The organism is Microcoleus sp. CAWBG58, from assembly GCF_020883045.1.
Taxonomy (GTDB): Bacteria; Cyanobacteriota; Cyanobacteriia; order Cyanobacteriales; family Microcoleaceae; genus Microcoleus.
Map to the genome: position 1 here is coordinate 57,706 of NZ_JAHRFA010000010.1, position 57,671 is coordinate 115,376.

Here is a 57,671-nt window from a genome sequence, read left to right on the forward strand (position 1 = left end):
CTCTCACCCCCAGCCAACTCGTAGCAGCCGCCGCTGCCTCAGGAGTTAGGGCTTTAGCCATCACGGATCACGATACGATGTCAGGCTGGGACGAAGCCTTCGCCGCCGCTAGCTTGTACGATATTGAAATAGTACCCGGACTGGAACTGAGTACGGTACATAACGGTCGATCGCTGCATATTTTAGGTTTTTATCCCGATGCCAACAAGCTGCGAGCTCCTTTGAACGATCGCCTGGAAGGACGGTTTCGGCGATCGCAGGAAATGGTAGACAAATTAGCAGCAATGGGATACGCGATCGAACTTCCAGCCACATCCCCGGGAATGGCACCGGGAAGGCCTCACATTGCTAGCGCGCTGGTACAAGCAGGTTACGCCAAATCATCGCGGGAAGCCTTCGACAGGTGGCTGGGAGATGACGGCCCCGCCTACGTGCATTACGAGAAATTCTCGATCGCAGAAGGCATCGATTTACTCAAGAGTTGCGGTGCAGTTCCGGTATGGGCTCACCCTTATTTGTTTCGTGGCGGCGCGGTTGAGGAAGTCTTGAAAGAATTAGTAGATGCTGGTTTAATGGGAGTTGAAGTATACCATCCCAGCCACAGTTCCAGCCAAATTCATAAGTTAAAACAATTGTGCCTCGATCGCGGTTTGCTGATGACAGGTGGCAGCGATTATCACGGCCCCGAAGTAGAAAGAAATGAAAGAAAAGGTGTTGAAACTACTCACTTGAATATGCTGCATATACCGTTAGAATTGCTAGAACCGATTAAAGTTGCTGCGGCGAGTTTAAAATAATAACTGTAGTTACTGTAGGGTGCGTCAGTTGAGAGCAGAGTAAATCGAAATAATCAAGTCATTCTGACGCACCCTACTACTAATAAAAATCAAAATTAACATGAATTAATGTGAAGTTATCGAGCAACTTCTGTCGATCTAATGTTAGGGTGGTAGTAGCGTTCAACTACTCAATGGAGCTGATTATGAGTACAGAAGACAGAGCAAAGGCGATCGGCAAAAACGTAGAAGGCAAAGCTCAAGAAATTTTCGGTAACATCACCGGCAACAAAAAAGATCAGGCAGAAGGCAAAGCAAAACAAGCAGAAGCAGCCGCCCGCCACGCAGCAGAAGATGTGAAAAATGCTGTTAAAAATATGGCGGATAAGGCTAAAAAGGCGATCGACAAATTGTAAGCTGTCGGGCATCTAGATTGTAATTGTGGGGGCGGGCGAGACGCCCGCCCCACAAGAGATAGAGCTTTCATTTAAGATTGAAATACATTTTGGGCGATCGAATGCTGTGTAGTGAATAGGGTTCGATCGAATTTATTGTTGGAATTTGCAGAAACTGATTGACTCCTGCGACATCTCTTCAAAAGCGCAATGGAGAAGTCCCTATGATGGTTAATTATACAACTGAAACGGAGAAAGCTTGGTATAAGTCTCCTGCGATTGTCGCTGCTGTGGGTGTCAGCGCGATCGCCCTTGCAGCCTTCATTTACCCAGAACTCGCCAGTCAACCCATTGTACACTACCGGGCTGACGATAATTCGCTGTCAGCCGATCGCTACACCTTACAGCGACAAACCCACTGTCAACTCAGCAGCCAACATTACAAACCCGGAGATACCGCTGTTAGCATTCCGTTTGCCGATCGGGCCGTCGTCACCAAAACCATCTCCATTACCAATAGTTTAACGCTAATGGGGGAATGTCAACACAATGGGCGATCGATTACCAACAAACAACCCGGAACCTCTCTTGTTGCCTTGTTGGAACGCAGTCAAAGTGCCATTCAACAACAGCATCAAACCAACAAAAATCCAGGCATACTAACCATTGTAGCCAATGACTTTGAGCCGCGTCAAGGGGAGCGGGCGATCGATTTTAGTCGAGTCAAAACCCTCGTTGATGACATCGAAAAACAGGGAGTAGTTATCTCATTCATCATACCTCAAGGTCAATTATACGAAAACTTAACTAACGAGTTGAGCAGCAAAGAGAGTGTGTGCGTTTTAGATGAAAGCAAAGACGAAGATGCAGTAAGGCGCTCCATGACACCTTGCATTGACGCAGCCTTTACCAAAGCCAGAAAAATGACAACTAAATCCAATTAATTGTATTCGGATATTTCTTAGTCCGCGAAGGCGGACTTTGTGTGTGTAGACGCGGTTTCAACCGCCGAGTCATAGAAGGGATATCTCAAATATCCCCTTTATTTCTTAGTCCGCGAAGGCGGACTTTGTGTGTGTAGACGCGGTTTCAACCGCCGAGTCATAGAAGGGATAGCCAAACATTTCTCCGAATTCTGCCTAAACCTGCAACCCGCAGCGACACTATCTTATCAAGCAAAAACAACGAGATAAAACCAATGAACTCCACCAATAATCACTATAACTCTACCGCCAGCATCGTAGCATGGCAATACCTGCACCAAGAATTGACAGCCCTACTCCCCGAACAAATCAAATCCCAAATGAGTCAGCGGGAAAAAGGATATGCAGAAGGAGAAAAAGCCAAAACACGAATTAACGACTTAACCCCCTTAGCCAAGCGCAACCCCAACCCTGAAACCAAGAAAATAGTCAATATTTTGGTAGGATTAATCAGTGCGATTACCTTCAGTGCAGGGGCGCGAATATTGACTTCCGGCATGGGAAGTATGAGCATTCCAGCGAGTTTCTTCATCGGCGGGGCTGCGGGAGTAGTAGCAGATAAAAAAGTGATGAAAGTCATGGAGCATTCTCGCAAGAAAAACAGCACTCAGCAAGCATTGCAAGATATCCAAAAACAAAAACAAGCTCATCCCCCCAAAAATGAATTTGGCGAACTTTATTACGAATCTCAAACCGCCTTAGTGCTACAAGTAGAAGGTCAATTTTTGAATAAACTACCCTTCAGCGATGTCGGTTTAGCGCTGGGATTGAGTGGCACCGAATACGCTATGTCTCTGGGGATTGTAATCGGGTTGGGATTGCCGGGGGGAATTGTCTTAAATGCGATCGCCGCCAGCCTACCCGTGGTAATGTTATGGGGAGCCGCATCACTGCAAAACGACGCCTTTGAAATGCCCGGACACGCCCGCTCATTAATTGGACAATACGAAAGCAGCCTCCCCCAAGAAATCACCGAAATCGAAGCAAGTCAGATTAGTGGAATCGACGAAGAAGTTGCTCTGAAACAGCGAGAACTCGCCTATGAGCAAGCCTTAAACCTGCGTCGTGAAAAATTTGTCAGCGAAGGCGATACCAGCGGGCGACTGAAGAATTGGGACATGGTAGAAGCCGACTTTCAAATCGGCTGGTATTTGACCGAAAAGCACCAAATCGAAAAAGAACAAGACGAGAAACGGGAACAGCGGTACTTTAAATTTAAAGAGGATGTTGGTCAAATTGGCGAACAATATGAAGCACCCGCCGGTACTTATTCCCCAGAACAAATGGCCCAGTTAAAAATCGAATGGGTGGAAGTCGAAGAACAAAAAATGAAGGAAAGTTTCGCCCACGACATTCAGTGGTTGAATCACAAATACGGTAACAAAATCAAGCATTACGAGGAGGAGATTGTCGGCGCAGAACGACGGTATACCGAAGCCGAATCTCGGTGGCGGGAAGAACGGCATTCTAATGCAATGAAGGATACTGTTTAAGATTGAAACCCTCTGTATCTCTCGTTTGTATCGCAGTCTAGATCCCCCTAAATCCCCCTTAAGAAGGGGGACTTTGATCGGAGTCTTGTCCCCCCTTTTTAACAGACTTTGAAAGCTCTTGTCCCCCCCTTCTTAAGGGGGGCTAGGGGGGATCTGGCCTTAACCATCAAACAGCAGTCTCTGATTGGGTTTGACCTTAAATTGACACGAAGAAGAACACGGTGCGATGTCCTTCCATCGGGACACCACAAAAAAACTTTCCCCGAATCTGCATAAACCCCCCAACACCCGCGACATCAATATATCAACACCCGAAAACTGGACTATGACGAGACACGATCCCCCCGTCAAACCCTTACCCGGCTTAGTTCCTGTCGCCACAACCTTCAACTTGTGGCAGCATTGGCAACTCAAGCCGATTTCCTTGACTTTGTTACTCCTGGCACGTTACAGCATAATTTTCTCTGGGATAATTGAATTACCCCCATGCGATAGCAACGTGCCTGTGAACAACGACGAACAGTTACGCGAACTTCTACAACTTTTGAAAGACTCCCAACAGGGGAGTCAGGAACAAGAAAGACTCAAAAATCAATTGTGCAAACTCATTCCTCATTTGCCCGGAAGTCGCAAATATAGGGAACCTGACCCTAAGATTGATTTTGATGGAGCACTGAATGAAGCCTATGCCGGTTTTTTCACAACGCTGCCGAATTTTTTGCGGGGAATTGACCTCGATAATATCGCTGATGATGTGTTGCGAACTAGAGTGGTTAGACGGTTCAATCAAATTATTCAGAACAAAGTCTGTAACCAATATCGCAAGTTAAAACGGCAACCTTTTACTTTTAGTTTGGATGCTCCAAATAAGAGAAAAGATGGTGAAGAATTTGATGATGAAGGAATGGCTGACGATACTACAGAAACCGGAATTGAGCAACTGATTGAGGAAGAACAAGCGAAAAATCAGCAGCGCCTCGGCCTCCAACTTTGGCAGTATATCGAAGATGACCCGGATGGAAAACTGCGAAACTGTTATCCCGACAACAAACCGGAGGCTAATTGTCAGGTACTAGCACGGCGATTGCTGTTGAAAAACCCTCCAGATTCATTGTCTGTAATTGCCAAGGAGTTGGACATTAACTATCAAACTCTCAATTCTCACTGGAATAACAGAAACAAAAAGGATTTGAAGGGTTTGCCTCTTCTCAAAAAGATTGCACTTGAGTTTGGATATCAACCGGAGGAATAATGGTGAATAGCATGGATACTTATTTGTTAGAAATTCCTCTGGAGCAAACTGCCCGCAATTTGGCTTTGCAATTTGCTTCGGAGCAAGCTAATCCGCAAAAAGGGAAACGGGTTTATTTCAATACCTTGGCGGTTTGGGCGGTCAATTATTTTTTGGAATGGATGGAACTGGAAACCGATATTAACGGTGGCGATAGTTGGCATCAAATCGATCGGGCGATTTTGGATGTCGCCGATTTAGTCTTACCGGGAATTGGCAAAATAGAATGCTGTCCGGTTATGCTTGGAGAAACGGCGATTTCTCTGCCAACAGTGCGGGAAAATCGCATCGCTTATCTTGCCGTTGGCTTTGCCGAACCTTTCGATAAAGTGAAACTTTTAGGGTTTATTCCGGCTGTGGAAATTCTGGAGGAAACTGAAGAGATTTCTCTAACTAATCTCAAACCAATTGAGGAGTTGTTGGATTATTTGGATCGAATTGAGTTAGCAATTCCGCTGTTGCAAGGTGAAATTGACGAGTTGCTATCGGATTTGGCGGCAGATGACCCCGTACAAGCACGAGTGCGGGAGAATTTGCAAAACAAATCTATTGCTGAAATTGTGGCAATTTTGAATGGAGTTTATCGCAGTAGTGAGAAATCTGACTGGGGATATGAAGGGGGGAAGGCTTTAGCGGGAATTGGTGCTAGTAGTGGAGGTTTGGGAGGTATAAATCGATCTTTATCTGGTCATCAATCTTCAGATATTGATACGAAAGTTGAAGCTAAAATGAATCGGGTTGCTAAAAAGTGGATGAAGAAATTAGCTGAGATTTGGGGAGATGGCGATGATTCTGCCTTATCATAAACCTGCAACATCCCAAAAATATGGGTAAATTACCATGACTTGTAGGGGCGGGTTCACCAACCATTTATGATTAAAATCAAGAATATCAAAAACCCGCCCCATCCCCGCCATCAATACCGAAATACCGTCAAAATATGGCGTTTTTGGGGTTGGTTGGTGGGGTGGGGGCGGGTTTTTTAAGATTGTTTGTTTGTGGCGAATATGGTTGTGAACCCGCCCCTACAAGATGTGGTTTTTTACATCAAATATCCAAACAAATTCCCATGATTCGTAGGGGCGGGTTCACCAACCATATCTGATGAAAATGCACCATCTTGTAAACCCGCCCTCCCCAACGAGAGATCTCGAAAAACATCAAAATATTGCGTTTTTGGGGTTGGTTGGTTGGGTGGGGGCGGGTTTTTTGAGATTGTTTGTTTGTGGCGAATATTGTTGGCGAACCCGCCCCTACAAGATATGGTTTTTCTGGCTCGTGCTAAAATAATTTTAGCCATTGTGTCAAGCACAGGTAAAATATTGCATGAAAACAAGATGACTCAAAATAATTTGCTGTCTCGCATCTCAATTGACTCGAATATCTGTTTTGGCAAACCCTGTATTCGAGGCCATCGCATTTGGGTTTCTCTGATTCTTGATTTTCTCGCTAGCGGCATGACTGTGGAAGAATTGCTGGAGGAATATCCGGGAATTGAACGAGAAGATATTTTCGCTTGTATTGCTTATGCGGCTGAGTTAGCAAGAGATTGTTATGTCGAAATTCCTGTTGGTGAAACAAAGGTAGTTGCAGGGTGAAGTTAAAACTTGATGAAAATTTGGGTAGCATTCGCGTTGTTTCGCTGTTACGTTTGGCTGGGCACGATGTGGCGACTGTACGGGAACAAAATTTGACTTCAACGGTGGATGGATTGTTGATTGATATCTGTGGAAGGGAAGGTAGATGTTTGGTGACTTTGGATAGGGGGTTTGGCAATCGCCTCCGCTATAATCCTTCTAATTATTCTGGGATTGTGTTACTGCGTCTGCCTTCTCAAGCGAAACCGCAAGATTTGCAAGCGGCTGTAGAAATATTAATTCGCGGATTGGATGCGGCAGAAGTTGCGGGTAAATTGTGGATTATTCGAGGGGAACAGCTTTTGGAGTATCAAGCAATATCGGAAGATGAAGGTGTTAATTTCTAAGAGTGGATGGGTGGCGAGAAACCGGGTTTCTACGAGTTTTGTAGTTGAGTGACGAGAAATCTCCCAAGAAACCCGGTTTCTGGGAGTCGGTGGGTAGCGAGAAACCGGGTTTCTACGAGTTTTTTGGTTGAGTGACGAGAAATCTCCCAAGAAACCCGGTTTCTGAGACAAGGTGGGTAATTGCTGAAAACATTTTTCCGGGAATTTTGCATAAATTTTCCCCAAACTGGCGATATATATACATACACCATTCAAGGTAAATTCCTATGGACGAACAACGCCTCGCCGCCTATCTCCAACTGATTCAAGCCCTGCTTGAGTGCCCTAACGGTGAAGAAGATGATATTCTCAACGCCCATCGAGAGTTAGTGGATGCCGATTTTGTGCAAATCATGGAAGCGGTGGCGGAGAATATGGCGGCAGAGGGCAACTCGAATGCAGCTTGGTTGCAGAATCTGGCGGTACAACTGGCAAATTATCTCGGCAATACGGCAACTCCTGAAGAGTATTTATCTTTCTTGATGGAGGTGTTGCAGGCGATAGTTAAAAGTGATGGAAATCGTCAAGTTATCTATCCGCTATTTCAGCGAAATCTGGATAATTTAAATTTAAATCTAGCTAATTTTATGCAAACTTATGTAATTGAAACATTCAACAAAGAATCCTCTGAGCAGCAACTGTTTATTGCAGCAATTATTGGCAATTTCGGTAATTTAATTCAGGAGTTTCCCCTGGGAACGCGATCGTGGAATTTAGAAATAAGCATTGCTTGTTATACCGCTACCTTAGAAGTCTACAAGTGCGAGAAGTATCCCGAACAATGGGCAACGACTCAAATTTGTTTGGGGGTTGCCTATAGTAACAGAATAAAAGGAGTCAGGGCTGAGAATCTCGAACGGGCGATCGCCCATTATATTGATGCCTTAGAAGTTTACAAGCGCGAGAATTATCCCGAACAATGGTCGATGACTCAAAACAATTTGGCAATTGCCTATAGTAACAGAATAGAAGGAGTCAGGGCGACGAATATTGAACAGGCTATCGAGCGTTATAAGGCTGCCTTAAAAGTCTACAAGCACGAGAATTATCCCGAACAATGGGCAAAGACTCAAAATAATTTAGCGACTGCCTATAGTAACAGAATAGAAGAGGTCAGGGCGGCGAATATTGAACAGGCAATCGCTCGCTATACTGCTGCATTAGAAGTCCTTACCCGCGATAATTATCCCGAACAATGGGCAGAGACTCAAAATAATTTGGCGGTTGCCTATAGTGACAGAATAGAAGGAGTCAGGGCGGCGAATATTGAACAGGCTATTACCCGTTATACTGATGCCTTAAAAGTCCTTATCCGCGATAATTATCCCGAACAATGGGCAACGACTCAAAACAATTTGGGTCTTGCTTATAGTAACAGAATAGAAGGAGTCAGGGCGGCGAATATTGAACGGGCGATCGCTCGTTATACTGCTGCTTTAGAAGTCCGTACCCGCGATAATTATCCCGAACAATGGGCAACGACTCAAAATAATTTGGGGACTGCCTATAGGGACAGAATAGAAGGAGTCAAGGCGACGAATATTGAAGATGCGATTTATTGTTTTCGTTTGGCCTTAGAAATTAGCACTCCTGTTGCTTACTCTTTCAACTGTCTCAAAACAGCTAGAAACCTCGGCAATACCGCTTTCTCTGCTGGTTTCTGGGATATCGCCCTGGAAGGATTCGACCAAGCCATTCAAGCAGTAGAAAAAAGCAGAAGTTGGGCAACTTCCGACGACATCCGCCAACAGATGATAGCAGAATCCATCGGTGTTTACGAAAAGGCAATTCAAGCTGCTGTCAACAACAACCAACTGGAAAAAGCGATCGAATATTGCGACAGAACCCGTGCTCAGCGGTTAGTCGATTTAATGCACAGCAATGACGTGTATGCTAGCGGCGAAATTCCGCTGGAAGTGCAAAAGTATTTGCGGGAATTTGAAGCGAAGCAGCGGGAAATTGACGCAGAAGTCGAACAACTCCGCAATCCATCGGAGGGGAATAAGGGATTAGCTGGTGTGGGGAGTTCGTCACGGAGTCGGGCCCATACTGAAGCTTACACGGAGAAGATTAAAGAGTTGGAAGGGGAGAAACAGCTAATCTGGGAAAACATCCGCCGTTTAGATCCGGTTTTAGCGGGACAAGTTCAAGTAGATCCGATGCACTTTGCGGCAATGCAGCGGTTGATTGATAATTCCCAGACGGCAATTCTTTGTTTTTATACTACGGATGATGACACTCATGTTTTTGTGATTTATAAGGATAAAGCGCCGCAGATTCACACTTGTCATGGAGAGGGTTGGGTAAGTTTTCAGCAGTGGATTGATGAGGGTTGGTTATCGCCTTATTTGAAGGATCGGAAAATTTGGCAAGAGGGGATGGGTGAGTTTTTGTCTCAGTTGTCGCGGCGGTTGAAGGTTGATGAGTTGATTGGTAATTGTTTGGAGGGAATTCAGGAATTGATTGTGATTCCGCATTTGTATTTGCATCAGATTCCGCTGGCGGCGTTGCCGGTAGAACCCCCCCAACCGAGGAGGGCGGGCACGGGGGCACCGCCCCTACGAAGGGGGGGGCTTAAGAATCAAGATTCTGCCCTTGGTGTTGGAGAAGAACCCCCCCAACCCCCCCTTGGTAAGGGGGGGCTTAAGAGTGAGATTTCTGCTCTTACGAAGGAACAAGAGTCTCTTCTTTCTCCCCCCCTTAGCAAGGGGGGGCCGGGGGGGGTTCTTAGCGATTATTTCCTGCTGCGTTACGTACCCAGTTGCCGAATCTTGGAGTATTGCCATCAACGCCCAACCATCGAATCGCCGAAATACGGGATTGTGGAAAATGCCACGGATGATTTGTACTTCACTCCTTTTGAGTGCGAACAAATTGCCACAATTGTACCTGAACCTCAGCGCTTAAAAGGAAGTCAACAAGCAACAATCGCCACCTATCGAAACCTCGCCCAAAATGTGAATGTCATGCACTCCAGCCACCACGCTGTTTCGCGTTTGGACAATCCTCTGGAATCGCGGTTGTTTTTAGGTGATGGCAGTATCACGTTAGGGGAATTGATGACTCCTGGTTGGCGTTTGCCGCAGTTATCGGATGTGTTTATGTCTTGCTGCGAAACTAATTTAGCTTCGACGGGAATTACCGATAATCTGCTGAGTTTGGGTACGGGGTTTTTGTGTGCGGGGGCGCGGAGTGTGGTGAGCACTTTGTGGGCGGTGGATGATTTTGCTACTGCGCTGTTTTCGATTTTTTACTATCAGTATCGTCTGGAAGGTTTGAGTCGCCCGGAGGCTTTGTGGCGGGCGCAGGTGCGCTTGCGGAGGATTTCGGGGGCGGAGTTGAAAGGGCTTTATCAACCGCAAATTGATGCCCTGCTTCCGAAAATTATTGGGGATTTAAAGTGCAAATTGAATCTGGTACAGGAAGAATTAGAAGAGTTGGAATCGCAGCAGGATGAATATGAAGGCGGTACGGCTGAGTATCAAGAGTTGGAGGAGAAGTTGAACAAGAAAACGGAGGAGGAAGTTGAGATTCGGAAGCGAAAGGAAAGATATGAAAGTTTGGTCAAAAATCTTTATAATATGTCAAATCCTTTTGATGATTTGAGTTATTGGGCGGGGTTTATTTGTCAGGGTTTGCATTGATTGCTGGTGTTTAATCGTGTCAACAAACACGTCAGACACACATTCCGGCAGGGGTTGAAACCCCCGCCTCATAGCGAAAGTCCTCTAAAGAGGACTGATGAATTTAACAGTCCTCTTCAGAGGACTTTCGCTATGAGACAGGGAATTAATTCCCTGTCGGACTTTCGGTTTTACCCGCTATTTCACCTACATTTATCCGCCTAAACCTGCGCTTAAAACTCCGGTTCCGCGGCCAAAAGTTCGATCGCCAAATCCATCTTTTCCTTCCCCCGCGCCAGAAAACCTTCGCACTCCTGCAAACACTCCACAGCCACTGCAAATTCCTTAAAAACCTCTTCTAAAGGCAACTCTCCCGACTCCACCCGATCGATAATTGCTTCAATGCGATCGACCGTTTGCTCGTAATTCCAGTCAGACTGACGCAACTTCGACTTAACCATAACATTTATTCAGCATCCAAAACTTCCACAATTTTAACCTTCAGCACACCGCGACTCAACCTTACAGTCAACTCTTCGCCCAATTCCAAACCCTCTGTTTGGCGGACAATCGTACCGTCACCTTGGATTACCGCCGCATAACCCCTTTCCAAAACCGCCGCCGGATTTAGCGCCGCTAACTTTTCTTGCAATACCTCCAGTTTACCAGTTGCTTGCCGCAAAGTTCGCGATGTCGCAGGCAACTGTTTTAAACGATTTTGTAACTGTTGCAAATGTTGTTCTTCCTCCTGAAATCTTGCCCTCACAACACTTGCTAAGTTTAGCATTCTCTGCTTGTGTTCCCAGTAAATATCTGCCAAAATTGGTACGGCTTGAGCCGCCGCAGCCGTCGGAGTATGGGCTCGTTTATCTGCTACTAAATCTGCCAGAGATTCATCTCTTTCGTGGCCGATTCCTGTAATAATTGGGATTGTGCAATTGGCGATCGCCCTGACAACTCTTTCATCGTTAAAACAAGCCAAATCTTCCGCAGCACCCCCGCCCCGCCCTAAAATTATGACATCCGCCCTACCGTCCAATTCTACACGCGCGATCGCCCTGACAATCGCAGCAGCAGCCAAATCTCCCTGCACTCCTGTCGGCGACAGCAACACCTGCAAACCCGGATATCTCTGCGCTAACGTGCGCTGAATGTCTCCCCAAGCCGCGCTGCTATCGGAAGCCACAACGGCGACAATTTGCGGGTGTGCGGGGATTTCGCGCTTTCTCGCCGGATCGAAGAAACCCTCAGCTTCCAAGCGCGATCGCAATTGCTGCAACCGCAAAGCCTCCAATCCTTCCCCACCCGGTAGCGATTGCACCACAGTCAACTGGTACTCGCCACGATTTTTGTACACCCGGATGCTTCCCAAAACCAGCAATTGCTCCCCTTTTACAGGCATTTGCATCAATTTTTGCCGCTGCGAATTCCACACCACGCAGCGAATTGCAGCGCTTTTGTCGGTGTCGCACAGAGTGAAAAAGCAGCCGCTGGCGTGCTGGGAAACGTTCGATACCTCGCCGATCAGCCAAACTGATTGCAAGTTGCGATCGCCCTCCAGCAACTCTTGCAGGTATGATGTTAGTCCGCCCACCGATAAGGTTGTGTCAGGGAAAATTGAATTCATTAAATAAATGTAGATTTGAGTTTTGAGATTTGAGATTTAGGCTACTATATCTAAGGTATTAATTTGTAGGTCTATCCTCTGCGAGGGCTTCTCTACCGACGAAGGTAAATTAACAGCAAACAAACTAGTCAGTAACTCAGCTCTCTCATAGACTGAGCTTGTAAGAAATTGCAAGCTATACTGACCAGCCTAAGTCTTAACTGACTACGTTATTTGGGTCACGACACCGGAGAATGATCCGCTAGTTTTCCGCTCTGTCGCTAGTAGTTAAACAGTTTTAAAGTCACTGAAACAGTGCTGCTAGCCTAACAAGCCCTTATAACATTGACCGACAAGCGAACATTACCCGAAAGGGATTCGGAGACAACCATATCTCCATAGAGGGGCAACCATACCCCTCTAACCCCGAAAGGGGATTCAAGGCGGTTGAAACCGCTCTTGGAGTTTCCCTCTCAGGGCTGAAGCCACTGAGTCTCCCACTTACCGAACTGTTTTATGATATCAGATGTCATGACTTCGATGAATGTGCTGCGCCAAGAGGCTGCGGCGATCGGCATTACTGATGCCGAAGCCAGAAAATATGGCGATCTCAGACATAAAAGAACTTGGTCTTTGGCGATCGAACATCACCTCTCGATGCAAGATTTTGCCGATCGCGAAGCCCTCGAAGCAGATCGCACAGCATCCGATTCTGACAGCGCACTCAGCCACTCTCAGACACAAGAGTCTAAAGACTACGGCATTCAACTAACGGCGAACCTGGGTGAATCTGGAGTCAAAACAGAGAACAAAACAGCATCTGGGGCTTCGTCGCAACAGCCAGAAAGGGCGATCCTCTTCGAGGGCTTCGCTAACGGGCGATCGCACCACAATTCCGATTACCGCACCAACCAAAACCGAGGTTTTAAACAAGTAGTTCAAAACCACATTAAAGCCTTAACAATTGCCTCAGCCTCCCGCACTATTCATATAAATTCACAACTGAATAATTGGGTTTGTCCTGAGTGCAGCCCAAAGGGCGAATCGGGTTGTCACCTGTGCGCCGGAGAAGGCACCGTCAGCGACATTGCAGCTATTGGCTGGACACTCGCTTATATGGAAATGTTGGGATGTTCTGCTCGCGAAATAGAACCCCTCAGGAAAATTTCGCAGGCGTCCGAAACCCTAGAATTGAATTTAAAATCTTGTGTTGCTATCAAGAAAAGTACCGAGGTTTTAGCGCGTACAGAAAAATGGTTGATTCAGTTGACAGTTGACAGTTGACAGTTGACTTGGAATTAAGAGGGTTGGATTAATGAATAGTCTGATTTTAATTTCTACCTACAATGGTTCCGGCTTTAAACCAAGTCTTGCTGGTAGTTGGCAATTCGTAATTGGTAATATCACATCATCATCCCCTCATTTCCTGTCGCTAACAAACAACACGGATTCTAGTTTTTTTAAAGCAACTTCTAAATCGTCATTGATAACTTGGAAGTCAAATTCGCCCGCAGCTTCAATTTCCTCTTTAGCCCGCAGCAACCGACGGGCGATCGCAACTTCGGAATCTTGACCTCGACTCCGCAGCCGCCGTTCCAATTCTTCCCAAGAAGGAGGTAAAATAAAAATTCGCAAAGCTTCAGAAAACTTATTTCTAATTTGCCTTGCTCCTTCGAGCTCAATTTCCAGGATTACCAATTTTCCCTCGCCGATTCCCTGTTTGAGAGCAAAAAATGGAGTACCGTAAAAATTGCCAGCAAACTCAGCCCATTCAGCCAATTCGCCAGCCTCAACCATTTCCTCAAAGCGGCTGCGGCTGACAAAATAGTAGTGTTTTCCCTCAATTTCTCCGTCACGAGGCTTGCGAGTTGTCACCGATACCGAAAGATATAATTCGGGATGGCGGTTGAGGAGCGATCGCACTAGGGTGCCTTTCCCCACACCGCTAGGCCCCGTCAGAACAATTAATTTACCGGATTTCATTTTTAGAAGACAAACGTGTCACAATTTTAGTTTTCGCTTACTCTAGACTTTGACATACTCCCCACCGATGAATCGGGGGGATTCTTATTCATGGTTCATCGAAGTCCACTTACAGTATCAAATTGCTGATCAACGGCAGCGGTGGTCTTCTCCCCATGCTTTCCCGATTTCTCGGCGGATTCCTCTTGCCCAGAGGTACCGTTTTTATTCCACTGCACACCAAGAATATTCAATCCTTTGTACAAAATATTTAGAGCCGCGTTGGTATCGCGACAAATTTCAATCTTGCAACTAGGACATGAATGAGTTCTAGTGCTGAGAGACTTTTTGACTCTATGGCCGCAATTAGAGCAGTCTTGAGATGTATAGCTTGGCGATACTGCCACAACTGCTTTATCCCAAATCTTGCCGTAGTAGTCCAACCATTGAGTGTATTGATACCAACCAGCATCAGAAATAGACTTAGCCAAGTGGTGATTTTTGACCATGTTCGCAATCTTTAAGTCTTCATAGACAACCACGTCGTTAGAGTGGACTACGCACCGGGCAAGCTTTATTGCCCAGTCTTTACGCTGTCTTTGTACTTTCAGATGGATTCTACCCAGTCTTTTCCGGCAAGAGTGATAGTTCTTTGATTGGGGCTTTGCACCCTTTACAAATTTCTTGCTTAATCGTCTTTGGGCTTTCTTGAGTTGTTTTTGGGCCTTTCTCAAGAACTGAGGATATATCACAGCATTATCGTTTTGGTCTTTGGTGAAAAACTTCAACCCCAGATCCAATCCTACGACATTGCCAGAATACTCGCCTTGCTCTTTGCGCTCTGCATCAAAACAGAATTGGGCATAATACCCATCTGCTCTGTGTACTATCCGCACGCGGTTAATTTTCAATCTCTGCAAATCTTCCTGAGTTTCATTGTTGCAAAATATTGATAATGTTCCAATCTCAAAGCCATCGGTGAATGCGATCGATTTGCAATCATCCGATAGTTTCCAGCCTGAAACTTTATACTCGACAGAGCGACAATGTTTTTTAAACTTTGGGAAACCTTTCTTGCCTACACCTTTTTTACATCGCGTATAGAAATTAGAGATAGCAGCCCATGCACGTTCTGCACTAGCTTGACGAGCGGCGGAGTTAAGCCTTTTAGCAAAGTCAAACTCCTTGGCTAAATCTTTACATATGCTGTACAGATCGGCTTTACTCGTACCTTGATTATCCATCCAATAGCGAAGGGCTTTGTTCCGAATGAACTGGGCCGTTCGGATGGCTTGATCAATGGCAGAATATTGCTCTGCTGTACCGTGTTTTAGCTTAGCTTCTCTAACTATCATGGAGCTATGATAACATAGTTTTATCCAGAAAAATATAGATAAATATTTTCAACGATGAATTATTACTCTATAGCCCACTCTGCCGAACACAGCCGTGGAATCGCTTGGCTGGCGACGGTCGTCGCAGCCGAGTTCATCCCTAGCCTTGAAAGGCGGGGCTTTCCTCTCGCCTTTCGGTAAGTGCTCAAATTATAACCGACAAACCTCAATCATCCCTACCTTGAGCGTCTTTGCCGATCGCAAAACGATTAGCAACGGTTTCCGGCTGAATCGCCGAGAGGATAACGTGACTCGAATCAGTAATAATAACCGCCCTCGTGCGGCGGCCGTAAGTAGCGTCAACCAGTTGTCCGCGCTCCCGCGCATCAGTAATTATACGCTTAATTGGCGCTGACTCGGGACTGACAATGGCAATCACTCGGTTAGCCGACACAATATTACCAAAACCGATATTAATTAATTGAATATCCATGAATATCTCAATCTATAGGTGAACAAGTAACTATCAATCCTTACTTATCATCATATATAAAAATATATTTTCTGGCAAGGCTAAAATTATTCATAACAAAAAATTTTAAATTTTTACCTTCATTTTTTGCTCTTTTTTGAAGCAGAGTCTGCCGATCTTTATCAAAACTTTAAAAAACTACCGCTGTTGACCGCTTGATGTTAAAGATTCGGTAAAATTATCAATTTTTCGTTGCGAATAAAGGCTTTAGCTGTATGGAGGAGAAAACCGTCAGTAAATGTTGCGAAATATAAATTAAGTGTCAGGTGTAGGTAAAGTTAAGTATCATCACTGATTAATGATAGCAAATATTCACCAAAGGCAGTTTATACTGACAGTATTGAGATTAATGCTGCTTTGATGAGCCTTCAAGCTAATCTAAAAGCTGCTGGCGATTACCTACGGGATAGCTACGCGGCGCGTACATAATCCCCAATTTTCGACAAAAAGATTGGAAATTATGTGTAAAACTACAGATGTTTGTTGCATGATGTTCTACAAGAAAAATGGTTCGTAGTGAGGACTTTAGTCCTATTAATACCAATTTAAAAGTGTTACTATAACCCTTCGATATTGTTCCTATAAAATTAGGTACGTTGTTGGGCTTTAGCCCTCTTTATCTATACTTCTAAAGAGGGCTAAAGCCCAACAACGTACCTTTATTTATAAATATAAAGCTTGCGTCTAATACGCCACCCCACTTTAAGGGATTAGGGATTAGGGGGAATCTACCTTAAGTGAACTGTATTGGATTATATGTAAATAAAAATTATAGGACTAAAGTCCTCACTACAAACTTTTTAATTTCGCTAAAAAGCGGGATTAATGCAGATGAATTTACCTGCATTAATCCTCAATTATTCGACAGTTTGTTAAGCCGCAACTAAACCGCTGTGTCTCAACAAAGCTTTAGTGCTCGGTTCGCGTCCCCGGAATGTTTTAAACACTTCCATCGGGTGCAAACTGCCGCCCAATCCTAACACTGTATCTCGGAAGAGTTTACCTGTAGAGGCGATCGCACTTTCATCTTCCAAACCCGCCTCCTCAAACGCCGCAAAAGCATCAGCACTAAGGACTTCGGCCCATTTGTAGCTGTAATAGCCCGCCGCATAGCCGCCCGCAAAAATGTGTCCGAAAGCGCACAAAAATGCGTCTTCTTCCAGAGGAGGCAACACAGTTGTCGTTTTAGCGATGCGGTTGCGGACATCTGCCACGGTTTCGCTGCCGCCCGATCGATAGCGGTGGTGCAATTCGATATCAACACTGCTAAAATGTACTTGCCTGAGCATGGCACTGCCACTCATGTAGTGGCGCGCTGCTAACAGCTTTTGGTAATAGTGTTCCGGCAAAGTTTCCCCTGTTTGGTAATGTTTCGCCATCCCGAACAAAGTCGCCCTATCGTAACACCAATTTTCCATAAATTGACTGGGCAACTCCACCGCATCCCACTCAACATTATTGATGCCCGAAGCCCCCGGATAGTCTACTGTTGTTAGCATATGCTGCAAACCGTGGCCGAATTCGTGAAACAAAGTTTCTACTTCCACAAAAGTCATTAAACTCGGTTTCCCATCAACCGGAGGGCTTTGGTTGCACACCAAATACGCCACAGGTAAGCGCGTTGTTGTCTTGGACGCTTCCACAAACTTAGCGCGCACCACGCACTCATCCATCCAAGCACCGCCGCGCTTTTCTTCTGGGCGACTGTAGGGATCTAGATAGAAATTGGCGATCGCATTTCCGGCTTCATCATCTATTTTAAAATAACGCACGTCTTTGTGCCAGACAGGAGCTTGACCGTCCGCCGCCGTTACCGTCACGCCGAACAGCCGCTTTACTAATCCAAATAACCCCTCCAAAACCTGCGGCAAAGCAAAATAAGGACGCAATTCTTCGGCACTAAAAGCAAACTTTTCTTCCCGCTGCCTTTCCGCCCAAAAACCCACATCCCAGTGCTTCAAATCCGCAGCTTCCGGCGCGCCTTTAGAGGCAGCAAAAACTTTCAATTCTTCTAAATCTTTGACAGCAGCATCGTAGCTAGCCAAGCGCAATTCTTCTAACAAAGCTTCCACTGCTGTCACGTTAGGAGCCATTTTGCTCGCCAAGCTCAATTCGGCATAACTGCCAAACCCGAGCAAAGCAGATTTTTCGTGGCGCAGTGCTAAAATGCGATCGGTCAAAGGCCAGTTATTCAATTCTCCACTGCTGGCTCTGCCGATCAAAGCTTTATACAACTTTTCACGCAAATCGCGGCGAGTGCTGTGCTGCATGAAAGGCCCGTAACTCGGAAAGTCTAAAGTAATCCGCCAAGGGCCATTTTCCGCACCGGCATTTTCGGCGCCGGCACTGCGAGCCGCTTGAGCTGCTAAACTCAACAAACTCGGCGGTAAACCGTCAATTTCGTCTTTGTTTGTGAGGGTGATACTGAAAGCTTTGGTAGCGTCGAGGACGTGATTGGAAAATTGAGTAGTAATTTCTGCCATTTCTAACTGAATGGCATTGAAACGCTCTTTTTGCTCGCCTTCTAAACCAACGCCGGAGAGTTGAGCATCTCGGAGGGAGGCTTCGACAATTCGCTGTTGAGCTGACTCTAAACTGTCCCAATTTTCGCTAGCCCGCAGCGCTTTAAAACCTTCATAAAGCGGTTTGCTCTGACTGAGCTTGCTCGCAAATTTTACTACTTCCGGCTGCACTGTTTCGTGAGCCGATCGCAATTCCGGACTATTTTTCACCCCCATCAAATGTCCGACAATGCTCCAAGTCCAATTTAAACGCTCTCCGAGCCGCTGCAATGGTTCTACCAAACCGCTCCAAGTCGGCTCAACAGAGGCCTCTAAGGCAGCTAACTCGGCTTCTAGTTCCGCCAGCAGTTGGGTAACGGCGGGGACTACGTGTAGGAGTGCGATCGCATCAAACGGTGGCAATCCTTTGCCAATTAATAACGGGTTATCAGTAACAGTTACGGTTGCGGTCATTTAATTTTCTTGTAACAGGTTGAAAACAGGTGAACTAGACAGATTACCTTTTCAATTTGTAACACAGTTGTCCAAAAAGTTCGACTTCAGCCGGGAGAGGGAGAGAAGGGGAGAGCGGGAGAAGGGGAAAATCTTCCTTATGAATGATGACTAACGATCGATTACAACTGCCAACTGTCAACTGTCAACTACCAACTGTCAACTGTCAACTACCAACTGTCAACTGTCAACTGTCAACTGTTTTGCAACTCCTTGACAACCGAGATTAAGCGCTTGAGGTGAGGTTTGACAACTTCTTGCTGCTCGTGTTCCAAACGGTGAATTTGAGCTTGAACTACAGACAAATCCGGAGTCGATTGGTACACAGGAGCTTGCACTTGGCTTTGCAGATTAGCCATAACTTTCTGGATTTCCAAAAATCGAGTATTTACTAATTCCCAGTCATCTCGGGTGAGAGCAGTTTCTGTCAAGCTCTTCATCGCACTTTGCAGTTGTTCTATCGCCTGTTCCACAGCTTCGATATTTGTCGGTTGGCCCACCGATAAATCTTGAATTTGTTCCCTCACCTGCTGGCGAACATCGAGCACAGCAGACGCCACAATTTCTTGCAAAGAAGCTACCGACTCTCCCAAACTCAGCAATTGTCGCTCAATATCGATCGACTCCTCAAAAGCTGCATTCCTAGGCAATGCAGCCATTTGCTGGCGCAGCGCTGCAATATCTGCTGACAAATGCCTCCGCAATTTAACAATTACCGTTACCGCCGTTTTTTCGACCTTATTTACAGACTTTTGTACTTGGGCCAATTCCGAAGTTTGATGAACCCGCACTTGCTGCTCGAACCGATACCGATTAGCCACATTCAGCGACAAAGCCAAGGTTAGGGGAGCCACCCCGTAAAAAGCTTGACCAGACACTGCCACCGCCAAGGAACCCAAACCAGAGGCCGCCAGAGAGGCGTACTCTGCCACCTCCAGCCAGTGCCTTTGAGGAAAACTTGGCCTCAAGCGGTTTCTAACAGAGGGGTTTGGCTTCCGCACGACTCTTTGGGTCATAGTATTTTCTCGTTGTTGATAAGGTTGCGAGACAGAGTGGAGCATCGATTTATATCCTTTTTTCAGTTATATGTTTTACATTATTTCTGTGCACTCTTCTATTTTTACCTAATTCAGTAAGTTAAGGATGATTGACACATTATTATGTATTTGCGAGCCGTCTTGCTGTCGCCCACAATTGGGGCTGTTAAAAGCTGAACCCCAAGGCGTCCTCTATTTTACAGGACGGGGCGCGATCGCCCGCAGGCGATCGACAATCGCTGCACAGGTCGGTCGATTTGAGATTTTCCATTTTTCGATTTGAGATTAAAACTGCCACCTACTGACGGCGATCGAAGCTTTTAGCCTAGCGGTAGTTGCGTTTTTGTTCGTGCATTGGTATAATTTACTTTTTCTCAATTTATCGGATATAATTTACAGCAAGACTTGACAAATGAAATCAGAAAAACCCGAAAATGCCGATCGACTCAAGTCTATTGTTAGTATCACAATCTTTATCATCCTCGTTTTAGCAGTAGGCTTTTTAAGCGTGAATTTTATTTCAGCTCTCTATGCTAAATTTGCTTAAATTAACTGATTCATTGGTAATTTGGTAATTGGTAATAGGTAATTGACTGTCAACTGTCAACCCTTTGGCTGCGCTCTTCGGATAAGCTGTCAACTGCGAACAGTCAACTGCCAACTGCCAACTGCCAACTGCCAACTGCCAACTGTCACAATAGCTAATGCAAAAACTTGCGAACTTGATATTCGCGACTTTCGACGATCGGCATTTGCAAATCGCCCATTTTAGCATCCAACTCATCGATTGTGCTTTGCGGCACCGAGTTCCACTGTTCCCTAGTTTCCCAGCGAATCAACATCAGCACCTCATTTTCCACCGCATCCACCCAAACTTCTTTGCCCAAATAACCGGGAAAACTTTTGAGTCCGGCCGTCCAAACTTCTTCATCTCGCAGAATAAACTGTTCCCATTTTTCACGAGGTACTTTAAATCTCAGCCACTCAATTACCATATGATTTTAGATTGTAGATTTTAGATTTTGTAAGGTGCCCAGGCAAAAAAGGATTGGTATGTCATCTCAGATTCATATCGTGTTCTTTCGGTTAACCCGGATAAGTAAGGATCGCGCGTGCGGACTTAAGTCCGCTCTGATGATGCGGACACTCCCGACGCACTACGAACTATTTTTGTTGTGCTAAGCGACAGCACATTATATCATTCCTGACGCACCTACAAAACTTATTGAAAAAAACATTAGTTCTCAGTCACAACATTATGATAGTAAAAGCACCCTAAAATAATTCCAGATTTGGATTTAATCGATTAATCGTTACCGATCGCAATTTTAACGATTAACTCAGTTCCCTCTCCCGGACGAGAAATACACAGCAAGTCACCACCATGCTTTTCTACTACCAAATGCTGGGATATTGCCAATCCCAAACCTGTGCTCGTGGTCTGACATTTAGTGGTAAATAAAGGGTCAAAGATACGGCAGAGAACTTCTTCAGTCATTCCAGGGCCGTTGTCGCTAATGGCGATCGCCACTTCGCTCTCCCCTATCACTTCTGTCCGAATCCGAATTTCGGGATTGAATATTTCAGTTCCCGAGCTACCGGCAGACAACAAAGACTGATTTTGGATTTTACCATACTTTTCCGGATTTCTCCCCTCTGCTTCCAAAGCGTCGATCGCATTTGTCAACAAGTGCATGAACACTTGATTTAACTGTCCCGGATAGCAGCGGACTCGCGGCAAATCCCCGTATTCCTTAACTAGAGAAATACCCGGCCGTCCCCCTTTAGCTTGGAGGCGATTTTGCAAGATCAGCACAGTGCTGTCCAAACCTTCATGGATATCCGCAGGCTTCATTTCAGGTTCGTCAGTACGCGAGAACAAGCGGAGCGATCGCACAACATCCCGAATTCTCTCCGAACCGACTTTCATTGAATTTAGCAGTTTTGGTATGTCTTTTTTGATGAAGTCTAAGTCTAATTCTTCCATCAAATCTTGAATTTCCGGAGCTGGATCGGGATAATTTTTTTGGTAAAGGTCGATCGAACGCAGCAGTTCTTGAATGTAGCCAGTGGCGTGGCTGACGTTGCCAGAAATGAAACTAACTGGATTGTTAATTTCATGCGCTATTCCTGCTACCAACTGCCCTAGAGATGACATCTTTTCTGTTTGGATCAGTTGAGTTTGAGTTTGCTGCAAAACTAACAGCGTCCGCTCTAATTTTGCCGCTTGCTGGCGCAGGCGTTCTTCCGATTCTTGCAAAGCCAACAAAGACTGTTTGCTTTCTGTAATGTCCAATCCCACAAATACCGCTGCCGTATTTTTTTGATATTTTTGAGCCACAATTAAATAAGTTTTATTTTCTCCTCTGATGCTCGCTGTTATTTCTTGAGAGGTCTTATTGTTCGAGCCGACAAAAAAATCGTATACTAAGTCGTTAAATTTGGGACTTGTATCTAAAAAACCTACTTTTTTACCTGCAAATAGTTCCGCAGGCATTTGATAAGCGGAAGCTAAATGTCGGTTTACTCCCAAGTAGCGCAAATCGGAACTTACCCAAGAAACTAATCCGGGTACCGCATCCAAGACGGCTTGAAGTTGCTCTTTTGCCTCTAAAAGCGCAGATTTTGCTGCGAGGCGAGCAGAAATGTCGCGGGCGATAGCGCAACAGTATTCGCAGCCGTCGTATTCTAAATAATTGAGTTGAACTTCAACGGGAACAATGGTGCCATTTTTGGTTTTATAACTGGTTTCAAAAGTAAGGTTGTTTTGCTGCTTGAGTTCAACCCAGCGCTCTGGCCAATCCGATGCTGACAATTGCGAATCGATGTCGGTGAATCTCAGCTTTAGCAGTTCCGATTCCGAGTAACCTCCTCGATCGCAAGCCGCTTTATTCGCATAGCAAATTTTCCCGTCGGAGGTGGTAAAAAAAACTGTATCAGCAGCATTGTCGAGGGCTTTTTGAGTTAGTTGTAGTTTTGTTTCTAACTGCTGGCTTTTGCCACCGGGCCTCCATATATTGTTGTAGAAATTTCTTTCTGTTATCTTTTCGGCAAACAGGATCAAACCGCCGATCGCACCTTCGTTATTTTTCCACGGCCAAAATACCCATTTTTCCGCAGCCCTGACCCCACCTTCGATTTGTCCTGCTACAGATACGGGCGATTGCCCTACGACAAACTCGCTATATTCCAAAACTCCCGCCAAACAAGCGCGAGCATTTTGGTGCCAATATTCCGGGAGATTTGGGAACAGTTCCCAATGAGACCGACCCAGGGCCTCACCGCCACCAAACCCGCAATCTGTTTCCCAGCGACGAGAAACCGACAGATAGCGCATTTCACAATCTACCATTGCCACGGCGTCGGCGGAGCGCTCCACAAACCGCCGAAATCCCTCTTTATTTTCGGACATGGCTGCATCAGGGGGTTGGTGGGCGATCGGGATTTTCCCCCCGGCATACCTTCCCAGTCGAATTTCTTGCTTAACTGGCTTAGTTTGCACGATTTGGGATTTCCTCCATAGCTGTCAAGTTTGAAAAATCTATTTCAGACCTAAAACACTCTTCCCCTGATTGGCTGTTTTGGGTGATACCCTTGGAGGGTCTCACCCATCAGTAATATCATTTTCTAGGAGATGTGTCCATAGGTACTTAATAAATTGTTCCCGAAACATTGACATTCAGGAAATTTCCTCATAATTATTCAACATTTGAGGTGGCGCAGCAGTACGCACAGGCTAGCTATCCCTCTTCGTGAATCGCCCAAAGTGTGTGAGACTTTAGGTGCGTCGTCAAACAAATTTGTGCGTAAATTCACTGGTAAAATCCACTCTTCCTTTCCGCAGCATCGCAGGATCTAATCTTTCAATTGTGTTACAAGTGAGTAACACTACGAGTTTCTGTTGAAATTGAATCCCGTGCTCGTCCATCACGCTTTGATACAGAGTTCCATCCAGCAAACTCAAAATATGTTCAGTTTTGTTACTGCGTTGGGCCGCTGCGGTCGATCGATCTTGAGCCAAATTATCAGCCTCGTTGATAATAATGCAAATCCGCTCCAAATAACTCGGGGGGACAAAATTTTCCACCGCATCATGATCTAAGATAAAGATCACATAACCCAGCGGCACTAAAATCTCCTTTGCTACCGCTTGAGTCCAAGCAGTTTTGCCAGTCCCCGGTTCGCCGCTAACCAACACAGCCAACTGATTTTGATCGAGAATTGCCTGCTGAACAGTATCAGTAAAACTTTGAACTTCCGCAGAAAAACTCCGAATAGGAAAGTGACTGTGAACCTGTCCGACACGACTTTTGTACCCGCTGAGAATCACCGCTAAATTATAAGTAGCCTTGCTAACTAACGGCGCAATATCTTTGCAAATCAGAGTGTAGCACCGCCGACCCCTGTCGTAGCTGTCAATTTGCAGCCAACAGCCTGCTTGTCCCCAATAAGCATAAACAGTACCCAAAACTTCCAAACGTTCCCAGCTAACAAATCGCTCCCGCGGATAAGAAAAATGCCGTTCCATAAAAAACTGGGTAATCGCATCCGGTTTACCCAGCAAATCCAGAACCTTGAAAACAACAATCTCTTGGAGTTTGTTGAGAACGTAGTCGATGGGAATACTAGCGCGGCTGACCAATTGAACAACAGGCGTTTCCGTGACTAAAACATCTTTGTAACGGTAATCCGGGTAAACCGGTTGCGGAGTAATGTAATCCCAAAACTCGTCTATTTCGTAGCGAGTATTTTCCGAGAATACATTTAAGATATTCGCCCACCAAGTATACTGGTGTCGTCCCATGGCATCGGCGATATCGCTGGCTGCATCTAAAGTTTTTTGAGCGAGTTCTACAGGGTCGCTAGATGCTAAGTGCAGCAGGTGTTCCCAATCAAATTGACGGTAGAGAGGTCGCCAGCCCGATCCTAGGAGCCCTCGATTTTGAGGGTTGTTTTGATTAAAATTGTTGTCGCGATCGCCCATATCTTCCGCACTCATCTTGTAAAACTCCTAGTTACTCTTATTTTAAAATATTTGTCGCACACTTGCTAGAACCAAACAGGATTTTCTCAATAAACTTTTAGATAATTGGGCGGCACCATATCTACCAACCAAACTTTGTTATCCGAGCAGTAAAATGTATGGCCGTCGCATTGCATTGCTGCGGTATCTACAATCAAGACTGCCGGGATGCCGTGTCTGGCACCTACTTTACGGGCTGTTTGAATGTCCGCCGACAAATGAACGTGATGTCGAGACATTTTCCGAATTCCTTCACTGAGAATAGACTTGACGGCAGTCTTGCCTGTTCCGTGATATAAAATATCTGGTGGAACAGCAGGTTCTAACTGCAAGTCAACCTCTACACTGTGTCCTTGGTTGGCCCGAATTAGAGTGCCTGTCGAGTCAAAAGAAAAGCGCTGTTTGTCGTTTTGGGCGACTACTTCCTTGAGTTCGTAAAGCTGAACGGAAAAGTTATTTTTTTGGCAAGCATCGAGGAGTTCGCCAACAGAAATCCAGCCCCCCGGTGCGAGTTGAATGCCGATGCGTGCGGGCGCGTGGCGCAGGTGTTTGCTGAGATATCTGCTAATTTTTATTAATCGGGCATCGTTCATCATTTTACTTAATTTATTGAGTTATTTTGTGGGTATATCGGGTTTATTTAATAGGTACGTTGTTGGGCTTTAGCCCTCTTTCGATATATATAAAGAGGGCTAAAGCCCAACAACGTACCTTTATGAATCGGGAAAAACTCTGCCTTCTACCTTGGGACAATGCCGCCAAAAATAGCAAAATTGAGATAGCGCCAGTGACAAGCTACGTCTGCAAAACCCGCTGCTGCCAACCACTGTGTCTGCTCTTCCACTGAGGAGGGAATATCTTCTTTTAGATAGTTTTGAAACCAAGCTGCATCGTCTTCTCCGTTAGCTTTCATGTACTGCCGCCACAACTGTTCGTATTGCTCCGTCAACCTGGGAGTCGCACCTGTGACAATATCTCGAATGAGCAAGATTCCTCCTGAATTCATTGACTGAAAAAGTTTCTTAAATAGCGTTTGTTTTCCGGCGCCGTCTAGGTGGTGGATCGCCAATCCTGAAACTACCAAATCGTAGCCGCTGCCGAAATCGTCTTCGGCGAAGTTTCCCTGCTGCAATGTCAATCGGTGTCCGAAAGCGGATAAGTTAGTTTGACAAACTTTTAGCATATTTTGGGCCATGTCAAAGGCTGTGACTTTTGCTTGAGGAAATGCTTGCAAAATCATTGCAGACAGTATGCCAGTTCCCGCGCCTAAATCTAGAACTTTTATGTTGGCATGGGTTTCAAAATCAATTAATTGCAATATTATTTCGTGTTGCTCGCGATACTGCGGAATGAGGCGGGGAATTAAACCATCATAATCAAATGCTCTTTCTTCAAATTGTTGGCGTACATCGTCTAAATTCCTAGATAAATTCACTAAAACTTTTCCTCAAATTTTTAATAGTTGAGTGCGTTAATGCAGTTGGACTGCTCTCTCGTTAAATGTCGTATTACATTTATAATACAAAATATTTACAGACCTGTCAAGATGTAGCAGAAAATAATTTAACTGAAGTTGCTGACGATCGCAAAACACAGACTTGGTTAGCCATTTCCCAGCCAATTATTGGGGAAGTGTCAAGCCCTGCACATATATAGCAATACTCGTATCATTTTCATAATTCTTGTAGGAGTTCTTTAAGATCCCGGTTGCCCCGATAGATAGGGGGTAGGCACGGGGCACTACCCCTACAAATTTATCTGAATCATTTAGGATGGCTATACCTGGGATGTGGAGATGAGGCAGAATGCAGGAGACTCGAAAGCCTGGGGCAGAGATTTTGTGCCAGATGCGACATAGTAATTTTAAGAAAAAAGTTGGGTTTTTGCAGCCAGCGGCGGAGCGGGCAGATCTGAGAAAATCTGTCTTCAGATTGACCAATTTTAGTCTAAACTTCAAATAAAATTTCAGGTGACTCCAGTTTTCCAAAATAGTGCCACTGTAGGCAGCTATCCCCAACCCCGATAGTTCTTGTTCATTCCTCATCTAAAATCTCGAATCTCAAATGGTATGACTCCTGAGTGGATGTGCTGTTTGCCGAGCATTCATGAAAATAAAAATATACAAAATATTACACCCGCCGGTGCGGAAAAAACAGTGATAATTAATCAGGATGCGAGTAGATTAGGTGTCAGTCATCAGGGGACAATAGAAGCAATGGAAATTCAAGAGCGGAGCCAGGAGCGGCGCGATCGCCTCAGTCAAATTTCTACGATAAAAGAACTAGATTCGTCGCTGCAAGAAGGTTTAGATTTTAAAGTAGCGATCGACCGATCGGCACTGGCGGTGAGAACCGACGCCCGAGGAATTATCAATTATGTCAGCGATCGACTGTGCAGCATCTCTAACTATTCGCGTACTGAACTAATAGGGAGCCATTTTTGCATCCTCCATTCGGAATATAAGTCTTCGGAATTAATCAAAAATCTGCTGTCAACAGTTGCCAAAAATGAAGTTTGGGAAGGAGAAATGAAGAACCAAGCCAAAAATGGCAGTGATTATTGGGTGTACGCAGCAGTAGTTCCGCTTTTGGACTTTAACGAGAAACCCTGTCAGTATTTGGCGATCGGATTTGACATCACCGATCGCAAAGCCGTTGAAGCAGCCCAAGCCGCAGTCAACCGCGCCAAAGAAGATTTTTTGGGCATAGCGGGACACGAACTGCGATCGCCCCTGAGCGCGATTTTGGGATGGGTGCAGCTAGCCCGATCGCGCAAGTTAAACGAAGCTACCACCAACCGCGCTTTGGAAATCATCGAGCGCAACGCCAAATTGCAAAACCGGCAAATAGACAATCTCCTCGATTTGAGTCGGCTGCTGCGGGGGAAAGTCCGCCTGAACCTGGCTCGGGTTCACCTCCCATCTGTCATAGAATCGGCTATTGAGACCGTCCGCCCCGCCGCCGAGGCCAAAAACCTCCGCGTAGAAACACAGTTCTACCCGGGCGTCAGCTACGTTGTGGCCGATGTAGAGCGCTTGCAGCAAATAGTCTGGAACCTCCTGGCCAACGCCATCAAATTCACCCCAGAATCGACACCAGACCCAGTTAAAGTGCGGATCGAGCCTACAGAGTCGGGTACCTTGATTCGGGTCAGCGACAGCGGTTGCGGGATTGAACCCAAATTTGTGCCGCACATCTTTGACTACTTCCGCCCCGGAGATAGCTTCCAGTCCAAGGAACAAAATCGGCTCGGGTTGGGGCTCTCAATTGTGCGGCATTTGGTGGAATTGCACGGGGGAACTGTTTGGGCTTCCAGTCCCGGCCTGGGTATGGGGACGACGTTTGGGGTGCTGCTACCGATCGCGAACAGCAACAATTCGCGCGACGACGATCGCCAAAGCGCGATCGGCCGCACCGAAAACCACGCGGAATCGGTTCCCAAACCCCTAGCCGGAAAGCAAGTGCTGGTGGTGGAAAGCAGCGCCGAGATTCGGGAATTTCTCAAAACAGCCCTCGAAGCATTTGGAGCCAAGGTAACAGCGGTGGGTAGCGCTGGCGAAGCGATGGCGCAGTTGGAACAGTCGCGGCCCGACGTGTTGGTGAGCGATATGGCGGTGTCGGAAACAGACGGCTCCGATTTGATCCGCCGCATCAGAGCCATGGAAACGTCCGAGCAAAGGGAACTGCTGCCGGCGGTGGCCCTGACGGGAGGCGTCCGTGAGGAGGATTCGGCATCGGCCCTCTCTGCGGGGTTTCAGAGGCATTTGTCGAAGCCGGTGGAGGCGAATCAGTTGGTAAGCGCGATCGTCCAATTGGCAGGGATGAGTGAATTTGGCTGCCCAGACGCGGGAAATGTTGGGGCGATCGCCCCGATGCCGGACTCTAACAGTTGTGACGACAAAAATAATGGGGGACAATTAAAGCCTGACAGCCGAGAATTACCGCTGTTGCTCGTAGTAGAAGACAACTATTCTCTGCTGGCTTACCTCCAAACTTTATTGAGTCCGTACTATCGAGTTGCGGTGGCGATGGACGGGGTTGAAGGTTTAGAAAAAGCCAAAAGTTTGCAGCCGAATTTGATTTTGAGCGACCAAATCATGCCCCGACAAAACGGACTGGATTTGCTCAAGGAGATTCGGAAGACGCCGGAGTTGAGTTCGACTCCAGTAATCTTTTTGACAGCGCGATCGGGCATGGAAGCTCGGATCGAAAGTTTGGATGCTGGTGCTGACGATTATATTTCCAAACCTTTTGACGAGAGGGAACTGTTGGCGAGGGTTAGAAACTTGCTGAGAACCCACGCAGCCGAACAGCAGTTGACGGTGCTCAACCGCCAATTGCAGCAGCAGAAACGGCAGTTAGAAACAGTGAATCGAGCCTTGCAGTATTTGGCAACTTACGACAGTTTGACTGAGGTAAGAAACCGCCGCTTTTTTAATGATTATATGGATGCGGAATGGCGGCGTTTGGCGAGGGAAGAAGCGTCGCTGTCTTTGATTATGTGCGATATCGATTACTTCAAACTTTACAACGACACTTACGGCCACCAACCGGGGGACGAGTGTTTGCGGCAAGTGGCGCAGGTTTTGCAGAAATCGGTAAACCGATCGGCTGATTTAGTTGCGCGTTACGGTGGAGAAGAATTTGCCATAGTTTTGCCGAATACGGATATTGAAGGTGCGGCTTGCGTTGCCGAAAGGATCGCCCAACAGGTGCGGGATTTGCAGATACCTCACGCGCAGTCTGCTGTCAGCGAATATGTCACGCTGAGTTTGGGTGTAGCTTGCTGCATTCCGGCGCCGATGTCGCAGCCGGCGACGTTAATTGCGATCGCCGATGAGTCGCTGTACCGGGCGAAGGCCGCTGGGCGCGATCGGGTTTCGGTTGCAGCCTTTGAAGCATAACAGTCATTAGTCATTAGTTTTTAGGTGCGTGCGTGCGATCGAAAATAAACTTAATACAAACAAAGGTACGTAGTTGCGCTTCAGCGCTCTTTCATATATCTACCAAAAGCGCTAAATTTCAACCACTCTCAAACGCAAATATCAGATAAAATAAAGGTACGTAGTTGCGCTTCAGCGCTCTTTCATATATCTGCCAAAAGCGTTGAACTTCAACCAGTCCTAGACGCAAATATCAGATAAAATCAAGGCACGTAGTTGCGCTTCAGCGATCTTTCATAGATCTGCCAAGAGCGCTAAAGCGCAACTACGTACCTAAGAATTAACTTTTATCGGAGTACCAAATTCTTGGTTTCATAGCAAAACTTGACAAAAATTTGTTGTTTTTAGAACAACTTTAAAATATTATTGCCATGTCTCAACAACAGCAAAATCCCCCAGAATTCAGCAGCTTTGCCGATTGGTGCTTGCACAAAGACAGCCTTTCAAAAGAAGCAAGACATACAGTTGATGCGATGTTAGAATGGGCTGGCACTTCTGACATTAATCAAGCGAACCAGATACTATCAAGTAGCAATCATCTGAATCTCTCCGACAATCAAATATCAGACATCACGCCCCTGCAATCTCTCACTAATTTAACTATTCTGAATCTGTCGGACAATCAAATATCAGACATCACACCGCTACAATCTCTGACTAATTTGAAAGAGCTGATTTTCCACAAAAATCAAATATCAGACATCACACCCCTGCAATCTCTGACTAATTTGACTGATCTGTATCTGGGCAGCAATCAAATATCAGACATCACACCTCTGCAATCTCTGACTAATTTGATTTCTCTATTTCTGAACTACAATCAAATATCAGACATCAAACCCCTGCAATCTTTGGCTAATTTGACTTATCTGTATCTGTACACCAATCAAATATCAGACATCACACCCCTACAATCTCTGACTAATTTGACTAAGCTGATTCTGGGCGGCAATCAAATATCAGACATCACACCCCTGCAATCTCTCACTAATTTGACTTCTCTGAATTTGTCCGACAATCAAATATCAAACCTCACACCCCTGCAATCTCTGACTAATTTGACTTCTCTGTCTCTGAACCACAATCAAATATCAGACATCATACCCCTACAATCTCTGACTAATTTGACTGCTTTGATTCTGCACAAAAATCAAATATCAGACACGACACCTCTGCAATCTCTGATTAATTTGACTAGACTTATGCTGCACAAAAATCCAATATCAGACATCACTCCCTTGCAATCTCTGACTAATTTGAATTCTCTGATTCTGGATTTTACATCCCAACAACAGACTCTCATCGAAGCCTTGCGTCATTCGTGGGAATTTCTCGCCAACTCTAGCGAATTCATAAATCGCCGCCAAGCCGCAACCGCCGTTAAATATGCCTACCAAGCCCTGGATTTAGAAGCCCCAGAAATATTTTTTTGCAGCAGCCCCAATGCAGTATTCGCACAATTACCAATGCTGAAACATTCACTAAAGGAAACAAAGTTGGGCGAGCGACTTGAGAAACAGGTAAAAGATGCGCTGCGCCCCTTTTCGTTAACAGCATTGCCGCCGGAACTGTCGGAGTTAATTATATGGTACGAACAGCTAGAACAACAATTCAAAGCAAACTTTTCCGATTATCATAATTACTCAAAGTCGATAGTGAATCCGAAATGCTTGTTTCATGCTGTCGCTGTTGCTGAATTGTATGTTTCTGCCTCGGGCATTGCCCTCACACCAGAGGCACAAAAAGCTTTGGAATCTATCAAACAGATTCTAGCAGAATGTGACTGGATTTTTGCGTTTGAGAAGGTCTGCTATGTGTGTTCGCGCCCAACCAAACTCTCCCTCGACATCGAACACAGGCTGCACGCAGAAGGGGAAGCTGCACTGGAATTTAACGACGGTTACAAACTCTACTCTTACCACGGTGTAACTTTGCCCGAAAAATACGGACAAATTCACCCCAATCAATGGGAAGCTACCTGGATTTTAGAAGAAGAAAATGCGGAATTAAGGCGAGTGTTGATTCAGGGAATTGGCTACGCTAGAATTTGTCAAGAATTGCAAGCAATCGAATTAGATACTTGGCAAGAATACACGCTGCTAAGAATTGAGTCTGATATTGATGGTTTTGAACCCGAGGAAAAAGAGCCAATTTACTTGTTAAAAATGACTTGTCCCAGCACCGGATTTATTCATGCTTTGCGGGTTCCGCCTGATATGCAATCTGCAAGGGAAGCGATTCGTTGGGTGAATTGGGATGTCGATTATGAGGAGTTTTCTGTGCAAACTTGAAGGAACTTATAATATCGTGTCCGGTCGATTGACTGTTATAAGTAAGGAACGCACGTGTGGACTTTAGTCCGCAGTATGTTGCGGACTAAAGTCCGCACTACGAACGGTTTTTGTTATGGTAATCGACCGGACGTGATATAAATTGGTCTTCTTCCGGCTTCAAAAGTAGAATTAGCAGTAAAATTTTCTTTGCTATTTCCTAAGATGATTGAGACATTATTAGATTTCAGTATTGGTTGCTGCTAATTCTAATTTGCCATCACTGTTAATGTCAGTAGGCTACCTCGAAAGTTTTGCTACGCGCGAGCAATGATTTGTCAATAAAAACTAATCGCGATCGGTTATGCTAAATCATCCTTTAATAGCAAAGTTCGCTAGGGCCTCCCAGAATTGCACCACGCTGTTTGAGCATCTGTTTTTGGGCTGGTGTAAAGTCAGGATTTCCCTCCAAAATTGTGATTCTTGCACCCTCTAACTTTGCTCCATATAACTTGATTTGATTGCTGGAAAGAAAGCACATTTTGGCATTTCTCAGGTCGGCACCCGTGAAATCTGCATTCACAGTTTTTGCGTATCTGAGTGTCGCGCCGAATAAGTTAGCATTTTGCAAATTTGTATTGCTCAAGTCTGCGTTTGGTAAGTCTGCGTTTTGCAGGTTGGCATTCAGAAGCTGAGCATTAGCTAAAATAATGCTGAACAGAGAAGCATCGCTTAAGTTAGATTCTGTCAAATTAGCACCTTGAAAATCAGGACTGTCTCCCCCAGCATTCCGCATACTGCTCAAATTGGCTTTTTTGAGATTGGCATTGCTGAAATTTGCACTGGCGATATTGGAGTTACTGAGGTTAGCCCCTTCTAATTCAGCACCACTAAAATCTGCATTTACAAATACAAAGACACAACCAACACACTGCTTGGTCAAAGGAAACCGCAGCGTATCTAGTTGACTAAATACCAGGAGGAACCCAATATATAACAAAGATAAAAGTATGCCGATCGCGATCGCAATAAACAGCAAAAGCTGAGGTAAACTGGGATAGCCATATAACTTGATATATTTCATTGCTGAAACAGTAAGAATAATGCCGATCGCAATTCCGATCAAAATTAACATAAAACCTCTCAGCAAACCATAGTTTCAGTTCTGCCCGATCCAAAATTATCCAAGCCGGTTATTGACTTTTTTTTGTAGTATGCTAGTATTATGCAGTGACCGCGAATCAGGCTCGACTTACCAAAACCACCAACAAAAATTAATAAAAACCTATGCAACCCATCCGACAAGGCGACGTAATTCTCACTCCTGTACCGCAAATCCAAGGTGACAAAAAACCTCATCTCACCCTCGCCGAAGGTGAAGTCACGGGACATTCTCACCAGATTGTTGAGGGACAAGCTGAACTGTACGAAAAAGACGGTACCCTGTACTTGCGAGTGCTTTCGCCGACAGCTTTATTGAGTCACGAAGAACACAAAGCGATCGCCATTCCAGAAGGTAATTGGATGGTACGGATTCAGCGCGAATACGAACCCCAAGGCTGGAGGTATGTCGCAGACTAAGGTTAAAAAACTCACGCCAGCACAAGAGGCTGAGATTCCAGTTTATCGCGACAAGTGGAGGGCGATCGCACTTTCCACAGGCCCGATCGATCGCTCTCAAGCTGCGGAAACCATTACATTAGCTTACAGGGCGAGCGGCAAACAAGCACCGGAAATCATTTTTTGCGATCGTCCCTACCAAGCCGCTAACATCATCGCCAGCCACGCCGACAAGCCCAGGAGTCACCAGCGCAGCCAATTAGAGAGCAAAGTACGCAGCGAATTTGAAAAACAACTGCTGACTTGTCTGCGCGGACAACTCGAAAACCAGCTAAAACGTCAACTGCAAAATCAACTCGAAAATGAACTTTACACCCAACTGCAAAGCCAACTGTGGAGTCCCCTCCGCGAGCATTTAGGGATGGAAATAGCGAGCAAATTGCCGATCGATTTAAGCGGACAGCGGGCCCGGTATTTGCACTACACCCATCTCAACAAACAACTAGATAATTGCATTCAACCGGAATTGTGGGCTGGTGGCGGGAGTTTGTTAGATTTTTGCATTTCCGTGTTGAATTGCGCGCACTCCTACGGCAATATCTGGACAATTTTTCAATCGCTTGTCAAGACTTGTGGCTGGATTTTTCCCTATGACAAAGTTTGCGTTGTGTGCGAAAAGCCGATCGCACTTTCGACAGACAGCAACCACCGCTTGCACGCCGCAGCAGCACCCGCCGTACAATTTGCCGATGGTTTTGCGATTTACGCCTATCACGGCGTGATTTTACCCGAATGGTACGGCCGCCTGCAACCGCACGAGTGGGAGTCTAAATGGCTGCTGAAGGAGCACAATGCAGAGGTTCGGCGAGCCTTAATTCAGGGCATCGGGTGCGATCGTATTTGTCAAGAACTAGCAGCCACTGAATTAGACACTTGGCAGGAATATACCCTGTTAAAAATGGATTTTGAGGACGATTTCGACGGCTCTGGGATGCCCTTACCAGTTTTTTTGTTAAAAATGACCTGTCCGAGTACGGGGTTCATTCATGCGTTGCGAGTTCCTCCAAATATGACATCTGCACAAGAGGCAATTTGCTGGGTAAACTGGGGAATTGAACCGGAGGAGTTTAGCGTGCAAACTTGACTATTTCTATTTATTAATAAGAATTGGTTTAAAACTTCCTCCTTACTAGCGGCGAGCATCCCGATTGTGCAAATATATCCGCAAGGGCGAAGCATTCGCGCCTGTATTTTTCCGACTATACGAGAAATTTTCAGCGCGAATGCTTCGCCCCTACAAAAACGGGATACTCTCTACTAGCGTGAAATAAAACAAAATTATTCACTGTTTCAATCCTCGGACTTTTAAGGAGAGGTAGCTATCAATTGTCAACTGTCAACTGTCAACTGAAAGCGCAAGCTTTCGCCAACTCGCGACAGCACTACAAAATTAAAACTGATATGCTCCATAGAACCATCGACCTGATATAATCAATTAAAAATTAATACCCTTGCGATTAGATCATGACTAGCCCTACTGCAACTCTTTTGATTTCCTGTCCAGATTGCAAAGGGCTTGTCGCCTTACTTGCTAATTTTATCGCTTCCCATAATGGCAATATTATCCACGCAGATCACCATACTGATTTTACCGCAGGATTATTTTTAAGTCGTCTGGAGTGGCAATTAGATGGTTTTGACTTAAGCATCCAAGAAATGACAGATGCTTTTACTGAACTTGCCAAGGATGTACAAGCAAATTGGCAATTACATTTCTCTGAGGAAGTTCGACGGATTGCCATATGGGTAAGCCGCCAAGATCATTGTTTGTTAGATTTGATTTGGCGACAACGTTCTAAGGAAATGCCTGCGAAAATCCCCCTGATTATCAGCAACCATGAAAAGTTAAAGCCCATTGCCGAACAATATGGTATCGATTTTGAGTATATTCCCATTAATAAAGAGAGCAAGGCTATTCAAGAAGCACAACAGTTAGATACTCTCAAGAAATATAACATCGATTTAGTAGTATTGGCAAAATATATGCAAATTTTGAGTCAAGATTTTATGCGCCAATTTCCCAATGTGATTAATATTCACCATTCATTCTTACCGGCGTTTGTGGGGGCAAATCCCTACGAAAGAGCCTATGAAAGAGGGGTGAAAATTATTGGTGCCACAGCCCATTACGTGACGCCCGATTTAGATGCTGGCCCGATTATTGAGCAAGATGTTGTGCGCGTGAGTCACCGCGATGAAGTGTCGGACTTGATTCGGAAAGGTAAAGATTTAGAACGGATTGTTTTGGCAAGGGCGGTTCGATATCATTTACAAAATCGTGTTTTGGTTTATGGCAATCGCACCGTTGTTTTTGCTTGATTTTTTGAGTTAAATTGTGAGTGGGTTGCTCTGATTGTAGGATGAGTTTTCCAGCCAATCCTACAATAAAAAATAATTTTTGTGGGACAGGCATCTTGCCTGTCCAGCTATTTTTGTAAGAGGTATGATAAGCAATCATAGAAAGATGCGAGGTGCCTGAAATAGTTCCTCGCATTCGATCGCTCTCACGAGATTACCAGAAGAAATAATTGGTTTAAAGCGTCTGGGTTTGGCGTAGAAATTAAAATCAGACGATTCATTATTCCAATCCTAGAACTTCCAGGTAGAGGTTGCTGTCAACTGTCAACTGTCAACTGTCAACTGAATCACATCCGGGCGGATAATGTTTCGGCGTAAGCGCGATCGATCAATTGGCGAGCAACCGTCTGAATTCCGGTATGCTCGTAATAATTGGTAGTCATGTCCAAAAACGCGGCGACATAATCCAATTTGTCATCGGTAACATCAACGTATTGCTTGAGATTGCCTAAAACTGTGGCTGGAGTTAAGCCGCGAGATACCACTAAATTGTTCATCCAACCTTGGGCTGAGGCAAAGGTTGCTGTCACGAATCCAAATTTTTGTGCATTGTTGGCGCCGGGAATTAGGTTGCTGATGTTTTGGAAGGTTGAGTTTTGCTGCAAGGTTCCAGGATTTAAGCCGCTTAGAGTATTTTGCGCTACTTTGATAAAGTCCGGGCCGAGGGGAATTAAGCCGTCAGCGCATACTAATGCAGCCATCCGCATTAGAGATGCGCCTTTGTATTCTGATAAGTAATTGGTAAAGCTTCCCACATTGTCAAGGGAGATTTTGTTGAGTTTGCAAAAGACGATGAGTTCGATCGCCACTTTGACGCATAAGTCGATCGTTTGAGTGGTATCAGCCTTGGGAGTCAGGCGGCTCATAAACGACAGAAAGCCGATTTTTTCGCCGATTTTATTCGCCATAGCCGTCGCGCCCAAGGCACTGTCAGCACTGTCTGCAAGCTGGTAAAGCTTTACTGCGCCTTGATAGGGCTCGTTGGAGTTGGCGTAAAGCTCGATCGCCCGGGCGCGAATTTTTTCGACTAAAGCGCGATCGGTTTCCCCTGTGAGCGATCGAATAGTATTATCAAAACCAGATAAATTATTCCACTCCCCCGGAACCACAAAATCGAGAGATTTCAACATCATCACAGTCACGCCACCAGACGGCAAATTGTCAACCAATTCCACAATAGACTTGCTCACAACAAACTCCTGAATAGCCAGATTTAAAAGTGTTCTTCCAAATACTCCAACTCCCAGAAATCCGATTCCAGATTTCCCGGTAATCTCATCTGAGATCTAATGCTGGCAGTCAGATAGGTTCGTAGTGAGGACTTTAGTCCGCATCAGATAGGTTCGTAGTGAGGACTTTAGTCCGCATCAGATAGGTTCGTAGTGAGGACTTTAGTCCGCATCAGATAGGTTCGTAGTGAGGACTTTAGTCCGCATCAGATAGGTTCGTAGTGAGGACTTTAGTCTGCATCCAAAAAAGGACTGATTTGCTTCTAGCGAGGACTTTAGTCCGCATCCAAGAAAGGACTGAAGTCCTCACTACGAACCTTGTAAAGTTTGATTATCTCAACTCACTCAAAATTACCAAAACGTGTTAAAGTTGATGGCGCTAAATCGAAAACAATAAAATATGACTGTTGCAGTTAATAAAACTCCGGGATTAGCATCGCGTTTAGTAAATCGCGTACTCTCCATCAAACCTTTGGCCGCTCTAGCCAAGCACCAAGCGCGGGAAATGATGATAAACAGAGCCGAAAAAATCGGAGTGCATTGGCGAGAAGAAGCCCAAGCACTTTTGTCCCGAAATTGGGATGCAGAATTGCTCAGCGTAGAAAATCCCGATTTGGTTTACCCGAAATATTATCTAACTTCATTTCACGCTTACGAAAAAGGTAATATGAGTTGGGAAGCTGCCACAGAAGTTGAAGTTGCAGCCCGTGCAGTGCACGCCGGAATTTGGCCAGAAGCGGGTGCAGGAGGCGATGCTAAACTCCGCGCCAGCTATCACGAAATCGTCAAAGCTCAAATTTCTCAAACACCGCAAGATATTGTCGATTTGGGATGCAGTGTGGGAATGAGTACGTTTGCGCTTGGGGATGTTTACCCGGAAGCAAAGATGACTGGGGTGGATTTGTCGCCTTATTTTTTGTCCGTTGCTCAATACCGTTCCCAACAGCGAGAAGCGGAATCTTCCAATCAAAAATCTCCAATTTGGGTGCACGCTGCTGCTGAATCTACTGGTTTACCTGCGGCTTCTTTTGATTTAGTTTCTATTTGTTTAGTTTGTCACGAATTGCCGGAGAAAGCTTCTAAGGCAGTATTCCGGGAAGCGAGGCGTTTGCTGCGCGCTGGCGGACATTTGACAATTATGGATATGAATCCTCAGTCGGAAGTTTATGCCAAAATGCCTCCTTATATTTTGACTTTGCTCAAGAGTACGGAGCCTTATTTGGATCAGTATTTTGGGTTGGATATCGAGCAGGCTTTGGTTGATTCGGGTTTTGCGGCGCCGACTATTACTTGCAATACTCTCAGACACCGGACTGTTGTTGCTGAGGCAATATAGCAGTTTTTAGTTGACTGAATTACAGATGTTCGGGTAGGACATGGCAGTGCCGTGTCCCTACTGTATTTCAGTAAAGGTTGATGTGCAAAAACTGTTGGCGGTCAATGATGCTCGAAAACTAAATTCGATCGCAAATGTGGTAGAATTAATACTTAGACAGCAGTCTTAGCTATATCGTGTTGAGAGAACCCTAAATAAAGGATATCATCATGAACCCGACAGCCCCCCCTCAAAAAATTATTGATTGTTTGCAGGTTATTTTGGATGCCACAGCCTCAAAAAATTACGAGCTGTTTACCACGGTGGGCGATGCAGGCTACAAAGCGGGAATCACACAAGAAATGTTCGATAATGTTAGCGATGAACTCGGTTCGCGCCTGCAAAACGGATATTCAATTAGTTATTTTGGTGAGTTGACACAAGATGGTTTTCAGGTTTATTTGTGGAAGCTGAGTTTTACAGATGGTGGAGATGAATTTGTGGCACGCATGACGATGAATGGAGACAAGGTTGCTGGGATCTTCATCGCATAACGATTGCCAAACCCAAAACCACTCGAATCTATTAACAGAGCTTGATTTAAAACTTATCGATCGCCGATCGCTCTTAACTTAGCACAAGGAGGTCGATCGACTAAAAGCTCGATCGCCCTTAACCTCCCCGCAACTGCTTGACCAAGTGAACTAACTCTGGTAAAATTAGCTTTTCCACAGCTAGTTTCACGCCATTGCTAGAGCCCGGAAGAGAAAAGACTAACTTGCCTTGATACACGCCTGCAACAGCCCGAGATGCGATCGCCCTCGAACCAATTTCTTGATAGCTCAAAAACCGAAATATCTCGCCAAATCCAGGTAAAATCCTGTCGAGCAAACTCTCCATCACATCGTAGGTAGTATCTCGTGGAGAAATACCCGTCCCGCCACTCAAAACTATCGCATCCACATCTTCGCGCTGGGCAAGCGCCTGCATTTGCAATACAATTTTTGCAGCATCATCTTTAACAACAGTGTAAGCTACCACAGAGTGACCTGCATCTTTTAGCAATTTTTTCGTTAACAAACCGCTATTGTCTGTGTCAGCAGAGCGCGTATCGCTAACAGTCACGATCGCGCAATTTACGGTTATTTTAGATAAATCGGGGTGAGGAATGTGCGTCATTGTTTCTTGTCGTAAGTAATCGGCAACCAGCAATCGGCTATCGGCCAATTACCAATTACCAACTACCAATTATTAACTATCTATTATGCCTTGCTAAATCCTAAGCCGTTTGCTTCCGAGTAGCGTTCCATGAAACGCATAAAGCGTTCCCAGTCAGCGGCACTTTTCATCAGGTAAAGAGCTTCTAAACCCGCAGGTTGACCGTTGATGAACTTAGCCTTAACTTCGCGAGTCAGAAGTTCGCCTTCTTCGTCGATCATGTACATTCCAGTAATGTCTTGGGTACTATCGTTGCTGAGAGATTTCGGATTTTCAAAGATAAATGTGGCAGTGCCTTGAGCTCCGCTTTTAGAACGAGTTAGGCGGACTTCGGGTACAGTATCTTCGTCTATACCCCGGGAGAATTGAATTTTAGCCATAATTTGAGAGTCGAACCTTAAAGATTGCTGAATTTCTTAATCTTTTAATCATAAAACGATTTGGACGCTCCCAAGTCAAGACTTGGGGAGATTGTGCGATGGGGATCGGGGGAGAGGGGCTATTTTTCAGGTATGTAGTTGGGCTTGAGCGCTCTTTCTGGGATATCGGAAAGAGCGAAGACAGCGCAACAGGTATGTAGTTGGGCTTGAGCGCTCTTTCTGGGATATCGGAAAGAGCGAAGACAGCGCAACTACGTACCTTTGAGTTGTCTGAGCCCTGGCTTTCTCCTTCACTATTGGCTGTTTTGCTGTCTTCGTTTTTTCCGATATCCCCAAAGAGCGCTGAAGCGCAACTACGTACCAAAGAGAGCGAAGACAGCGCAACTACGTACCTTTAGAGGATGTAGGGAGAGTTAATTGGCTGCGCGCGGTTTGTGGCTACCAGAGTTTGGTAGACGAGGGCGGATATCTCGGCGCGGGTGATGTCGCGGGCGGGGGAAAGCTTGTCGCGGGCGGGATAGTTGACTACGATTTTGCGCTCTGTGGCGGTGGCGATGGAGTCGGTGGCAAAACTGGGAATTAAAGCCCGATCGGCATAAACGCTCAAAGAATTAGGATTGCCGCCTTTAAACTGCAAGCCGTTTATCAATGATACGATCGCCTGAGCTTTAGTCAAATTCTGTTCCGGGCGAAACGTGCTGTCGGGATATCCAACCAAAAACCCGCCTCGATTCGCTTTGACGATCGCACTTTGGGCCCAAAAATCCGCCGCCACATCCTTAAAAACCGTTGCTTCACGGCGCGGCGCCAACTCAAACGCCTTCGCCAGCAACGCCGCATACTGAGCCCTAGTTAAACTCTCGTCAGGTTTAAAAGTGCCGTCGGGAAACCCGTTAACAATATTCATCTTAGCGAGGCGATCGATAAAATCCTTAGCCCAATGAGTGCTGATATCGCTGAACTTTACGCCCCCAGGAGTTGGAGTTGGAGTTGGAGTTGGAGTCGGAGTTGGAGTTGGAGTTGGCGTCACATTTCCCAACTCAAATAAACCTTTTACCCGCGAAGGATTGAGTTGATTTCCCAGGGCAAAAATCTTAGTTGCAGTAGCATTTTGCAAATCAAATTCGCCATTGTTGGCAAAAATATTTCCCCCTAAATCTTGAGCCGTACCAAGATCTGGCAGAGATTTTTCCACCGCAGTCAAACCATCTTCGGTATTTTTTTCAATGCGATTTTTCCGCACAACCGGCTTAGAGCTCCCCGTTAAAACGATACCGGAGCGATTGGCGATAATTTGGTTTTCAACAATCAAAGGAGCCGATTGAGCTTGCAGAGAAATGCCGAAACCAGTATTTTGAAAAAGATTGCGCCGGATTACGCCCTTAGCACTCCCCGCCATAATTACCCCAGCGGCAGAGTTTTGGATAAATATGTTGTCCAGAATCGCCGGATTGGCATTTCCTGTGGCAAATACGCCTTCCCGCTTGGAAAGGGTGAAAGTGCAGTTAGCTACAGTAGGAGATGTTGACTCCATCCAGACAGCAGTGCCGCGAATATCGAGATTAGTGACAGTTACTCCCCGCAATTCCGCATCAGTTGCTAGCAGTAGAGTGATATTTTGACTCGCAGCGGTGGGACTGACAAATTTGCCACTTCCTTGAATGATAGTACCGCTTCCTTTGTTGATTTCATTGCCGATTACTTTGACTCCAGAGGGAATTTCTAGGGGAAATTGTTCGCCGCTGGCGCTGCTGTAAGTTCCCGCTGCTAGCTGAATAACTGTGCCCGATGCAGCGCGACTGATAGCGCGGGCGATCGTTTTGAATGGGGCTGATTGGGTACCGGCTGCTGCATCGCTGCCTGTTTGGGGGTTCACGAAAAGTGTTGCCATGTTTTTGCTGTATGGATAATTTGCGATCGACTTTTAGGCAATTTTCATTCTGTACGAATTTGACTGCGGATATATATTTAGCTTTGATTGGGAAGACAGCCATAGGGGATGACAACCCCTGGGGGATTGCCCCTACAAAATACTTGATTTCTCGTTACCCGAAATATAGCAATCCTAAATGATTCAAATAAATTTGTAGGGGTAGTGCCCCCGTGCCTACCCCCTATATATCGGGGCAACCACGGGGGGATTGCCCCTACAAAATACTTGATTTCTCGTTACCTGGGTATTAGGCTTTTTCATTCAGATCGAGTCGAGATTCCCTGCCCAAAAACCTTCACCGCTTCAGCCAAATCAGTTTCGCCCATCAAAATGCAGCGTTTTAGCAAATCAATATCCAGCCTTTCCAATCCTGACAATTGACTCTGAATTACTTCCTCATAACCATCTTCCCGCAGGTGATACAACCGCAAAGTACCATCCTCCCAAAACCAGATTTCTGGCACACCCAAAGCCCGATATTTTGGCAACTTGCTCAATCCACCGCTAGTATAAACCACCTCGATCGACAAATCGGGAATCAACTTAGGTTGTCCCAAACAAAACGATTTGTCGGCTTGGGTTGAAACTTCTCCCGTTTTCTCCTGTGTCATGGAACCAGAAGGGTAAAACCTCATTCCTTGTGCTAGCAAAAAAGTTGTCACTAAGTAACCAATGATTTCCGAAAAATTTTCGTGTTGGAATCCCGGCATCAGAATTTCGATCGCACCTGCAAAAAAAGACAATTTTACCCCAGGGGAATCTTCGGAGCCCTTCTGGATTAACTTGAATTGCTCCCAAGTGCCGCTGAGCACCACTCGTCCATCGAGAATTTCGCGATCGAGAACTTGTGTCATTGAACCGCACCATTATCTCCTATGGGAATTATAACTGATATCATGTCCGTTCTCAAGAACAGGCCGGAAAAGCCTCTTCCACAAATAATTAGTTTTCTTGTGGGGTAGGCCCCTGAGCCCACTCGCTTCAACTCAAGAGGCGAATTTCGCAATGCAAGATGTTTGCAAAACTACTAAAACTTGATTCTCAAAAACCGCACAACTCGTCATTGCTTGTGCTAAAATAGGAACTTTCCCTTGTTTGAGAGCAAGTATAGCCTCCGGTGTCGCATCAAAGTCTTCGATCCAGCCGTAATCCTCTACATACTTAAGAGTTAAGGCATTGCGATCGAGCATCCAAAAATCAATTCCATAAGTGTTAATGAAGTTTTGCAATACGGATTTATCAGCCGTATATTGAGCGCGAATTAAATCGATCGCTCGCTGCCGAAATCGGCTGTAGTAGCCTTTCTGATACGGCACTGCATATTCCTTTCCTACCAAAACCGAACGCTGGCTAAAAGTTGGCAAATTGTCTGCTTCCGGGGCGATGGAAGCAATCAAACTGTTTTTCGGTTTCTGCTGAAAAAACTTGTACAAAGCGGGCATTTTACCTTCTACATACCCGACTGTGGGAAATTTTTCCACTAAGCATGGATAAAGCACAACTGCGATCGCAATTGTCGCTGTGGTAATTAGTGCAACTAGATTTTTTGGCGTTGCTGAATCAGGAAATTTTGTTTCGGTTGTTGATGCCCAGTTGCCGACGCCATCGATAATTAACGTCAGGGCGATCGCACTTATAAACACAACAACAAAGCGCAAGCTATACGCAGTATAGCGTCCAGGCTGATAAAGCTTAAAAATGGTAGCGTGAGCAGCCAAAAACATCGCCAAGGATGCTAAAAATAGCTGAAGCAACAGCCAAATTTTACTGTTAATTCGACTGGCTAACGGAAAGCTAGAGCGAAATAGCAACAGCAGCGGCAAAAACAGCCCCACACAGTGAGTTACAGGCGTAAACAGCGACTTGGGAAACATCCCGCTACCCCTACCAGTCAGCCAATAATCTACCGGATTTGGACGAAAAAAAGCATTTCTGCCGTCGGCTGCAAATACGCCCATTTGCTTGGCTTCTGCTGCGGTATAAGTCGGGCCAAATTCCGATTTATCTAAGGCATAGGGCAGCATTACTAGAAAGATTACTCCCAAACCGGTAGTGCAAAATAGGTAGTTTGTGCGATCGCCCGACAAGCGCAAACGGCCATTTTCCCAGCTTAGCAGGCGCAAAACTAAAATTCCGGCAGCAACCAAGGCGTAGGGAGGGTAGAATAATCCAATTAGGGCGATCGCCCCCAAACAGGGCAGCAACGAACTCCGCGACAAATAATATAAAAAACCGAGAAATATCGGATAGATAAAAGCTCTGGGCGTTGTGGAAGCCAAATCATCTGTCATCCACATATGCTGATTTAGTAGCAAAGATGCGATAAATCCAGTCATCGGCACTGGCAGCATTTCCAAGCAAAGCCCAAAACAGTAATAGGTGGAGATTAAGCCGAGAAATAGCGGCAATATTTTGTGAAAAAATAGCGGGTGAATGCCGATGGTTGCAGCTAATTTGTAAAGGGTGCTGTATCCGGCGGGGGCGATTGATTGAAAATAGTTAGCAATGAAATCGTTGGGGAATAATTGTCCATCGACAAACCGCATCATCCAGAAAACGTGCTGTCTCGCATCGTCTTGCACCACATACTCGGCGCTGAAGGCTTGAGCAATTCCTAAAACACCATAAACTGCGGCAAATGTCAAGCTCAGCATCAACCAGAATATTGTGCGCGATCGGGATTTTTCATCCACAGTCGCCGTCAGAAATTTGTGCAAGCGGGCAATTAATACCATTTGAGATTTGAGATTGGGAAAGACTGATTTTCAAAAGTACAATTATATCATGCCATGTAAATTACCTAATAAAAAGTGTTGGTAGTGAGGACTTCAGTCCTGCTTTCTGAGGACTAAAGTCCTCACTACAAACCGTTTTTAAGGCGAATTCGATAAAGACTTTTACTTCCGGTAATGTAAAGCGTTTTATAATCTCTATCTCCCCAGACTAAATTAGTCGCCGTCTCGGGTACATAAATTTTGCCGAACAGTTCGCCTGTCGGGGATAAAATCCACACTCCCCCAGGCCCGGTGCTGTAAATATTCCCTTCTAAATCAACTTTTAAACCCTCGAAAACTCCGCTTTGACTGACATCTTTGAGCTCAGCAAAAACTCGCTGATTTGTAACCTTTCCCTCTGGTTTGACATCAAAAATAGCAATGTATTGCGCTTCCGAATTGTTGACATAATTTTTTGCTCGTCTGGTAAAAAGGGGAAGGACTGAAGTCCTCACTACGAACCTGGTTTGGGAAGGACTGAAGTCCTCACTACGAACCTGGTTTGATCCTTCGGACTTCAGTCCTTTCAAATGTTAAGCTGGACATTACAGAAAAAGAACTGCAATACCGATCGCGATCGCACCAATCCCCATCACAAAAGACCAGAAACGGTGATAGCTGCTAACAGTCGTACCGCTATCGCTTTCAAGATGAATCAAATCCATCCAAGGCGCCACACCCCGGCGGAACCAACCCAAAGCGCTAACATCCATACCAATCAAACTTTCAACCCGTTTCATCCCAAACAGAAAATTACCAATCGGCCCAAAACGAGAAGCATAATGTAGGTACATCATTCCCGTTCTGTCTTGCAATTTCAAATCGGAACCAAACGCATAACCCGCATCACCGCGACCAATTAATTCGCCTTGTAGTTTCGCAGGTTGACCGCGTAAAGGACTCGCATAGGGGTCAGACATTAAAGTTAAAACATCCAACTCTTCTGCTTGTGCGTAATTCGGGAACATCACCAAAGCTTTGATTAAAATTCCCACGCCCAAACCGATTAAAGCACAAGCAACCATCATCATCGGCTTCCCAGCCGAGAGGGAAATGCCGATCGCAAAACCCACTGCCAAGCCCAGAGTTTCCGCACTGTACAGCAACAAATCGAAAAAGAAATTTCCGTACAATTTCCGCTTGCTCAAAAGGTGACCTTCGCCCACAATCCGGCCCATGTCAAACTCAATATCCAAGCCTAATTGTTCGGCATAGGTACTCAAAGCGCGAACTCGCTTACCAGTCAGCGGGTGAGTCGAATTCAACTCCATCCACCAACCCCACGGATTGAACATATCCCACAGAAAAACTCGTCCAATTTTTTCCGGTTCCGACGCAATCCGGTAAGCAGTACCGCTAGATGCCGCAGCTTTTGCATCATAAATGCCTAAAGCACGAGTTCCTTCTAACAAGCGACTGGGTTCCGTTGCTCTTTGTCCTTCTTCCAAAATACCGTAAGCAATCTTTACCAAAGCACGCGATAAAGCATTGGGGTTTCCGGTAGTTTCGGCGGCAAAATGGTCGGCAAAATATTCTCGCGTCCGCGACAAGTACAGCAACAAATAAGTGCCTGCGATGTAAAATACATAAGCAATAGCAGCTACACTACTGGCTGCATCTTTAGCTTTTTCACCGCCGTTTCGACCGAGCCTGTGAGCTGTAGTGTAAATTAAGTAAGTAATCTGCACTAAAGTTGAAGCTAAAGTCATGACAGCAAAGTCCCAATGGACGATGTGACCTAATTCGTGGGCGTAAACAGTGGCAATTTCATCATCGTCTAAATAGGTGAAAAGACCTTGACTGACGACTAAGCGAGCACTGTTAGGAAAGGAACCGTAGGTAAAAGCAGTAGGGTTTTGGTCGTCGATAATTCCTAAACGCGGCTGCTTGAGCTTTTTCTGTTGGCAAACTTTCTGAATAACTTTCGCTGTTTCCGGACTCAGGCTGTCAATTTCTGCTAGGGAAACCCAGCGAGTATTGTAGAGCCAATTTTGGGTTAAGTCCATCAAGTAAGGCGATAGGAAAAAAGCTGCGATGTTAAAAATTAGAGTGACTGGAAGTGCGATCGCCAATCCGGCGACTGGATCGGGACTGTTGATAATGAAAACTGTGGCCAAGGATAACACGAACACCATACCAAACAGCATGATGATAGTGGCGCCGGAAGCTAAAACCAGGTTTCCGCCAGTTTTCTGGATCAGTTTAATCCCGGCTTTGGGCGATCGCCCTGCCTTGCGTAAAGGAGCTTGAGATGACATAATATTCTCCTAAGGTGATTGACAAAAGGTAATTACCGTGGGATTTTATCTATACTTCACTGTTTTAACCTGTAATTTCGGAGCGCGGTCAGGAGTCTCAACAAAAATATATAATTTCCTGTAAATTGTTAAGATTGAAAACCGCCCATCTAATTTATTTCCAAAAATCCAATCCCCATTTCAAAACTCAACAATTAAAACTATTTCAAAGTTACCAGAAAGATTAGATACGTTGTTGGGCTTCAGCCCTCTTACTCTAATCGGTTATATAAGCTGTTGGCCATACCTCATCTTTTTGAAAAAGGCTATATTTCAAAGTCACCAAAAAGAATTGCTTTAAAGCCGAAACCCTTGTATGGATAAATTAAAATTAGACAATTCATTAGTCCAATCATCTTCGTTCGAGGTAGAGGTAGCCCTTAACCATCAACTGTCAATTAAGAGGGCGGGCACGGGGGCACCGCCCCTACAGTGAACCGTCAACTGTCAACTCTCAACTGTCAACTGTCAACTGAATAAACGCCATGTCGATTATTGAAATTGCCCAAAAAACACGCCAAGCTGCTAGGAAATTGGCAGTTTTGTCTGCCGATGCCAAAAATCAAGCCATTGAAGCGATCGCTAAAGCTTTAGAAGCTGCTGCACCCGACATTTTGGCGGCGAATGCTGCCGATCGCGCGGCGGCCCAGGCGGATGGCATTGCCAAACCGCTGTACGATCGCCTAAAGTTGGACGAGAGCAAGTTGCAAAGTGCGATCGCGGGCGTGCGCGACGTTGCGAAACTCCCAGACGCGATCGGTGCCGTGCAAATCCACCGCGAATTAGACACAGGATTAATTCTAAAGCGCATTACCTGTCCTTTAGGCGTTTTAGGGATTATTTTTGAAGCGCGCCCAGAAGCCTTAATTCAGATAGTATCCTTGGCCATCAAATCCGGCAACGGCGTAATTCTCAAAGGCGGCAAAGAAGCCGTCCGTTCCTGCGAAATCCTGACAAAAGTCATCCATCAAGCATTAGCAGAAACAGCAGTCAATCCTGAAGCAGTGCAGTTGCTAACCACGCGGGAAGAAACAATCGAACTGCTAAAAATGGATGAATACGTAGACCTAATTATTCCCAGAGGTTCTAATTCCTTCGTGCGGTTCGTGCAGGAAAATACCCGGATTCCCGTCTTGGGACACGCCGACGGAATCTGTCATTTGTATGCAGACAAAGCAGCGGACATTCAGAAAGCTGTAGAAATTGCCATCGATGCCAAAACCCAGTATCCTGCCGCCTGCAACGCCATTGAAACCTTGTTAGTTCATAGGGATATTGCCCCCAAATTCCTGCCCGAAGTTGCCGAAGCATTGCAGCAGAAGAAAGTCGAACTGCGGGGAGACGAAAAAGCTTGCAAAATCTTGGACATTGCCGAAGCAAATGAAGCGGATTGGTCTACAGAATACAGCGATTTAATTTTGTCAATCAAAATCGTAGATTCTGTGGAAGACGCAATTAACCACATCAATACCTACGGTTCGAGACACACAGATGCGATCGTTACCGAAGACAGCGAAGCCGCTGAAACATTTTTAAATGGAGTAGATGCAGCCGGAGTTTATCACAATTGTTCGACGAGATTTGCCGACGGTTTCCGTTACGGTTTCGGTGCAGAAGTGGGGATTAGCACGCAGCAAATGCCACCTCGCGGCCCCGTTGGTTTAGAAGGTTTGATTACCTATAAGTATCGAGTGCTTGGAGATGGTCATATTGCGGCTAGTTATGTGGGGAAAGATTCTCGGGAGTTTACGCATCGAGACTTGTGATATAAGGTTTACGAAACAGGCATAATTAGTAGGGTGCGTCAGATCCGAGACTTTGAACAATCACCCTAGAACCGCGTCTGACGCACCCTACAACTTCGATCGCTCTTTTTTTATCAGTCGATAAGGATAATGATAGTAAATGGTATAGAATTCCTAGATGAGGATGCTGAATTTTTCCCAAATGGATCCGTTCATGATGCTACACTTGCCAGCGATGCCGTAATTCAATGTATTCCCTGTTTGGGCGATCGCAGTGCAGTCTTTTTTCCCTCCGGACGGCTTAAACTCTGTTGGCTATCCCAAACAACTGTTTTGGATGGTATTCCTTGTCCGGGTGACCGTATAGTCTACCTGCACGAAAATGGTGGGTTGCTGAATGCTTCGCTAGCTTCAGATGTTGAAATAGATGGAGTTTTGTACCAGTCAGATAGCCGCCTGACTTTTGATAAAACTGGCAAATTATTGGAGTATTCCCATGAAATAGACGCAGATCGAATAATCGAGGGATTTCCTTGCACTTCGCATTTTGTTGTGTGGCGGTATGCCGGCGGTAAACCTAGTGTAATCCTGCTGTCTGCTCCGCATACCATCAACGGACAAGAATATCCGCGCGGTGCCGAAGTGTATTTAAGCGAAGACGGAGAAGTCATCGACTGGTATTTAGTAGATCTGGATTCGGGGAATCGTTACAAGCAGCGATCGTATGGTGTATTTGAATTAGACTGGGAATAAAAAAGCGCGATGTATAAATATTTATAACAAACTGACGAACCCTACAACTTACTTGCGATCTAAGATTTACGAAACAGGCATAATTAGTAGGGTGCGTGAGAGCCGAGACTCTAAATAATCACCCTATAACACCGTCTGACGCACCCTACAACTGCATGGTATAATTAATTTGGAAATCCGACCATGACTGATAAGATAAATGGTATACTTATAACAGTATCAAAAGGTGAAGCAGATGTCCGCTAGCATCACGATTAACCCTTACGAAATTCAGCAAATCTCGCAAGCGCATACAATCAGTTCATCAAAGTTGCGATCGCTCGCCCAAAAAGCAGAAGGTTTAGCAACAGCAGTAGAGAAAAAGTGGGATGACCTTTCTGCTCAGGAGCGTGAGTTGCTTAAAGCTTTAATTTACACCTCAATTATCAATAAAGACGGTACTGAGGGTTTCGTGGCTTCTTTGCGAACAAGGATATCCTTAGCCTGGATACTAATCAGGGGGGAAACAGATGCTCTTGCTGACTACTTGAATGCCTTAATACGTCTGAAAAATGCTGTACTGGGAGCAATAGAAAAAGAACACCCAAATTACGAACAAACAATGGCTGAAGTTGTGCAGGAAACTTTGGCTAAATCAGGAGATCGCCCTGCATTAACACCTGATGAATTTTGTGAGTGGCTGAGCAGTGTTTCGGATTAACCCATCTGATAAATTTAAGCGTACCTACAAAGAGCTTCTGAAGCGGTATTATAAAGGTGAAAAAGCTAAAAAATCTTTTCAGGAATGTGTTGCACAACTTGTCACCAATTTGAGCAACGATCCTTTTCTTCCTAATTCTTTTGCTGAAGGATGGCCTGGAAATTTGCGAAAACCGGAGGAACGGGAATTCCGAAAATATTACTTTGATATGCCAGGTTTGCGGGGTGCTTCAGGTGAGGGAAGACTTATGTACTTGGTCGATCGTACTCAAAGTGTAATCGATCTTGCATGGATATATACGCACAGTGAGTTTCCTAAGCGCCCTCCTGACAAGAATTTAAAGCAATTGCTTGTAGAGTTGATGGAGTCAAAGCAAGAGGAGGAAAACTTGTCAGAGTCGAATGATGATGAGGGAGATTCTACATCATCATCAAACGATCGGTAAAGCTATTGAACCGAAGACTAATAATGCTGGGGCGCGCCCTCCATTCCAACCAAACTTAGCTACAATTAAGCGATACTGCGCCACCCAACTCGAACACTTTTCAGTTGTTTATGTCTAACCCTTCCCCCCTCGCCCCAGGTTCTACCCTCGAAAAACGCTACCGCATCATCCGCGAATTAGGCCGCGGCGGCTTCGGGCGCACTTACCTCGCCGAAGATATCAACCGCTACAACGAACAATGCGTGCTCAAAGAGTTTTCCCCGGTGGTTCAAAGCCCCAAAGCAGCCGAATTGTTCGATCGCGAAGCGAGTATGCTTTACAACCTCCAACACCCGCAAATCCCCCGCTTTCGAGAACTCCTCCGCACCGATTTGGGCGGCAATCTATCTTTATTTTTAGTTCAAGACTACATCCCCGGTCAAACCTACGAAGAAATACTGATATCGCGTCAGCAGCAAGGTAAAAATTTTACCGAAGCCGAAGTTACTCAACTCCTATTTCAGCTTTTACCAGTTTTAGAATACATTCATTCCCGCAATTTAATTCACCGCGATGTTTCCCCCGACAACATCATTCAGCACAGTGTTGACAAACTGCCCTTTTTAATTGACTTCGGTTCTGTCAAGCAAATCGCAGCAACAGCCGTATTTCAGTTTAGGGGACAAGCTGCAACGGCGATCGGCAAACAGGGATATTCGCCCCCAGAACAAATGCGACACGGAAAAGTTTCGGCGGCTAGCGATTTGTACGCTTTAGCTGTCACGGCTTTGGTACTGCTAAGCGGCAAAAAGCCTCAAAAATTCTACGATATCCATAACAGAACTTGGGATTGGCGATCGCACGTCACCGTCAGTCCAAACCTGGGAACCGTGTTAGATAAGATGCTAGCAGAACCACCGGGCGATCGCTACCAATCCGCAAAAGAAGTCCGCGAAGCCCTCAAAGATCCAAAATTATCTCAAATTGGCAACATCATCTCCCAAATGGTGACGATGAACTTTGTCGGGCGCCCCTTCAAAAACATTACTAAAACTGCTACCAACAATCAGACTCCAGTCAACCAAAACCCTCAAATTGTTAAAACTACCAATATTTTAAAATTAATTCCTTGGAAAACTGTTGCTAGTTTAAGCGTGGTTTTATTGCCGGGAGTGTTAGCTTTTGGTGCCGTCAAATCTGGTTTTACCCTACCCAAACTGCCTGAATTACCCAAGTTTCCGGAACTTCCACAATTTCCCACAAATACGTCTTTAGATGCAGAAATAGCTAGGCAAGAAAAAATTGGAAAGCGTCGCAAAAATCTCAACATTGACCCAGATATATTCTATCAAAAAGTAGATGAATTATTTTACAATAAATATCCCGAATTACAAGGTCGTACATTGACAGACAAGCCAGAAGATGCAGAAATTAGGCAGAAATGGTGTGAAGTTGCTGAGGATTTTCTGGATAATTTGGAGAAGGGAGGGCAGTTGTAAAATTTAAGATATAATAAGAGTTATTTAACCACAGAGGGCGCAGAGGGCGCAGAGGGGAGAAAGAAAGAGATACAAGAGAAGGAGAACGGGTGCATCTCATTTTTGCAAATATCTTCGCCCTTTCCAAATTGAAATGCACCCAGGATAACTTTATCTGGTTTAATACAATTTGGTATAGGCAACTTACTTTTAGTTTATTTCACAATGGATTGTATTCAACTTACAGGAATTCGCTGCTACGGCTACACGGGCTATCTACCGGAAGAGCAAGTTTTGGGACAGCGGTTTGAGGTGGATGTCACTCTCTGGCTAGATTTGTCGAAGGCTGGAAAAAGTGATGATATTGAACATACTCTGGATTACCGCAGTGCCATTACTCTGATTCAAGAGTTAGTCAAAAACTCCAAGTTTTTATTGATCGAACGGTTAGCAGATGCGATCGCCCAAGCGCTTTTAAAACTTCCTTTAGTTGAAAAAGTTAAAGTACAGCTTTCAAAACCGGCCGCTCCCATCCCCGACTTCGGCGGCAAAATCACTCTAGAAATAGTTAGAAGTCATTAGTGATTAGTGATTAGTCATATCATGTCCGGTCAATTACCATCACAAAAACAGTTGGTAGTGCGGACTTAAGTCCGCTCCATTGTGCCGACTTAAGTCCTCACGCGCGATCGAATCTAATTGCGGTTGGTAGTGCGGACTTAAGTCCGCTCCATTTTGCCGACTTAAATCCGCACGCGCGATCGAATCTAATTGCAGTTGGCAGTGCGGACACGATATCATTGATTATTAGTTATTGGTTATTAGTATAGCCTTTCTCAAAAAGATGAGGTATGACTGACAGCTTATATAACCAGTTCAACGTATAGGGCCCAAGCCCAACAACATCCGCGAATCTTTCTGATATCCGCTATATATCTTCTCAAATAATCAATAATCCGACTATTTTCAGCATTCATCGCCCTTTAATTGGAGTATTTATTTTGGCATCGATTCCAGTGTAATTGTGCTACAGTATCTTGTGGATTATGCTGCAAGCATTTTTCAAAACATCGGGAAGCAGCTTCCCATTCTTCTGTTGTGTAAAATACTAACCCTTGCTCAAACTCGGTTTTAGTAGCGAGTTTGTACTCTTGAATTTCCGGCGGATCCGCATCGAAGACTTCAAAGACGGATACCACTTTAGATTTGCCTTTAACTTGTACAAGATCGACTAAACGAATGCAATATTGATTAGCATCTTTTAACCCTAAAAATGTGCAATCGCTAATCAACAACGGCACGCCATACAGCTTAGTTAAAGTTTCTAGTCGGGAGGCTATATTGACAGCATCGCCGATTGTTGTCCCGTCCATACGAAATTTTCCGCCTACAGTTCCAAGCATTAACATTCCTGTATTGATGCCGATACCAATTTTAATGTGAGGGCGATCGCGTGCTTGTCGGGTTAGATTGTATTCGGCAAGTTTTTTGAGCATAGAAATTCCCGCCTTGACGGCAGAATCCGCATGATAAACACTACCAAATAATGCCATAAGCGCATCGCCAATATATTTGTCAATTAACCCATTATTCTCAATAACAGCGGGTTCCATTATAGAAAAATAGCTATTAATAAATTTAAAAATATCTTCTAAAGGCATGGTTTCTGAAATACTTGTAAACGATCGAATATCAGAAAACATAACTGACATCTCTTTTTTCACAGAATCACCAAGTTCAATATCGACAAGATTTTTTTTATTCAACAATTTAAGAAACTCATCCGGTACGAAGCGAGAACAAGCTGTGTTTAAAGCAATTAAATTTTGGTTTATTTTAATTAATTCTATATTTTGTTTAACTATATTTTTTGCTTGTATATAACTTTTTGTAGCTTCTGTTATCGTCAAAAATAAATCTTCAGCTTGCCAGGGCTTAGCTATATATCGATAGAGTTTTGCCGTATTAATGGCATTGGTGACTCCCTCGATACTCGCTTGCCCCGTCAGCATGATTGTAATTGTTGAAGGAGACTTATTGTGAATTTCTTTTAAGACTTCATCTCCTTTCATTATGGGCATCATGTAGTCGGCAATTACGACAGCAATTTCATGACCATCTTCTAATAAATCATCGACAATTTGCAGCGCTTCATACCCGTCATATGCTGTTTCTATTTCATATTGATTTTCTAGGGTTTCTGATAGTTCTTTTCTGAGGCTATCAAGAATCATTTGTTCATCATCGACACACAGAATGACTGGTTTTTTCATATTGCTCTAAAGTGGGATTAATTTATAATTTTTCAATTCCCGACTTGATGGAGTTAATCAGTTCTTGCTTTGTCCAAGGTTTGGGGATAAAATGATGAAGGTCTGCTTCTTTTTGGGCTCGTTCGATCGCTGCATCATCTGCCTGTCCAGTTAATAAAATTTTCACCGTTCCTGGAAACCTTTTCTGCACTTGAACGAGCAATTCATCGCCTTTCATTCCCGGCATTAACCAATCAGAAACAATAATTACGACTTGAGTTCCTTCTTCATAAAGTTCGTCTAAAACTTCTAGTGCTTCCTCTGCATTTTCGGCAGTTTCATATACATATTGGTCATCAAATTCTTCTTGAATTTGTCGCAGTACGCTGTTTAAAATAACAACTTCATCATCAACACACAAAATTGCAAGCTTAGGCATAATTATTTCTCCTGAAATTACAAACAATTTAACATCAAACTACTCTAGATACCTGCTGGTAATGTCACAATAAAAGTAGTTTTACCAGGCAGCGATATAAAATGAATTGTCCCTCCATGTTTTTCAATAATTTTTTTCACGATGTCCAGCCCTAAACCGCTGCCCTCCCCTGGAGGTTTAGTGGTAAAAAATGGCTGAAAGATTTTATCTTGAATCTCATCTGGTATACCACTGCCGCTATCAGTAATACTGACTTCGACGTTACCATTCGAGCGAGCGGCATCAACTCTGAGTATTCCCCGATAATTCATCGCTTGCAAAGCATTGTGAATTAAGTTTGTCCACACTTGATTGAGTTCATCAAAATAGCATTCGATCTGGGGCAAATATTCATAATTTTTGATTAACTCTACTCCATGTTTGATTTGATTTTGATAAAGTGTCAGAACTGCTTCTAATCCTTCGATAATATTGACTTTAATTTTTTGCTCGTTGAGATTTTGTCTGGCATAGGTTTTGAGTGCAAATACAACTTTTGCAGCCCTTTCAGAGGCAGTATTGATATCTCGAGTGCTTTCTTGCAATCGCACAAAAGAGCGGACTGTTTTGAGAAATATTTCGCTGCTGGGCTCTTGAAATAAATTGAACAGAGGCTCTATGTTTTCGTAAATTTTAAGATCGAGAAGCAGATTGGCAAGAGTATCGGCATTACCGAGATTTTGGGTTTCTAGTTGGGCGACGATTGCTTTTCTGAGTTGTCGTCTTTCCCTTCCAGAAATCAATGCAGGATTTACCATCGAGCGCGCTAATAATTCCTTAAATTGTAATTCTTTTTCGGGTGTCAACTGTCGAAACCATGTTGGTAATGCAGCCAAATTTTCCGAGAAGTAATCGCCAATATATTTAACAGAGGATTGAATCGCACCCAAAGGCGTATTGATTTCGTGGGCAACTCCCGCAATCAGTTGACCTAATGCTGCCATTTTTTCAGAATGAATCAATTCCTGCTGAGCTGATTCTAGCTGTTTTAAAGTATTGGCAAGTTCTTCGTTTTTTTGCTGTAGCTGTTGCGTTCTTTCGGAAACTTGAGATTCTAAATTACGATTGTAATTCTCTCTGAGTTTTTCGGCTTGTTTCCTTTCTGTAATATCGGAAAAAGTGGCAATCGCATAACAAATTTTTCCAGTTTCATCGCGAATTGGTGTCGAAGAAATCTCTAAAGGAATTATCCGTTTTTCTTGATGAATTTCTAGATCGTCAGTTCGCACTATTTCTCCTGACAAAGAACGCGCGATCGGCAAGTCTGGCGATCGGCACAAATCTTGGTACTCGCTTTGATACAAAGCATAAATATGGGGTAAATTTTCGATATTCGAGATTGTCCCTTCTGCGATTGCAAACAATTCCTTATATTTTTGATTGGCGTAGGTTAGTTGTCCCAGAGCGTTATGAACCGATACACCAATTGGCATAGCTTCTAAAAAATGTCTCAATCGCTGTTCATTTTCTATTAATCGTTTATTCTGTTCGGCTAGCTTTCTTTCCTGCACGTAACTTTTGATTGCTTCTTTTACTGTCAATTTTAAATCGACTTTGTGCCAAGGCTTGGAAATATATCGATAGAGTTTTGCGGAGTTAATCGCATTCACGATTCCTTCAACTGTTGCCTCGCCTGTCAACATAATTTTTAGAGTTTGTGGGAGTTTTTCGTGAACGTATCGCAGGACTTCATCTCCTTTGATATCTGGCATGATATAGTCAGATATCACCAGCGCAATTTCACTACCATCTTTGATTAACTCATCCACCAATTCTAATGCTTCCACACCTCCGAGTGCTGTTTCGATTTCGCATTCATTCTCTAAAGATTCTGATATTTCTCGGATGAGGCTATCCAGAACAAATTGCTCGTCATCAATACAAATCACAATAGGTTTACTCATTTTTTTTTTAACGCTCTATTGGTAGGATAACTGTAAATGTGGTTTGACCTGGACGAGATTGAAAAGTAATCTGTCCCCGATGTTTTTCAACGATTTTGCGAACGATATCCAGTCCCAATCCACTTCCTTCGCCTGGGGGTTTAGTGGTAAAGAAAGGTTGGAATATTTTTGAGTGGATTTCTGGGGGAATCCCCGTGCCACTGTCGGCAATGCTAATTTGGATATTTTCGTCATTGTGAATTGCGTTAACGGTGAGAGATCCTTTGTTATTCATCGCTTGTAGGGCGTTATGAATCAAATTCGTCCACACTTGGTTAAGTTCGTCAAAATAACACTGAATGGGTGGGATATGTTCGTAGTTTTTAGTTAATTCTATACCCTGTCTGATCTGACTTTGATAGAGGGTCAAAACTGCATCTATGCCGTCGAGGATGTTGGCTTCGATTGTTTCACCGCTAGAGTCGTGTCGGGCGTAGGTTTTGAGGGCAAACACGGCTTTGGCGGCACGA

Annotated in this window: 53 protein-coding genes (2 of these 53 only partly in view); 27 read left to right on the forward strand and 26 right to left on the reverse strand. The window is 44.9% G+C overall.

From position 1 onward, the window contains the following. The 9 genes from QZ918_RS06395 to QZ918_RS06435 form a co-directional block, all read left to right on the forward strand. On the forward strand, positions 1–797 hold the 3' portion of the coding sequence (locus QZ918_RS06395) for a PHP domain-containing protein (protein ID WP_293332524.1). Its footprint begins 40 nt before the window's first position; only the last 797 of its 837 coding nucleotides appear in the window; its start codon lies beyond the left edge, outside the window; the stop codon is at positions 795–797. A gap of 185 nt (positions 798–982) precedes the next feature. Further along, positions 983–1,192: a CsbD family protein gene (locus QZ918_RS06400; protein ID WP_293149530.1), complete on the forward strand. Its 210-nt coding sequence runs from the start codon at positions 983–985 to the stop codon at positions 1,190–1,192. 203 nt (positions 1,193–1,395) lie between these two features. Beyond that, the gene (locus QZ918_RS06405) at positions 1,396–2,115 is read left to right on the forward strand and encodes a hypothetical protein (protein WP_293332529.1); all 720 of its coding nucleotides are present in this window, start codon (positions 1,396–1,398) and stop codon (positions 2,113–2,115) included. A gap of 254 nt (positions 2,116–2,369) precedes the next feature. Beyond that, complete coding sequence (locus QZ918_RS06410) at positions 2,370–3,647, forward strand: hypothetical protein (protein ID WP_293332532.1); 1,278 nt, start codon at positions 2,370–2,372, stop codon at positions 3,645–3,647. Positions 3,648–3,972: 325 nt separating this feature from the next. Then, positions 3,973–4,899 (forward strand): hypothetical protein, encoded by a 927-nt coding sequence (locus QZ918_RS06415; protein ID WP_293332535.1) that lies wholly within the window; start codon positions 3,973–3,975, stop codon positions 4,897–4,899. Beyond that, entirely contained in the window at positions 4,899–5,744 is an 846-nt protein-coding gene (locus QZ918_RS06420) for a DUF1822 family protein (RefSeq protein ID WP_293332538.1), read from the forward strand. Before QZ918_RS06415 ends, QZ918_RS06420 begins: the two co-directional genes overlap by 1 nt. A 417-nt stretch (positions 5,745–6,161) precedes the next feature. Then, a complete protein-coding gene (locus QZ918_RS06425; RefSeq protein ID WP_527250389.1) occupies positions 6,162–6,536 on the forward strand; it encodes a DUF433 domain-containing protein in 375 nt (124 codons plus the stop codon). Beyond that, positions 6,533–6,922, forward strand: a complete 390-nt coding sequence (locus QZ918_RS06430; protein ID WP_293332541.1) for a DUF5615 family PIN-like protein — start codon at positions 6,533–6,535, stop codon at positions 6,920–6,922. The genes QZ918_RS06425 and QZ918_RS06430 overlap by 4 nt, the downstream gene beginning before the upstream one ends. A gap of 266 nt (positions 6,923–7,188) precedes the next feature. Further along, positions 7,189–10,605, forward strand: coding sequence for a CHAT domain-containing protein (locus QZ918_RS06435; protein ID WP_293332544.1), 3,417 nt, complete (start codon positions 7,189–7,191; stop codon positions 10,603–10,605). 212 nt (positions 10,606–10,817) lie between these two features. Here the strand turns inward: QZ918_RS06435 and xseB are convergent, their stop codons facing one another. After that, positions 10,818–11,045: an exodeoxyribonuclease VII small subunit gene (gene xseB / locus QZ918_RS06440; protein WP_293332547.1), complete on the reverse strand. Its 228-nt coding sequence runs from the start codon at positions 11,043–11,045 to the stop codon at positions 10,818–10,820. 5 nt (positions 11,046–11,050) lie between these two features. After that, the gene (xseA, locus tag QZ918_RS06445; protein WP_293332550.1) at positions 11,051–12,211 is read right to left on the reverse strand and encodes an exodeoxyribonuclease VII large subunit; all 1,161 of its coding nucleotides are present in this window, start codon (positions 12,209–12,211) and stop codon (positions 11,051–11,053) included. Positions 12,212–12,706: 495 nt separating this feature from the next. Here xseA and QZ918_RS06450 point away from each other — a divergent pair, with 495 nt between their 5' ends. Beyond that, positions 12,707–13,474 (forward strand): hypothetical protein, encoded by a 768-nt coding sequence (locus QZ918_RS06450; RefSeq protein ID WP_293332553.1) that lies wholly within the window; start codon positions 12,707–12,709, stop codon positions 13,472–13,474. 135 nt (positions 13,475–13,609) lie between these two features. Here QZ918_RS06450 and gmk read toward each other — a convergent pair whose 3' ends face one another. From gmk to QZ918_RS06470, 4 genes are all read right to left on the reverse strand, one after another. Further along, the gene (gene gmk, locus QZ918_RS06455; protein WP_293332556.1) at positions 13,610–14,173 is read right to left on the reverse strand and encodes a guanylate kinase; all 564 of its coding nucleotides are present in this window, start codon (positions 14,171–14,173) and stop codon (positions 13,610–13,612) included. A 95-nt stretch (positions 14,174–14,268) separates the two neighbouring features. Continuing rightward, a complete protein-coding gene (locus tag QZ918_RS06460) occupies positions 14,269–15,507 on the reverse strand; it encodes an RNA-guided endonuclease InsQ/TnpB family protein (RefSeq protein ID WP_293332559.1) in 1,239 nt (412 codons plus the stop codon). A gap of 205 nt (positions 15,508–15,712) precedes the next feature. Next, positions 15,713–15,979: an extracellular matrix/biofilm regulator RemA gene (gene remA, locus QZ918_RS06465; protein WP_293332561.1), complete on the reverse strand. Its 267-nt coding sequence runs from the start codon at positions 15,977–15,979 to the stop codon at positions 15,713–15,715. A 911-nt stretch (positions 15,980–16,890) separates the two neighbouring features. Continuing rightward, positions 16,891–18,993 (reverse strand): M3 family metallopeptidase, encoded by a 2,103-nt coding sequence (locus QZ918_RS06470; protein ID WP_293332564.1) that lies wholly within the window; start codon positions 18,991–18,993, stop codon positions 16,891–16,893. Positions 18,994–19,136: 143 nt separating this feature from the next. Here QZ918_RS06470 and QZ918_RS06475 point away from each other — a divergent pair, with 143 nt between their 5' ends. After that, on the forward strand, positions 19,137–19,262 hold the full coding sequence (locus QZ918_RS06475; protein ID WP_293332567.1) for a hypothetical protein: 126 nt from the start codon (positions 19,137–19,139) through the stop codon (positions 19,260–19,262). Here QZ918_RS06475 and QZ918_RS06480 read toward each other — a convergent pair. Further along, positions 19,227–20,048: a hypothetical protein gene (locus tag QZ918_RS06480; RefSeq protein ID WP_293149547.1), complete on the reverse strand. Its 822-nt coding sequence runs from the start codon at positions 20,046–20,048 to the stop codon at positions 19,227–19,229. The genes QZ918_RS06475 and QZ918_RS06480 overlap by 36 nt on opposite strands. 127 nt (positions 20,049–20,175) lie before the next feature. Here QZ918_RS06480 and QZ918_RS06485 point away from each other — a divergent pair, with 127 nt between their 5' ends. Together QZ918_RS06485 and QZ918_RS06490 are read left to right on the forward strand one after the other, a co-directional pair. After that, on the forward strand, positions 20,176–20,352 hold the full coding sequence (locus QZ918_RS06485; protein WP_293149549.1) for a hypothetical protein: 177 nt from the start codon (positions 20,176–20,178) through the stop codon (positions 20,350–20,352). 129 nt (positions 20,353–20,481) lie between these two features. After that, on the forward strand, positions 20,482–20,616 hold the full coding sequence (locus QZ918_RS06490; RefSeq protein ID WP_293332570.1) for a hypothetical protein: 135 nt from the start codon (positions 20,482–20,484) through the stop codon (positions 20,614–20,616). Positions 20,617–20,770: 154 nt separating this feature from the next. Here QZ918_RS06490 and QZ918_RS06495 read toward each other — a convergent pair whose 3' ends face one another. The 5 genes from QZ918_RS06495 to QZ918_RS06515 form a co-directional block, all read right to left on the reverse strand. Beyond that, complete coding sequence (locus QZ918_RS06495) at positions 20,771–21,064, reverse strand: TIGR03792 family protein (RefSeq protein ID WP_293149554.1); 294 nt, start codon at positions 21,062–21,064, stop codon at positions 20,771–20,773. Positions 21,065–21,375: 311 nt separating this feature from the next. Further along, complete coding sequence (locus QZ918_RS06500; protein ID WP_293332573.1) at positions 21,376–23,571, reverse strand: PAS domain S-box protein; 2,196 nt, start codon at positions 23,569–23,571, stop codon at positions 21,376–21,378. 288 nt (positions 23,572–23,859) lie between these two features. Next, positions 23,860–25,068, reverse strand: coding sequence for an AAA family ATPase (locus QZ918_RS06505; protein ID WP_293149558.1), 1,209 nt, complete (start codon positions 25,066–25,068; stop codon positions 23,860–23,862). A gap of 71 nt (positions 25,069–25,139) precedes the next feature. Further along, the gene (locus QZ918_RS06510) at positions 25,140–25,688 is read right to left on the reverse strand and encodes an RNA 2'-phosphotransferase (RefSeq protein WP_366665028.1); all 549 of its coding nucleotides are present in this window, start codon (positions 25,686–25,688) and stop codon (positions 25,140–25,142) included. Between the two features lie 143 nt (positions 25,689–25,831). Beyond that, entirely contained in the window at positions 25,832–26,527 is a 696-nt protein-coding gene (locus tag QZ918_RS06515; RefSeq protein ID WP_293149560.1) for a class I SAM-dependent methyltransferase, read from the reverse strand. Between the two features lie 65 nt (positions 26,528–26,592). Between QZ918_RS06515 and QZ918_RS06520 the strand changes: the two genes are divergently transcribed. The 3 genes from QZ918_RS06520 (at position 26,593) to QZ918_RS06530 (ending at position 32,325) form a co-directional block, all read left to right on the forward strand. Next, complete coding sequence (locus QZ918_RS06520; protein WP_293332576.1) at positions 26,593–26,748, forward strand: hypothetical protein; 156 nt, start codon at positions 26,593–26,595, stop codon at positions 26,746–26,748. Between the two features lie 412 nt (positions 26,749–27,160). Beyond that, positions 27,161–29,995 carry a diguanylate cyclase gene (locus QZ918_RS06525; RefSeq protein ID WP_293332579.1) on the forward strand — a complete coding sequence of 945 codons (2,835 nt, stop codon included), beginning with the start codon at positions 27,161–27,163 and terminating at the stop codon, positions 29,993–29,995. A 410-nt stretch (positions 29,996–30,405) separates the two neighbouring features. Further along, positions 30,406–32,325, forward strand: a complete 1,920-nt coding sequence (locus tag QZ918_RS06530; RefSeq protein ID WP_293332582.1) for a leucine-rich repeat domain-containing protein — start codon at positions 30,406–30,408, stop codon at positions 32,323–32,325. A 358-nt stretch (positions 32,326–32,683) separates the two neighbouring features. On the opposite strand, the gene QZ918_RS06535 is transcribed toward QZ918_RS06530, so the two are convergent. Then, entirely contained in the window at positions 32,684–33,439 is a 756-nt protein-coding gene (locus tag QZ918_RS06535) for a pentapeptide repeat-containing protein (protein ID WP_293332585.1), read from the reverse strand. 152 nt (positions 33,440–33,591) lie between these two features. Between QZ918_RS06535 and QZ918_RS06540 the strand changes: the two genes are divergently transcribed. The 3 genes from QZ918_RS06540 (at position 33,592) to purU (ending at position 36,243) form a co-directional block, all read left to right on the forward strand. Then, on the forward strand, positions 33,592–33,885 hold the full coding sequence (locus QZ918_RS06540; RefSeq protein WP_293149568.1) for a DUF8820 family protein: 294 nt from the start codon (positions 33,592–33,594) through the stop codon (positions 33,883–33,885). Next, complete coding sequence (locus QZ918_RS06545) at positions 33,872–35,008, forward strand: DUF6745 domain-containing protein (protein ID WP_293332588.1); 1,137 nt, start codon at positions 33,872–33,874, stop codon at positions 35,006–35,008. Before QZ918_RS06540 ends, QZ918_RS06545 begins: the two co-directional genes overlap by 14 nt. Before the next feature lie 380 nt (positions 35,009–35,388). Next, on the forward strand, positions 35,389–36,243 hold the full coding sequence (gene purU, locus QZ918_RS06550; RefSeq protein ID WP_293332591.1) for a formyltetrahydrofolate deformylase: 855 nt from the start codon (positions 35,389–35,391) through the stop codon (positions 36,241–36,243). Positions 36,244–36,569: 326 nt separating this feature from the next. On the opposite strand, the gene QZ918_RS06555 is transcribed toward purU, so the two are convergent. Further along, on the reverse strand, positions 36,570–37,472 hold the full coding sequence (locus QZ918_RS06555) for a hypothetical protein (RefSeq protein ID WP_293332594.1): 903 nt from the start codon (positions 37,470–37,472) through the stop codon (positions 36,570–36,572). 439 nt (positions 37,473–37,911) lie between these two features. On the opposite strand from QZ918_RS06555, the gene QZ918_RS06560 reads away from it, so the two are divergent. Both QZ918_RS06560 and QZ918_RS06565 read left to right on the forward strand, forming a co-directional pair. Further along, a complete protein-coding gene (locus QZ918_RS06560) occupies positions 37,912–38,847 on the forward strand; it encodes a class I SAM-dependent methyltransferase (protein ID WP_293332598.1) in 936 nt (311 codons plus the stop codon). 209 nt (positions 38,848–39,056) lie between these two features. Then, positions 39,057–39,380 carry a hypothetical protein gene (locus tag QZ918_RS06565; RefSeq protein WP_293332601.1) on the forward strand — a complete coding sequence of 108 codons (324 nt, stop codon included), beginning with the start codon at positions 39,057–39,059 and terminating at the stop codon, positions 39,378–39,380. A gap of 118 nt (positions 39,381–39,498) precedes the next feature. On the opposite strand, the gene QZ918_RS06570 is transcribed toward QZ918_RS06565, so the two are convergent. The 7 genes from QZ918_RS06570 to QZ918_RS06600 all read right to left on the reverse strand — a co-directional run bounded on the left by QZ918_RS06570 (position 39,499) and on the right by QZ918_RS06600 (position 47,389). Next, on the reverse strand, positions 39,499–40,005 hold the full coding sequence (locus QZ918_RS06570) for a MogA/MoaB family molybdenum cofactor biosynthesis protein (protein ID WP_293332604.1): 507 nt from the start codon (positions 40,003–40,005) through the stop codon (positions 39,499–39,501). Between the two features lie 83 nt (positions 40,006–40,088). Then, positions 40,089–40,424: a photosystem II reaction center protein Psb28 gene (psb28, locus tag QZ918_RS06575; protein ID WP_293149588.1), complete on the reverse strand. Its 336-nt coding sequence runs from the start codon at positions 40,422–40,424 to the stop codon at positions 40,089–40,091. 394 nt (positions 40,425–40,818) lie between these two features. Beyond that, entirely contained in the window at positions 40,819–42,315 is a 1,497-nt protein-coding gene (locus QZ918_RS06580; RefSeq protein ID WP_293332607.1) for a DUF1565 domain-containing protein, read from the reverse strand. A gap of 299 nt (positions 42,316–42,614) precedes the next feature. Beyond that, positions 42,615–43,211, reverse strand: a complete 597-nt coding sequence (locus QZ918_RS06585) for a Uma2 family endonuclease (protein ID WP_293332610.1) — start codon at positions 43,209–43,211, stop codon at positions 42,615–42,617. 132 nt (positions 43,212–43,343) lie between these two features. Further along, complete coding sequence (locus QZ918_RS06590; RefSeq protein ID WP_293332613.1) at positions 43,344–45,092, reverse strand: hypothetical protein; 1,749 nt, start codon at positions 45,090–45,092, stop codon at positions 43,344–43,346. 125 nt (positions 45,093–45,217) lie between these two features. Beyond that, positions 45,218–45,586 carry an SMP-30/gluconolactonase/LRE family protein gene (locus tag QZ918_RS06595; RefSeq protein WP_293332616.1) on the reverse strand — a complete coding sequence of 123 codons (369 nt, stop codon included), beginning with the start codon at positions 45,584–45,586 and terminating at the stop codon, positions 45,218–45,220. Between the two features lie 90 nt (positions 45,587–45,676). After that, a complete protein-coding gene (locus QZ918_RS06600) occupies positions 45,677–47,389 on the reverse strand; it encodes a zinc metalloprotease HtpX (protein WP_293332619.1) in 1,713 nt (570 codons plus the stop codon). A gap of 524 nt (positions 47,390–47,913) precedes the next feature. Here QZ918_RS06600 and QZ918_RS06605 point away from each other — a divergent pair. From QZ918_RS06605 to folB, 6 genes are all read left to right on the forward strand, one after another. Next, positions 47,914–49,194 carry a glutamate-5-semialdehyde dehydrogenase gene (locus tag QZ918_RS06605; RefSeq protein ID WP_293332622.1) on the forward strand — a complete coding sequence of 427 codons (1,281 nt, stop codon included), beginning with the start codon at positions 47,914–47,916 and terminating at the stop codon, positions 49,192–49,194. Between the two features lie 129 nt (positions 49,195–49,323). Next, positions 49,324–49,926, forward strand: a complete 603-nt coding sequence (locus QZ918_RS06610; RefSeq protein WP_293332625.1) for a hypothetical protein — start codon at positions 49,324–49,326, stop codon at positions 49,924–49,926. A 235-nt stretch (positions 49,927–50,161) separates the two neighbouring features. Further along, entirely contained in the window at positions 50,162–50,626 is a 465-nt protein-coding gene (locus tag QZ918_RS06615) for a hypothetical protein (protein ID WP_293332628.1), read from the forward strand. Further along, positions 50,613–51,071 (forward strand): hypothetical protein, encoded by a 459-nt coding sequence (locus QZ918_RS06620; protein ID WP_293332631.1) that lies wholly within the window; start codon positions 50,613–50,615, stop codon positions 51,069–51,071. The genes QZ918_RS06615 and QZ918_RS06620 overlap by 14 nt, the downstream gene beginning before the upstream one ends. A 110-nt stretch (positions 51,072–51,181) precedes the next feature. Beyond that, a complete protein-coding gene (locus QZ918_RS06625) occupies positions 51,182–52,549 on the forward strand; it encodes a serine/threonine-protein kinase (RefSeq protein WP_293149606.1) in 1,368 nt (455 codons plus the stop codon). A gap of 204 nt (positions 52,550–52,753) precedes the next feature. Continuing rightward, the gene (folB, locus tag QZ918_RS06630; RefSeq protein ID WP_293149608.1) at positions 52,754–53,110 is read left to right on the forward strand and encodes a dihydroneopterin aldolase; all 357 of its coding nucleotides are present in this window, start codon (positions 52,754–52,756) and stop codon (positions 53,108–53,110) included. 39 nt (positions 53,111–53,149) lie between these two features. On the opposite strand, the gene QZ918_RS06635 is transcribed toward folB, so the two are convergent. From QZ918_RS06635 to QZ918_RS06655, 5 genes are all read right to left on the reverse strand, one after another. Then, entirely contained in the window at positions 53,150–53,329 is a 180-nt protein-coding gene (locus tag QZ918_RS06635; protein WP_293332634.1) for a hypothetical protein, read from the reverse strand. 182 nt (positions 53,330–53,511) lie between these two features. Next, positions 53,512–54,801 (reverse strand): adenylate/guanylate cyclase domain-containing protein, encoded by a 1,290-nt coding sequence (locus QZ918_RS06640; protein WP_293332637.1) that lies wholly within the window; start codon positions 54,799–54,801, stop codon positions 53,512–53,514. 22 nt (positions 54,802–54,823) lie between these two features. Then, positions 54,824–55,219: a response regulator gene (locus QZ918_RS06645; RefSeq protein WP_293149611.1), complete on the reverse strand. Its 396-nt coding sequence runs from the start codon at positions 55,217–55,219 to the stop codon at positions 54,824–54,826. A gap of 44 nt (positions 55,220–55,263) precedes the next feature. Next, complete coding sequence (locus QZ918_RS06650; protein ID WP_293332641.1) at positions 55,264–57,162, reverse strand: ATP-binding protein; 1,899 nt, start codon at positions 57,160–57,162, stop codon at positions 55,264–55,266. A gap of 7 nt (positions 57,163–57,169) precedes the next feature. After that, positions 57,170–57,671, reverse strand: the final stretch of a protein-coding gene (locus QZ918_RS06655; RefSeq protein WP_293332644.1) for an ATP-binding protein. It continues 1,904 nt past the right edge of the window; the window shows 502 of its 2,406 coding nt (coding positions 1,905–2,406); its start codon lies beyond the right edge, outside the window — the gene reads right to left on this strand; the stop codon is at positions 57,170–57,172.

Coding starts and splice junctions, on each gene's coding strand:
- QZ918_RS06400 (WP_293149530.1), top strand. CDS start 983: ATGAGTACAGAAGACAGAGCAAAGGCGATCGGCAAAAACGTAGAAGGC.
- QZ918_RS06405 (WP_293332529.1), top strand. CDS start 1,396: ATGATGGTTAATTATACAACTGAAACGGAGAAAGCTTGGTATAAGTCT.
- QZ918_RS06410 (WP_293332532.1), top strand. CDS start 2,370: ATGAACTCCACCAATAATCACTATAACTCTACCGCCAGCATCGTAGCA.
- QZ918_RS06415 (WP_293332535.1), top strand. CDS start 3,973: ATGACGAGACACGATCCCCCCGTCAAACCCTTACCCGGCTTAGTTCCT.
- QZ918_RS06420 (WP_293332538.1), top strand. CDS start 4,899: ATGGTGAATAGCATGGATACTTATTTGTTAGAAATTCCTCTGGAGCAA.
- QZ918_RS06435 (WP_293332544.1), top strand. CDS start 7,189: ATGGACGAACAACGCCTCGCCGCCTATCTCCAACTGATTCAAGCCCTG.
- xseB (WP_293332547.1), bottom strand. CDS start 11,045: ATGGTTAAGTCGAAGTTGCGTCAGTCTGACTGGAATTACGAGCAAACG.
- xseA (WP_293332550.1), bottom strand. CDS start 12,211: ATGAATTCAATTTTCCCTGACACAACCTTATCGGTGGGCGGACTAACA.
- QZ918_RS06450 (WP_293332553.1), top strand. CDS start 12,707: ATGATATCAGATGTCATGACTTCGATGAATGTGCTGCGCCAAGAGGCT.
- gmk (WP_293332556.1), bottom strand. CDS start 14,173: ATGAAATCCGGTAAATTAATTGTTCTGACGGGGCCTAGCGGTGTGGGG.
- QZ918_RS06460 (WP_293332559.1), bottom strand. CDS start 15,507: ATGATAGTTAGAGAAGCTAAGCTAAAACACGGTACAGCAGAGCAATAT.
- remA (WP_293332561.1), bottom strand. CDS start 15,979: ATGGATATTCAATTAATTAATATCGGTTTTGGTAATATTGTGTCGGCT.
- QZ918_RS06470 (WP_293332564.1), bottom strand. CDS start 18,993: ATGACCGCAACCGTAACTGTTACTGATAACCCGTTATTAATTGGCAAA.
- QZ918_RS06475 (WP_293332567.1), top strand. CDS start 19,137: ATGATGACTAACGATCGATTACAACTGCCAACTGTCAACTGTCAACTA.
- QZ918_RS06480 (WP_293149547.1), bottom strand. CDS start 20,048: ATGACCCAAAGAGTCGTGCGGAAGCCAAACCCCTCTGTTAGAAACCGC.
- QZ918_RS06485 (WP_293149549.1), top strand. CDS start 20,176: ATGATTGACACATTATTATGTATTTGCGAGCCGTCTTGCTGTCGCCCA.
- QZ918_RS06490 (WP_293332570.1), top strand. CDS start 20,482: ATGAAATCAGAAAAACCCGAAAATGCCGATCGACTCAAGTCTATTGTT.
- QZ918_RS06495 (WP_293149554.1), bottom strand. CDS start 21,064: ATGGTAATTGAGTGGCTGAGATTTAAAGTACCTCGTGAAAAATGGGAA.
- QZ918_RS06505 (WP_293149558.1), bottom strand. CDS start 25,068: ATGAGTGCGGAAGATATGGGCGATCGCGACAACAATTTTAATCAAAAC.
- QZ918_RS06510 (WP_366665028.1), bottom strand. CDS start 25,688: ATGATGAACGATGCCCGATTAATAAAAATTAGCAGATATCTCAGCAAA.
- QZ918_RS06520 (WP_293332576.1), top strand. CDS start 26,593: ATGTCGTATTACATTTATAATACAAAATATTTACAGACCTGTCAAGAT.
- QZ918_RS06525 (WP_293332579.1), top strand. CDS start 27,161: ATGACTCCTGAGTGGATGTGCTGTTTGCCGAGCATTCATGAAAATAAA.
- QZ918_RS06530 (WP_293332582.1), top strand. CDS start 30,406: ATGTCTCAACAACAGCAAAATCCCCCAGAATTCAGCAGCTTTGCCGAT.
- QZ918_RS06535 (WP_293332585.1), bottom strand. CDS start 33,439: ATGTTAATTTTGATCGGAATTGCGATCGGCATTATTCTTACTGTTTCA.
- QZ918_RS06540 (WP_293149568.1), top strand. CDS start 33,592: ATGCAACCCATCCGACAAGGCGACGTAATTCTCACTCCTGTACCGCAA.
- QZ918_RS06545 (WP_293332588.1), top strand. CDS start 33,872: ATGTCGCAGACTAAGGTTAAAAAACTCACGCCAGCACAAGAGGCTGAG.
- purU (WP_293332591.1), top strand. CDS start 35,389: ATGACTAGCCCTACTGCAACTCTTTTGATTTCCTGTCCAGATTGCAAA.
- QZ918_RS06560 (WP_293332598.1), top strand. CDS start 37,912: ATGACTGTTGCAGTTAATAAAACTCCGGGATTAGCATCGCGTTTAGTA.
- QZ918_RS06565 (WP_293332601.1), top strand. CDS start 39,057: ATGAACCCGACAGCCCCCCCTCAAAAAATTATTGATTGTTTGCAGGTT.
- QZ918_RS06570 (WP_293332604.1), bottom strand. CDS start 40,005: ATGACGCACATTCCTCACCCCGATTTATCTAAAATAACCGTAAATTGC.
- psb28 (WP_293149588.1), bottom strand. CDS start 40,424: ATGGCTAAAATTCAATTCTCCCGGGGTATAGACGAAGATACTGTACCC.
- QZ918_RS06580 (WP_293332607.1), bottom strand. CDS start 42,315: ATGGCAACACTTTTCGTGAACCCCCAAACAGGCAGCGATGCAGCAGCC.
- QZ918_RS06585 (WP_293332610.1), bottom strand. CDS start 43,211: ATGACACAAGTTCTCGATCGCGAAATTCTCGATGGACGAGTGGTGCTC.
- QZ918_RS06590 (WP_293332613.1), bottom strand. CDS start 45,092: ATGGTATTAATTGCCCGCTTGCACAAATTTCTGACGGCGACTGTGGAT.
- QZ918_RS06600 (WP_293332619.1), bottom strand. CDS start 47,389: ATGTCATCTCAAGCTCCTTTACGCAAGGCAGGGCGATCGCCCAAAGCC.
- QZ918_RS06605 (WP_293332622.1), top strand. CDS start 47,914: ATGTCGATTATTGAAATTGCCCAAAAAACACGCCAAGCTGCTAGGAAA.
- QZ918_RS06610 (WP_293332625.1), top strand. CDS start 49,324: ATGATAGTAAATGGTATAGAATTCCTAGATGAGGATGCTGAATTTTTC.
- QZ918_RS06615 (WP_293332628.1), top strand. CDS start 50,162: ATGTCCGCTAGCATCACGATTAACCCTTACGAAATTCAGCAAATCTCG.
- QZ918_RS06625 (WP_293149606.1), top strand. CDS start 51,182: ATGTCTAACCCTTCCCCCCTCGCCCCAGGTTCTACCCTCGAAAAACGC.
- folB (WP_293149608.1), top strand. CDS start 52,754: ATGGATTGTATTCAACTTACAGGAATTCGCTGCTACGGCTACACGGGC.
- QZ918_RS06635 (WP_293332634.1), bottom strand. CDS start 53,329: ATGATATCGTGTCCGCACTGCCAACTGCAATTAGATTCGATCGCGCGT.
- QZ918_RS06640 (WP_293332637.1), bottom strand. CDS start 54,801: ATGAAAAAACCAGTCATTCTGTGTGTCGATGATGAACAAATGATTCTT.
- QZ918_RS06645 (WP_293149611.1), bottom strand. CDS start 55,219: ATGCCTAAGCTTGCAATTTTGTGTGTTGATGATGAAGTTGTTATTTTA.
- QZ918_RS06650 (WP_293332641.1), bottom strand. CDS start 57,162: ATGAGTAAACCTATTGTGATTTGTATTGATGACGAGCAATTTGTTCTG.